This is a genomic window from Leuconostoc mesenteroides subsp. mesenteroides (assembly GCA_009676745.1).
Taxonomy (GTDB): Bacteria; Bacillota; Bacilli; order Lactobacillales; family Lactobacillaceae; genus Leuconostoc; species Leuconostoc koreense.
Map to the genome: position 1 here is coordinate 1,415,807 of CP046062.1, position 57,671 is coordinate 1,473,477.

The 57,671-nt window shown below is 32.9% G+C and carries 53 protein-coding genes and 7 pseudogenes (2 of these 60 running past the window's edge); 48 read left to right on the plus strand and 12 right to left on the minus strand.

Annotated features, from left to right (window positions below):
• The 4 genes and pseudogenes from GJV51_07005 to GJV51_07020 form a co-directional block, all read right to left on the minus strand.
• Window positions 1-313: the beginning of a type 1 glutamine amidotransferase gene (locus GJV51_07005; protein QGM25736.1), read on the minus strand. 359 nt of this gene lie to the left of the window's left edge; only the first 313 of its 672 coding nucleotides appear in the window; the start codon lies at window positions 311-313; its stop codon lies beyond the left edge, outside the window.
• Window positions 314-517: 204 nt separating this feature from the next.
• Window positions 518-1,555 carry a peptidase S41 gene (locus tag GJV51_07010; GenBank protein QGM25737.1) on the minus strand — a complete coding sequence of 346 codons (1,038 nt, stop codon included), beginning with the start codon at window positions 1,553-1,555 and terminating at the stop codon, window positions 518-520.
• A gap of 120 nt (window positions 1,556-1,675) precedes the next feature.
• A pseudogene (locus GJV51_07015) lies at window positions 1,676-1,816 on the minus strand (antibiotic acetyltransferase).
• 175 nt (window positions 1,817-1,991) lie between these two features.
• Complete coding sequence (locus GJV51_07020; protein QGM25738.1) at window positions 1,992-2,504, minus strand: GNAT family N-acetyltransferase; 513 nt, start codon at window positions 2,502-2,504, stop codon at window positions 1,992-1,994.
• A gap of 459 nt (window positions 2,505-2,963) precedes the next feature.
• Here GJV51_07020 and crtI point away from each other — a divergent pair, with 459 nt between their 5' ends.
• The 5 genes from crtI to GJV51_07045 all read left to right on the plus strand — a co-directional run bounded on the left by crtI (window position 2,964) and on the right by GJV51_07045 (window position 9,615).
• The gene (gene crtI / locus GJV51_07025) at window positions 2,964-4,448 is read left to right on the plus strand and encodes a phytoene desaturase (protein QGM25739.1); all 1,485 of its coding nucleotides are present in this window, start codon (window positions 2,964-2,966) and stop codon (window positions 4,446-4,448) included.
• A complete protein-coding gene (locus GJV51_07030; protein QGM25740.1) occupies window positions 4,449-5,321 on the plus strand; it encodes a phytoene/squalene synthase family protein in 873 nt (290 codons plus the stop codon).
• Between the two features lie 257 nt (window positions 5,322-5,578).
• Window positions 5,579-6,334: an enoyl-ACP reductase FabI gene (gene fabI / locus GJV51_07035; GenBank protein QGM25741.1), complete on the plus strand. Its 756-nt coding sequence runs from the start codon at window positions 5,579-5,581 to the stop codon at window positions 6,332-6,334.
• A gap of 211 nt (window positions 6,335-6,545) precedes the next feature.
• Window positions 6,546-7,328, plus strand: coding sequence for a hypothetical protein (locus tag GJV51_07040; GenBank protein QGM25742.1), 783 nt, complete (start codon window positions 6,546-6,548; stop codon window positions 7,326-7,328).
• 34 nt (window positions 7,329-7,362) lie between these two features.
• Window positions 7,363-9,615, plus strand: coding sequence for an ATP-binding cassette domain-containing protein (locus tag GJV51_07045; protein QGM25743.1), 2,253 nt, complete (start codon window positions 7,363-7,365; stop codon window positions 9,613-9,615).
• Window positions 9,616-9,684: 69 nt separating this feature from the next.
• On the opposite strand, the gene GJV51_07050 is transcribed toward GJV51_07045, so the two are convergent.
• The gene (locus tag GJV51_07050) at window positions 9,685-10,173 is read right to left on the minus strand and encodes a MepB protein (protein QGM25744.1); all 489 of its coding nucleotides are present in this window, start codon (window positions 10,171-10,173) and stop codon (window positions 9,685-9,687) included.
• A 365-nt stretch (window positions 10,174-10,538) separates the two neighbouring features.
• Here GJV51_07050 and GJV51_07055 point away from each other — a divergent pair, with 365 nt between their 5' ends.
• The 7 genes from GJV51_07055 (at window position 10,539) to GJV51_07085 (ending at window position 14,281) form a co-directional block, all read left to right on the plus strand.
• The gene (locus GJV51_07055; protein ID QGM25745.1) at window positions 10,539-10,763 is read left to right on the plus strand and encodes a helix-turn-helix domain-containing protein; all 225 of its coding nucleotides are present in this window, start codon (window positions 10,539-10,541) and stop codon (window positions 10,761-10,763) included.
• Window positions 10,747-11,154 (plus strand): hypothetical protein, encoded by a 408-nt coding sequence (locus GJV51_07060; protein QGM25746.1) that lies wholly within the window; start codon window positions 10,747-10,749, stop codon window positions 11,152-11,154. The genes GJV51_07055 and GJV51_07060 overlap by 17 nt, the downstream gene beginning before the upstream one ends.
• Before the next feature lie 103 nt (window positions 11,155-11,257).
• Entirely contained in the window at window positions 11,258-11,470 is a 213-nt protein-coding gene (locus GJV51_07065; GenBank protein QGM25747.1) for a hypothetical protein, read from the plus strand.
• A gap of 180 nt (window positions 11,471-11,650) precedes the next feature.
• Window positions 11,651-12,973 (plus strand): excinuclease ABC subunit A, encoded by a 1,323-nt coding sequence (locus tag GJV51_07070; protein QGM25748.1) that lies wholly within the window; start codon window positions 11,651-11,653, stop codon window positions 12,971-12,973.
• Window positions 12,974-12,991: 18 nt separating this feature from the next.
• Window positions 12,992-13,624 (plus strand): hypothetical protein, encoded by a 633-nt coding sequence (locus GJV51_07075; GenBank protein ID QGM25749.1) that lies wholly within the window; start codon window positions 12,992-12,994, stop codon window positions 13,622-13,624.
• Between the two features lie 34 nt (window positions 13,625-13,658).
• Window positions 13,659-14,030: a hypothetical protein gene (locus tag GJV51_07080; GenBank protein ID QGM25750.1), complete on the plus strand. Its 372-nt coding sequence runs from the start codon at window positions 13,659-13,661 to the stop codon at window positions 14,028-14,030.
• Entirely contained in the window at window positions 14,027-14,281 is a 255-nt protein-coding gene (locus tag GJV51_07085) for a hypothetical protein (GenBank protein ID QGM25751.1), read from the plus strand. Before GJV51_07080 ends, GJV51_07085 begins: the two co-directional genes overlap by 4 nt.
• A gap of 470 nt (window positions 14,282-14,751) precedes the next feature.
• On the opposite strand, the gene GJV51_07090 is transcribed toward GJV51_07085, so the two are convergent.
• Complete coding sequence (locus GJV51_07090; GenBank protein QGM25752.1) at window positions 14,752-15,051, minus strand: transcriptional regulator; 300 nt, start codon at window positions 15,049-15,051, stop codon at window positions 14,752-14,754.
• A gap of 80 nt (window positions 15,052-15,131) precedes the next feature.
• On the opposite strand from GJV51_07090, the gene GJV51_07095 reads away from it, so the two are divergent.
• The 6 genes and pseudogenes from GJV51_07095 to GJV51_07120 all read left to right on the plus strand — a co-directional run bounded on the left by GJV51_07095 (window position 15,132) and on the right by GJV51_07120 (window position 21,952).
• Window positions 15,132-15,884 (plus strand): ATP-binding cassette domain-containing protein, encoded by a 753-nt coding sequence (locus GJV51_07095; GenBank protein QGM25753.1) that lies wholly within the window; start codon window positions 15,132-15,134, stop codon window positions 15,882-15,884.
• A 1-nt stretch (window position 15,885) separates the two neighbouring features.
• On the plus strand, window positions 15,886-18,102 hold the full coding sequence (locus GJV51_07100) for an FtsX-like permease family protein (protein QGM25754.1): 2,217 nt from the start codon (window positions 15,886-15,888) through the stop codon (window positions 18,100-18,102).
• A pseudogene (locus GJV51_07105) lies at window positions 18,099-19,298 on the plus strand (substrate-binding protein). The gene GJV51_07100 and the pseudogene GJV51_07105 overlap by 4 nt, the downstream one beginning before the upstream one ends.
• A 338-nt stretch (window positions 19,299-19,636) precedes the next feature.
• A complete protein-coding gene (locus GJV51_07110; protein ID QGM25755.1) occupies window positions 19,637-20,701 on the plus strand; it encodes a YdcF family protein in 1,065 nt (354 codons plus the stop codon).
• Window positions 20,702-20,721: 20 nt separating this feature from the next.
• Window positions 20,722-21,120 carry a DUF1093 domain-containing protein gene (locus tag GJV51_07115; protein ID QGM25756.1) on the plus strand — a complete coding sequence of 133 codons (399 nt, stop codon included), beginning with the start codon at window positions 20,722-20,724 and terminating at the stop codon, window positions 21,118-21,120.
• A gap of 190 nt (window positions 21,121-21,310) precedes the next feature.
• Window positions 21,311-21,952 (plus strand): PhzF family phenazine biosynthesis isomerase, encoded by a 642-nt coding sequence (locus tag GJV51_07120; protein QGM25757.1) that lies wholly within the window; start codon window positions 21,311-21,313, stop codon window positions 21,950-21,952.
• A 101-nt stretch (window positions 21,953-22,053) separates the two neighbouring features.
• Here the strand turns inward: GJV51_07120 and GJV51_07125 are convergent, their stop codons facing one another.
• The gene (locus tag GJV51_07125) at window positions 22,054-23,241 is read right to left on the minus strand and encodes an MFS transporter (GenBank protein QGM25758.1); all 1,188 of its coding nucleotides are present in this window, start codon (window positions 23,239-23,241) and stop codon (window positions 22,054-22,056) included.
• Between the two features lie 606 nt (window positions 23,242-23,847).
• On the opposite strand from GJV51_07125, the gene GJV51_07130 reads away from it, so the two are divergent.
• The 4 genes from GJV51_07130 (at window position 23,848) to GJV51_07145 (ending at window position 27,482) form a co-directional block, all read left to right on the plus strand.
• Window positions 23,848-24,240 (plus strand): DUF3796 domain-containing protein, encoded by a 393-nt coding sequence (locus tag GJV51_07130; GenBank protein QGM25759.1) that lies wholly within the window; start codon window positions 23,848-23,850, stop codon window positions 24,238-24,240.
• 2 nt (window positions 24,241-24,242) lie between these two features.
• Window positions 24,243-24,443, plus strand: a complete 201-nt coding sequence (locus GJV51_07135; GenBank protein ID QGM25760.1) for a helix-turn-helix domain-containing protein — start codon at window positions 24,243-24,245, stop codon at window positions 24,441-24,443.
• 371 nt (window positions 24,444-24,814) lie between these two features.
• Window positions 24,815-25,249, plus strand: a complete 435-nt coding sequence (locus tag GJV51_07140) for a winged helix DNA-binding protein (protein QGM25761.1) — start codon at window positions 24,815-24,817, stop codon at window positions 25,247-25,249.
• Window positions 25,236-27,482, plus strand: coding sequence for an ATP-binding cassette domain-containing protein (locus GJV51_07145; protein ID QGM25762.1), 2,247 nt, complete (start codon window positions 25,236-25,238; stop codon window positions 27,480-27,482). Before GJV51_07140 ends, GJV51_07145 begins: the two co-directional genes overlap by 14 nt.
• A 117-nt stretch (window positions 27,483-27,599) precedes the next feature.
• Here the strand turns inward: GJV51_07145 and GJV51_07150 are convergent, their stop codons facing one another.
• Window positions 27,600-28,163, minus strand: coding sequence for a TetR family transcriptional regulator (locus GJV51_07150; protein QGM25763.1), 564 nt, complete (start codon window positions 28,161-28,163; stop codon window positions 27,600-27,602).
• Window positions 28,164-28,278: 115 nt separating this feature from the next.
• On the opposite strand from GJV51_07150, the gene GJV51_07155 reads away from it, so the two are divergent.
• The 3 genes and pseudogenes from GJV51_07155 to GJV51_07165 all read left to right on the plus strand — a co-directional run bounded on the left by GJV51_07155 (window position 28,279) and on the right by GJV51_07165 (window position 31,744).
• Window positions 28,279-29,400, plus strand: coding sequence for an alpha/beta hydrolase (locus GJV51_07155; GenBank protein ID QGM25764.1), 1,122 nt, complete (start codon window positions 28,279-28,281; stop codon window positions 29,398-29,400).
• Window positions 29,401-29,980: 580 nt separating this feature from the next.
• Window positions 29,981-30,118, plus strand: a complete 138-nt coding sequence (locus GJV51_07160) for a hypothetical protein (GenBank protein QGM25765.1) — start codon at window positions 29,981-29,983, stop codon at window positions 30,116-30,118.
• A gap of 746 nt (window positions 30,119-30,864) precedes the next feature.
• Window positions 30,865-31,744: pseudogene (locus tag GJV51_07165) on the plus strand (aldo/keto reductase).
• Window positions 31,745-31,754: 10 nt separating this feature from the next.
• On the opposite strand, the gene GJV51_07170 reads toward GJV51_07165, so the two are convergent.
• Window positions 31,755-32,225, minus strand: coding sequence for a MarR family transcriptional regulator (locus GJV51_07170; GenBank protein ID QGM25766.1), 471 nt, complete (start codon window positions 32,223-32,225; stop codon window positions 31,755-31,757).
• Between the two features lie 90 nt (window positions 32,226-32,315).
• On the opposite strand from GJV51_07170, the gene GJV51_07175 reads away from it, so the two are divergent.
• Window positions 32,316-33,290 (plus strand): aldo/keto reductase, encoded by a 975-nt coding sequence (locus GJV51_07175; protein ID QGM25767.1) that lies wholly within the window; start codon window positions 32,316-32,318, stop codon window positions 33,288-33,290.
• A 256-nt stretch (window positions 33,291-33,546) separates the two neighbouring features.
• Window positions 33,547-33,921: pseudogene (locus tag GJV51_07180) on the plus strand (MFS transporter permease).
• 87 nt (window positions 33,922-34,008) lie between these two features.
• Here GJV51_07180 and GJV51_07185 read toward each other — a convergent pair.
• Window positions 34,009-34,578 (minus strand): serine hydrolase family protein, encoded by a 570-nt coding sequence (locus GJV51_07185; protein QGM25768.1) that lies wholly within the window; start codon window positions 34,576-34,578, stop codon window positions 34,009-34,011.
• Window positions 34,579-34,868: 290 nt separating this feature from the next.
• Between GJV51_07185 and GJV51_07190 the strand changes: the two genes are divergently transcribed.
• Both GJV51_07190 and GJV51_07195 read left to right on the plus strand, forming a co-directional pair.
• A complete protein-coding gene (locus GJV51_07190) occupies window positions 34,869-35,330 on the plus strand; it encodes a GNAT family N-acetyltransferase (GenBank protein ID QGM25769.1) in 462 nt (153 codons plus the stop codon).
• A 22-nt stretch (window positions 35,331-35,352) separates the two neighbouring features.
• Window positions 35,353-36,068, plus strand: a pseudogene (locus GJV51_07195) (hypothetical protein).
• 86 nt (window positions 36,069-36,154) lie between these two features.
• Here GJV51_07195 and GJV51_07200 read toward each other — a convergent pair.
• The gene (locus GJV51_07200; GenBank protein ID QGM25770.1) at window positions 36,155-36,604 is read right to left on the minus strand and encodes an ASCH domain-containing protein; all 450 of its coding nucleotides are present in this window, start codon (window positions 36,602-36,604) and stop codon (window positions 36,155-36,157) included.
• A 229-nt stretch (window positions 36,605-36,833) separates the two neighbouring features.
• Here GJV51_07200 and GJV51_07205 point away from each other — a divergent pair.
• The 11 genes and pseudogenes from GJV51_07205 to GJV51_07255 all read left to right on the plus strand — a co-directional run bounded on the left by GJV51_07205 (window position 36,834) and on the right by GJV51_07255 (window position 47,924).
• Window positions 36,834-37,464 (plus strand): annotated as a pseudogene (locus GJV51_07205) (hypothetical protein).
• A 173-nt stretch (window positions 37,465-37,637) separates the two neighbouring features.
• Window positions 37,638-38,015, plus strand: a complete 378-nt coding sequence (locus GJV51_07210) for a hypothetical protein (protein ID QGM25771.1) — start codon at window positions 37,638-37,640, stop codon at window positions 38,013-38,015.
• A 15-nt stretch (window positions 38,016-38,030) separates the two neighbouring features.
• Window positions 38,031-38,816 (plus strand): DNA-entry nuclease, encoded by a 786-nt coding sequence (locus GJV51_07215; protein QGM25772.1) that lies wholly within the window; start codon window positions 38,031-38,033, stop codon window positions 38,814-38,816.
• Window positions 38,817-39,514 (plus strand): annotated as a pseudogene (locus GJV51_07220) (hypothetical protein). It begins immediately after the preceding gene.
• A complete protein-coding gene (locus tag GJV51_07225) occupies window positions 39,504-39,818 on the plus strand; it encodes a hypothetical protein (protein ID QGM25773.1) in 315 nt (104 codons plus the stop codon). The pseudogene GJV51_07220 and the gene GJV51_07225 overlap by 11 nt, the downstream one beginning before the upstream one ends.
• A gap of 406 nt (window positions 39,819-40,224) precedes the next feature.
• Window positions 40,225-40,479 (plus strand): hypothetical protein, encoded by a 255-nt coding sequence (locus tag GJV51_07230; GenBank protein QGM26117.1) that lies wholly within the window; start codon window positions 40,225-40,227, stop codon window positions 40,477-40,479.
• Window positions 40,472-41,278: a hypothetical protein gene (locus GJV51_07235; protein ID QGM25774.1), complete on the plus strand. Its 807-nt coding sequence runs from the start codon at window positions 40,472-40,474 to the stop codon at window positions 41,276-41,278. Before GJV51_07230 ends, GJV51_07235 begins: the two co-directional genes overlap by 8 nt.
• 136 nt (window positions 41,279-41,414) lie before the next feature.
• A complete protein-coding gene (locus tag GJV51_07240) occupies window positions 41,415-42,500 on the plus strand; it encodes a hypothetical protein (GenBank protein QGM25775.1) in 1,086 nt (361 codons plus the stop codon).
• On the plus strand, window positions 42,476-44,167 hold the full coding sequence (locus GJV51_07245; GenBank protein ID QGM25776.1) for a DUF87 domain-containing protein: 1,692 nt from the start codon (window positions 42,476-42,478) through the stop codon (window positions 44,165-44,167). The genes GJV51_07240 and GJV51_07245 overlap by 25 nt, the downstream gene beginning before the upstream one ends.
• 715 nt (window positions 44,168-44,882) lie before the next feature.
• Window positions 44,883-45,788, plus strand: a complete 906-nt coding sequence (locus GJV51_07250) for a hypothetical protein (GenBank protein QGM25777.1) — start codon at window positions 44,883-44,885, stop codon at window positions 45,786-45,788.
• Window positions 45,789-46,058: 270 nt separating this feature from the next.
• Window positions 46,059-47,924: a DUF262 domain-containing protein gene (locus tag GJV51_07255; protein QGM25778.1), complete on the plus strand. Its 1,866-nt coding sequence runs from the start codon at window positions 46,059-46,061 to the stop codon at window positions 47,922-47,924.
• Window positions 47,925-48,978: 1,054 nt separating this feature from the next.
• Here the strand turns inward: GJV51_07255 and GJV51_07260 are convergent.
• Complete coding sequence (locus GJV51_07260; GenBank protein QGM25779.1) at window positions 48,979-49,356, minus strand: hypothetical protein; 378 nt, start codon at window positions 49,354-49,356, stop codon at window positions 48,979-48,981.
• Between the two features lie 298 nt (window positions 49,357-49,654).
• On the opposite strand from GJV51_07260, the gene GJV51_07265 reads away from it, so the two are divergent.
• The 8 genes from GJV51_07265 to GJV51_07300 all read left to right on the plus strand — a co-directional run.
• Window positions 49,655-50,536, plus strand: a complete 882-nt coding sequence (locus tag GJV51_07265; GenBank protein ID QGM25780.1) for a hypothetical protein — start codon at window positions 49,655-49,657, stop codon at window positions 50,534-50,536.
• A gap of 385 nt (window positions 50,537-50,921) precedes the next feature.
• Entirely contained in the window at window positions 50,922-51,527 is a 606-nt protein-coding gene (locus GJV51_07270) for a hypothetical protein (protein ID QGM25781.1), read from the plus strand.
• Window positions 51,528-52,269: 742 nt separating this feature from the next.
• Window positions 52,270-52,923, plus strand: a complete 654-nt coding sequence (locus GJV51_07275; GenBank protein QGM25782.1) for a hypothetical protein — start codon at window positions 52,270-52,272, stop codon at window positions 52,921-52,923.
• Window positions 52,924-53,053: 130 nt separating this feature from the next.
• A complete protein-coding gene (locus GJV51_07280) occupies window positions 53,054-53,848 on the plus strand; it encodes a hypothetical protein (protein ID QGM25783.1) in 795 nt (264 codons plus the stop codon).
• Window positions 53,849-53,913: 65 nt separating this feature from the next.
• A complete protein-coding gene (locus GJV51_07285) occupies window positions 53,914-54,120 on the plus strand; it encodes a hypothetical protein (protein ID QGM25784.1) in 207 nt (68 codons plus the stop codon).
• Window positions 54,121-54,232: 112 nt separating this feature from the next.
• Window positions 54,233-55,297, plus strand: coding sequence for a YdcF family protein (locus tag GJV51_07290; protein QGM25785.1), 1,065 nt, complete (start codon window positions 54,233-54,235; stop codon window positions 55,295-55,297).
• A gap of 22 nt (window positions 55,298-55,319) precedes the next feature.
• On the plus strand, window positions 55,320-55,718 hold the full coding sequence (locus GJV51_07295) for a DUF1093 domain-containing protein (protein QGM25786.1): 399 nt from the start codon (window positions 55,320-55,322) through the stop codon (window positions 55,716-55,718).
• 142 nt (window positions 55,719-55,860) lie between these two features.
• A protein-coding gene (locus GJV51_07300; protein ID QGM25787.1) for an aggregation substance precursor crosses the window boundary here: on the plus strand, window positions 55,861-57,671 show its 5' portion. 334 nt of this gene lie beyond the right edge of the window; the window shows 1,811 of its 2,145 coding nt (coding positions 1-1,811); it begins with the start codon at window positions 55,861-55,863; its stop codon lies off the right edge, out of view.

Sequence of the window (57,671 nt, forward strand, 5' to 3'; positions counted from 1 at the left end):
AAGGTGATTTAATGATTTCAGATCCGAGTACTTTGGCAATCTGCTGTGCACCATAGCAAGCACCAAAAATTGGTTTGTTTTCCCTTAAAAGTTCTTTGATTAGGTTTCTTTCCTTTATTATCCAAGGCAATTTATCATTAGGACTCATTGGTCCACCAAGAATAATCAGTAAATCTGTTTCAGATGCCTTTGGTAGAACACCATCAAAATAGTATGGATGATAAACGAACAATTCGTGACCACGAGAAAAAGCCCAAGAGGCGATGCTTCCCGGACCTTCGTTTGGAGTGTGTTGAAGAATATTAATGCGCATAAAAAAGCCTTTCCATCGACGGCAATGTTTATATAGGTATCGCCTGCACATCCCTATTCTTTTTTATTACTTTATATCACAATAGTCGGTTTGTCAAATTATAATTTTTAATCAATAGGTAAAAAATAATCAAAATTGATGTAGCGTTGTTTTATACAAGGTGTGATATGCTAACATAAGCTGGTGTAACTATTTCAAATATGGTTAATTAAAGCTACCTGTCCATTGTTTAGCTTGACCATAAGCATCATTTGTCTGTATGTCTGGGACAATTGGATCATTAATATATAATTTATTTTTGCTATCTTTTACTCCAGCAGTCGTTAAGTACATGGTTGTCCCTGTGTATAATGGGACAGAACGATTAACACTAGTAAAGCTGGCACTGTTTTGACCAAAATACTTAACGTTTGAGACTTTTTTAAGGGCTAGGGCAGTTAGTTCTCCTGAACTAGCAGTTTGTTTGTTGATAATTACCGCAACAGGTATTTTTGCTAATTTTATATTATGATTCAAATCAATTGATGCTCCTCCAGCATTGATCATACCGTTTTTCAAGGATATCTTCTCGGTTGTACCGTTTTGGGAAACAAAAGAAAGGATATGGCCATCTGGTATGATGGATGCAATACCTAGTATCATAGGAGCCATATCACCGCCGTTGTTATTACTCAAATCAATAATAACACTTTTAATTTCGTCCTTATATTTAAATAAAAAATCATTGATTTTGTTAGCATATTCATTGGCTTGTTGCGTATTTCCCTGAAATTGGGGTTCATGAATTGTAACTAAACCATCATTGTTAGTGATGGTTGGTTCTTCATATTGCGCCGCTTCTGTAGTAATTTGCTTTGTGGTCATAATTTGAGAATGTTTTCCTCCTGCAATTTTTATAATTTTTTGAAGGATTGCATCAGCTTGACCGTAATTATGTACGGTGTTCATATCTTCTAAAGCTTTTTTCTTAGCTTTCTGCCACTTGTCACTTTTAGTGAAGTAACCATAACGATCCATTTTCTGTATTGCGATTTTTCCATATTTTTTTGGTGAAGGAGGCAACAGATAAACATTGATATTAGGACCATAGATGTAAATTACCAATATAACTGACAGAATGAAACAAGCAAAAATACTTGCGATTATTGTGAACCATTTTTTCATGTATAAAATTCCCTCTTTTTGAAATGTAAGTGCTTTTAAAGCACTAAATTCTAATTTTAACACTAAAACCATTGACATAAAACACTTTACGCTACATCGTGATAAAAAATCGGCTGCTTTGCACAATCAACAAATCTTAAAATAACTAATTAGATTTCAATAAAAAATAATTTTTAAGACTAAAAAAGATGAATTAAATCAACTTAATTCATCTATAGTTTTTTTAGTTATTTCGCATGTCATCAAATAATCTATGTTTCTAGTAATCCATTCAATATCTTTATTCCACCAAGCTATTTCTTGTAATTGTGAAATGATATCATCTGAAAATCTTTTCCGACTCAATTTTAGAATCACCATGTCCGTTCAGTATATTAACATAACTGAATAAATAATTATAGTGAGGATAACGCTTTTTAATAACCAAGAGAGCAATTATGTTGTTTCATATCAATATTGGTTGTTTAAATAGTCTGCTTATGACAATCAAGGTACTGTAGCATTAGTTTCTATATCAGATTTTTTTAGACATCAATAAATCAGTCTGAGCATCAGTACCTAAATTAAACGTATGTTCACCAACAACTTCAAAACCTAGATGCGTATAAAATGATTTAGCATTTTCATTGAATTCCCAAACACCTAGCCATATTTGTGTTTTGTTTAATTCAAATGCCTTGTTGAGAGCCAATTCAAACAGTTGACGACCTAATCCCTTTTTTTGATAGCATTTCTGAATATATATACGCTCAATTTCTAAAGCATTATCAAAATTATCCTCCGACTGGGCGTTATTAACATTTAATTTTAAGTAAGCCATTTTTTCATTATTATCACTATAAAAAATATAAAAGAAAGAATTGGTATTTTCAATTTCCTTCCCCAATTTTTCAATTGTATAACTTTCTTCTAAGTACTGTTTTAAATCATTTATATTACTTTGACTACTATATGTATTTGTAAAAGTTTCTATACTAATGTCTTGTAATTCTTGTACATCAGATGTTGCTAATTGTTTAATTATCATAGTTTCTATTCCTTTGATTTTAACTAAGTTCTTACACAATAATATTTAAGTCCGCTATAAATACGTATGTATAAAAATACATTTTATCACAAAAATATAGATATTCAAAATTTTTTAATAAAGAGAACAGTCTATGAAATACTATGTACTTAAAAAGTGATGACAGATGAAGAACAGGTCAAGCCAAGAGTGTTTATCTGTGTTCTAGGTATAACATAATATTGTTTACATTTATCATGACTAGTGTGAAATTATTTATACCCATATAGAGGTATTTGTTTGTCAAAGAATTTGCACACAAGAATTTTTACAAGTGTAAAAATGGAAATACACGCAATGGGGTACTAATTTGGGATAACACTTTCTAACTGATAAAACTGAATAATAATCCAAATATCAGTAGAATAACGACGACAAAATTGAATTAATCATCTACAATGGAAAGAAGGAGAATAAAAAATGAAAAAAATCTCGATAGTTGGAGCAGGGGTTGGGGGTCTAACTTCTGGAATTTATTTACAGAATCAAGGATATCAAGTGACTATTTATGAAAAAAATAGTCGACCTGGTGGAAAAATGGACATTATAGAAGCGGCTGGGTTCAAATTTGACACTGGCCCAACAATAGTTATGATGCCTGATATTTATAAAAAACCGTTTTCAGACAGTGGTGTTGATTACAAAAATTATTTTGAAATGGAACGTATTAATCCATTTATGGATATTGTGACCCATAATAAAAAAATTGCTTTATCTTCTGATCTTGTAGATTTGGCAAAGGAATTTGAAGCCTATGATGAGTCAGAAATGCTTGGCTTTTTGAAATATTTAACAGACATATATAGTAAGTATATAAATGCCAAAAATAATTTTATTTATAAGAGTTTCCGAGGACCGAGTGACTTTTATAATATCAAAACACTCTGGAACGCTTATAAATTGAAAACATTTTCGTCCTCTTTTGAAGCTATTCAAAAAAATATCAAAAATACAGATTTGCAGTATTTAATGTCATTTCAGACATTATATATTGGTATTTCACCTTTTAGTGGCCCTTCGATATATAATATTATTCCCATGATTGAGCTAATCTATGGCGTTTGGTTTATAAAAGGTGGTATGTTTCAATATGCAAAAGCATTGGAAAAACGCTTTTTAGAGTTAGGCGGAAAAATAGTTTACAATTCAACAGTAGAAAAGATTATCGTCGAAAAAAACAAGCACGTCAGTGGATTGCTTATCGATAATACGTTAAAAGAATGTGATGCCGTAGTTGCAAATGCGGATTTTCCTTACACAATGACACATTTATTAGACATGGACGATAATCAGAAAGGAAAATACCAAAAAAAGCATATTGAAAAAATGGATTATTCTATGTCATGCTTTTTATTGTACTTGGGCTTAGATAACAATTATGATCAACTAAATCTACATACCATAAAGATGGCTAATAATTTTGAAACTAACGTTCACGATATTGATAACGGCATTGTACCTGAGGATCCATCATTTTACGTTTATAATCCTAGTGCAGTTGATAATAGCTTTGCACCCAGCGGGCAATCTGCTTTATACGTTCTAGTACCGGTTGCTAATTTAAAAGAAAATAGTAATTGGTCCGAAAATGATATTGATAAATTCACACATAAAATAATTCATAAAGTCGAAACGGAACTCAATTTAGATCATTTAAATGAACATATTGTTTTGAAAAAAATTCATACGCCGAAAACTTTTGAGACATACTATAATAGTTTCTATGGCGCAACATTTGGCCTGAAACCAACATTAAAGCAAAGTAATTATTTCCGTCCGCACAATAAACATGCTAAGATAGACAATCTTTATTTTGCGGGTGCGAGTGTGCATCCTGGCGCTGGAGTTCCGATTGTTATCACTAGTGGTGAATTAACGGCGAAAGAAGTGATGAGGGACTTTTAAATGGGCACTATTTCAAAAATACCACCCAAAGTTCTGGAAAATTTTTCTAGCAGTAAGGCAGTAATCAAGCAAAATTCGTCATCATTTTATTTTGCTTTTTCAAAATTAGACAAAGATCAGGCTTATAGTATTTTTGTTATCTATGATTATTTGCGTCAAATTGATGATGCTGCTGACAATCATGACAGATTAACTTTTAACAAATTGATTTCGTATTGGAAAAAGGCTTGTGATAACAAAGATATTGTCATTAACAAAAAATCAAATATTGCCGATAAAGTAGCTTATGTTTTTAATCATTTTTCTATTGATTACGAGCTAATGACTGATATGATTCAAGGACAACTTCATGATCTTAATAATATTGAAATTAACACGCTAGCAGAACTAGAAAATTACTGTTATCAAGTAGCAGGAACTGTTGGATGTATGATTTTTTGTATATTATCTACAGAATCTATTGAAGATAATCGCGAAGCTGTCATAAATGTTGGCATAGCGCTACAGTTAACTAACATTTTAAGAGATATACATGAAGATGCCATGGCGAATAAATATTTTATTCCTAACCACCTGATATCACAATACAATGTCCCCAAAAAAAATTTTTTGGAAGATAAATCTACATTGCAAACACAGGATTTATTGATGTATTTGGCAAATTTAGCACTTTCTAAGTATGATCAAACTGATTACATTACTAATCAAATTTCAAATAAAAAAAATAAAATAGCATTAAAATTATCCATAGTTGTTTACAAACAAATTCTGATAAAATTAATTAAAAATGGTTTTGTCGACCTATCAAAACGAATTTATGTGACACGCCAAGAAAAATTACTGATATTATTAAAGACTGTTCTCACCACATAATAGGATATACTTTCAAACAACTTTGAGTGCATCAATACCATTACAGGTAAAAATTAGAAAAGTACAGGTGAGAGTGGGTGCAATGTGTTTTTAACAAAGAATTAGCTTATACGGCACAAGATTTGGCTTTATATTGCAATTTGAATTTAATAATTACTTGTATAATTTGGTACAAATAACTAAATCTTGACAAATGAATTCAAATAAGGCATAGTTTGTAGTTATACTTAATAAAATATTTAGAGGAAGACAATAAGATGGGAATTTTAGATAATAAGAAAATAATTGTTATGGGCGTGGCAAATAAAAGTAGTTTGGCGTTTGGATGTATGGAAGCAATTCTCAATCAGGGCGGTCAAGTTATTTTGACTTATCAAAATGATCGTATGAAGCGTAGTTTAGACCGATTTGTTGACGAGTCAGTATTAAAAGTAGAATGTGATGTTTCTACACCAGAAAATATTCAAACTGCCTTTAAAAAAATTGTAGACAAGGTGGGGAAAGTTGATGGTATTGTACATGCAATTGCCTACGCTGAAAAAAGTGATTTAGCTAATAAATTAACCGATTCAACACTAGAAAGTTTTGCAACTGCTCAAAATATTAGCGTGTATTCACTCATCGCTGCCGCTAAATATGGTTATGACATAATGAACAAAGGTGGTTCGATTGTGACGTTGTCCTACATGGGATCTGAAAGAGCTATTCCCAACTACAATGTTATGGGTGTTGCTAAAGCCGGCCTTGAATCAGCTGTTCGTTATTTAGCACGTGATTTGGCAGAAAATAATATTCGAGTAAATGCCATTTCTGCTGGAGCGGTTAAAACTTTAGCTGTTACTGGTGTTAAAAACCATAATGATTTGATTCAAATGTCTGATGAACGCACTGTGGATGGTGTGGGTGTCACTATTGAAGAAGTTGGAAATACAGCTGCCTTTTTGTTGAGCCCCATCGCAAGTGGCATAGTTGGAGATATAATTTACGTTGATAAGGGCACGCATCTTATATAGGATTTATTTTTTATAACCATTCAAATAATCAGACCAAAAACGCAAAGCACATATTAGTGCTTTGCGTTTTTTGTGACATAATTTCAGCATACTGAATTTAAGTTAATATGCTGAAATTAAAAGACAGGGTAAAGCTGTAATAAGCATATAAGATTTGATTTATGTTATAGTCATAATAACAAAGACTTTTGAATTAAAAAGGGGGAATTTAATGAATAATCATGTATCAATTCTGGGGTGTGGTGAAATTGGTGAAACAATTTTGCTTGGTGCTATTAATGGTGGATTAGACAAGAATCAAATATCTGTATCGGCACATAGTGAGAAAAGAGTAAACTACTTGATTGAGAAATATGGTGTAGATGGAAGTACAGATAGTAATATCGCTATGAAAAATACCGACATAGTTATTTTATCTGTGCCTTACACGGCAGTTGATGATGTATTAAATAAAATAGTGCCAGATATGCAACCCAATACAATCATTGTCTCTTTGATTGCTGAACTTAGTTTAAATGACATACAAGCAAAAATCCCTAATCATTCTGCTATAGTTAGGGCGATGCCAAGCATTGGCTCTAGGGTCGGCTTTGGTTTGACGCTATTGTCATTCGGAAATAATATCTTAGATACTCAAATTAACAATGTCGAAGCATTTTTTTCTTTGTTCGGAAAGAATATAGTTGTTTCAGATGAACAACAACATAATATGGCACCACTAAGTAGTAGTGGATTATCTTACGTTCTGTATATGACGGATGCATTAATTGAAGGTAATGCAGTACGAGGAATATCTAGAGATGTTTCTTTGCAAATGATGCAAAATATTTTATCCGCTGCAAGCGCGTTACTAGATCAAAAAAATGGCCAAAATATTGCAGATTTACTACATAGTATGTGTTCCCCAGGTGGAACAGGTATTAAAAGAATTGCTAACCTAGATCGAAAAGGGGTTAAATCAGCGTTTATGGATGCCATATCTGAGGATATTTAGACGAATAATTTATATTTGGTGAAAGGAAAAAATAATGGATAACAATTGGATAGAAATTGTCAACGCAACACAGAATAATTTAAAAAATGTGTCTACTAAGATACCTAAGCATCGATTAACCGTTGTTACAGGTGTTTCAGGTTCTGGCAAATCTTCGTTGGTGTTCGGCACTTTAGCCGCCGAATCAAGACGAGAATTGAACGATACTTTCTCTAGTTATATACAAAAAATGTTACCAAAGTACGGTCGCCCAAGTGTAGAAAAAATTAATCACCTGCCGATTGCTATACCAATCGAACAAAAAAAATTATCATCTAATTCTCGTTCTACTGTAGGAACTTATACAGAACTATATACTTTTCTAAGATTACTTTTTTCTCGAATTGGTGTCCCATTTGTGGGCTACTCAGACAGCTTCTCATTCAATCATCCTGATGGCAAATGTCCAAAATGTGATGGCCTAGGCATTGTAACAACTATTGATATTCATAAATTGATTGACTTTGACAAATCGCTAAATGAAAGTCCTATTGATTTCCCTACGTTTGGCTATGATGCCTGGCGTTGGAAACGTTATGCTTATAGTGGTTTGTTTGATTTAAATAAAAAAATTAAAGATTACACAGATGACGAACTATCAAATCTGCTTTATGCGCCACAACAAAAGCTTAAAAATCCAACTAACTTATGGCCCAAAACCGCTTTATACGAAGGTATTGTACCAAGAATAGAACGTAGTATTTTGCACGCCGATGTTGGAAAAAGACATGCTAAACAACTCAATATGTTTGTTACGACCCAAGAATGCCCTGATTGTCAAGGAACACGTGTCAATGAAAGAGTAAGGTCTTGCAAAATAGATGGTCAAAGCATAGCAGATATCGTAAAATTGCCTCTAGTTGATTTGTATCAATTTATTCAAAAAGTTAGTTCACCTCTGAGTCAAGACATCAAAATAGAGATACAAAAAAGGCTGCAAGCATTAATAGATATCGGTCTTGGCTATTTAACTTTAGAACGCGCAACCGAAACACTGTCTGGTGGTGAAGCACAACGTGTTAAAATTGCTAAATATATCAATAATGCACTCAATGATGTGATGTATATACTGGATGAACCAAGTGCTGGCCTTCACCCTAAAGATATTGAGCGTATTACAAATGCACTTTTAACTTTAAAGCGCAAGGGAAATACAATTATTCTAGTGGAACATAATCCGCAAATTATAGCTATCGCAGACTATATAATTGATATTGGGCCAAAATCAGGTGAACAAGGTGGTACAGTTCAATTTTCTGGTACTTATAAAGACTTTCTTGAGCAAAAAACACCAACCAGTGTAGCTCTCATGAATCGAACACAAATCATTCAGAATACTAGACAGACTCAGCAATGGTTAAATGTTGTTGATGCGCAAGAACATAACTTAAAAAAGGTGTCTACAAGGGTTCCCCTCGGTATTTTGACCGCATTGTGTGGTGTTGCCGGCTCCGGAAAATCATCTTTATCTCAAGCTATTCAAGAAGCAGCAAAAGATGCTAATTTGGAGGTCATATCAATCTCACAAAAAAATATTGGCATTAACTTGCGCTCAACGCCTTTAACTTACATGAATATTTTTTCGCAAATTCGACAACTGTTTGCTAAGAAAAACCAAGTCAGTGCGTCTCTATTTAGCTACAATTCGAAAGGCGCTTGTCCCCATTGCCACGGTAAGGGTGTCATTATTTCTGAGATGTCGTTTATGGATGACATTGTGACTACCTGCGAAGTTTGCCATGGTAACCGCTATAAACCTGAAGTATTAAAATACACATACCAAGGTAATACGATAGTTGATATTTTAGACATGACAGTTCAGGAAAGTAATCATCTTTTTTTGCATGAAGATTTCGCAAATGAATTATCAACATTAGTAGAGGTAGGTTTAGGTTATTTAAGACTCAATCAATCACTAACAACGTTATCTGGTGGAGAACTCCAACGATTAAAGCTTGCTAGCCACTTACATAAAAAAGGTGCTCTTTATGTACTGGATGAACCCACTGATGGCTTACACTTGCTTGACGTTAAAAATTTGTTAAAACTGATTAATAGTATTGTGGATGAGGGCAGTACAGTTATCGTAGTTGAACACAATATTGAGGTTCTTAAGCAAGTTGATTGGCTTATAGAAGTTGGTCCAGAAGGAGGAGAAAATGGCGGTGAGTTAGTCTTCCAAGGCACACCTGCACAACTTTCCTTATCAAATGATCATATTACTAAACCATATTTGGAAAAATATTAGTTGAAAATGTAATATATACTGTTTTATATATAAAAAATGTTATTAAGACAATACATGTAATAATAATGTTCATCGTTGATTCAAAAGTAAATTAAATTGTTGACTATTCTTTTTTAGAGATAAATCGATAAAATAAGGTGTCTGCCAGGATTGTGTTTTGACGGCTGTATTATTTAAATCGGTTTCCCAACTTGGATATACTCTAAATGCCATTTTACCTTTAATTACGCCACTATTGAGAATTTTTTGCTTTATTAGAATCGACTTTGGAAAGATGAATAGACCAGTATTTGCTTGATCTATAATGCTAATCATCAATAGAGCAGGACTATCTTCATTATCAAATGGTTTGTTTTGATTAAATCCATCTTTTTCCCACGCCACCACAAAATATCCTTTTTTGGTCGGCGTTTTTTTTGCTAAACGACTGCGTACACTGTGTTCACCAAATGACAAAACTAGTCCCTCATAATCACTGTTTTGTTTCTCTTCATGCACTTTAGATATGACGATATTGTTCTGGTTTGCTATTTTTTCTAGTATTTCTAAAGATTTCATTGGAACTTCCTCTATACATCAGATTTTATTCCATTTATTGTATCACATGCTCTGTCACCTATGTATTACGTCTGAATAAATTGCTAGGATCTTGTGGCATGGAAGTATTATCCCCTAATTTTCAAAAAGATGCATAATTAATATTCAGATAAGAAAAATTTTCTAAATATGATCACTATTAAAATCATTTGTCTATTATGACAGTATTTGAACAAAAAACATAGTTTATACCTTGTTTAACACTGAAAGTAAAAAAATTAATTTGCAGTAGTATTCAATGAATTAGTATCTTATCTTGACTTTTCTATTAGGTAATATATAATTTACATAAGTAATATATACATTACTTGAAAAGGATGTTTACGATGCTTACAAATAATGTCAAAAAATTTAGAGTTGCAGCTGGAATATCTCAGAGAGATCTCTCCTATGCTGTCGGCGTTACTCGTCAAACAATGAGTTTAATTGAAAAAGGTGAGTACAATCCAACAATTAGTCTATGCTTGAGAATTTGTTATGGACTGAATAAGACGCTTGACGAAGTTTTTTGGTTAAATCAGGGGGATTTTAAAAATGAAAAAAGTCGTTGATGAACGTTTAAAGCTACAGTTAATAAAAAATTTTAAAATAGCCTTTCTCGTTGAGAATGCTGTTATTATATTAATGTTAATTTATCAAAGCTTTAAAAATATGGACAAAGCAATTAGTGCCATTAATCCGATTTGGACTGCGTTCATGGTCGGTACAATGACATTATCACTGCTATCAGTTAATGTCACTGCAAGTATAGAAGATAAGCCAAAAAGGTCACACTTAAAACTATTATTTTATTTCTTGATTATATTTACTATTGGCAGTTTATTCTTTATGGTTACAATGCCAAAGCATATTTTACTGGCATTACTTTGCGGGATGTTAATCGCAGTAGTTGTATCAGGTATTTTGATTTATGAAAACCACTACCGATACCGAGATAATTAAACATTGCCAATTGCTTTTCAAGTCTATACACTATAATAGTGTTATCTGTTCGATAATATGGTAATTTAACATGAATTGCGCGTCTTAATTTTGGGGGACATTTATGACTGATCAAACGCAAATAATCATTATGGTCATTCTTATCATGATTTATATTATAGGGGTGACAACCTATACAAAGTTACACTATAAACAAAGCATACGCAAAACTGGCGTTGATGTTTCAACTAAATCATCAAGAGAGTTACGTAATTTGTTTATCAAGCATTTACTAATTAACTTAATTTTTCCAATTATTTGGTGTTTACCAATCTAATCATTTAATTCAAACACTATAAAATACCTTTACAACTGTTGTTTAAGGTATTTTTATTTGCGCTCAATTTAATAAAAATAGTCAAAAAATTATAATAAACTTATTTCACTATTTTTACTCTTGCTAAACAGAACATTTGTTCGTATAATGAATTATACACACTTGTTTTGGAGAAAGTCTATGGTAGACCTGCAAAAAACTGAATATGACTATACACATGAAGAACGACGTGTGATATTTATGATCGACTCTAAAAGTTTCTATGCCAGTGTTGAGTGTGTGGAACGTAACTACAATCCATTAAAAGCATTGCTTGTCGTGATGTCAGAACAAGAAAATACAAATGGTGGTTTAGTGTTAGCGTCTTCACCAATGGCTAAGAAAATACTGGGTATTACTAATGTAACCCGACAACGTGATATTCCTGTTTGTCCGGACCTAGTAATTGCTCATCCGAGAATGAATCTTTATATTCAAGAAAATTTACGTATTAATAATATCTATCGACGATACACTGATGACGCGCACTTATTGCCATATTCCATTGATGAATCTATCCTTGATATGACACATTCTTGGCAGTTATTTGGTAAAACACCAGCAGAAGTTGCTTTCAAAATACAACAACAAGTTCGGGCAGAAACCGGCATCTATTTAACTGTTGGTATTGGTGATTCACCAGTCTTAGCTAAATTAGCACTAGATATTGAAGCCAAACATGCGAAGAATTTAACGGGCATTTGGCATTATGAAGACGTACCAAATAAATTGTGGCCAATCACACAACTCACTGATATTTGGAGCATTGGTTCACGGACTGCTCGTAAGCTCAATTTGATGGGCATTCATTCGATGCATGATTTAGCGCATCAAGATCCATATGTCTTTCGTTCGAAACTGGGATTAATGGGTGAACAATTACTAGCTTTGTCTTGGGGTATTGACCGTTCTGATTTGGCTGAAAACATTAAACCAAAAAGTAAGTCTTATAGCAATTCGCAAGTATTACCACGTGATTATAGCCAACAAGATGAAATTGAACTTGTCATTCGTGAAATGGCTGATCAAGTCGCTACAAGAATTCGTGCCCACCAAAAACAAACAGGCTTAGTTAGTTTGTTTATCGGTTATTCTTTTACCGAAAGTGAGCAACAAGGGTCTCATGGTTTTCGGAAACAGTGCCGGATTAGTCCGACCAATGATACCAATACCTTAATGGCTGTTATGGTTGACCTTTTTAGAAAGCATTGGCATGGCGAAGTAATTAGACACATTGGGATTGATTATGGTGGTTTAGTTGATGACACTGGTATACAGCTTAATCTTTTTGAACAACCTGAACATCTTCTTAAAACAAATAAAATTGACCAGGTTGTTGATGAAATTCGGCAACGTTTTGGCACGACTGCTTTGATGCGAGCTATGTCCAAAGAGGATGGGGGAACAGCTATTAATCGAGCTACCCTTGTGGGGGGACATAATGGAGGTAATAGTTATGATTAAAAGAAAGGGTATTTGCTCATGGCACGACCTGATTTTAACAAAAACATGCGTATTAAAGACTTTCAGAGCTACTATTGGTACAAAACGGAACTGCAACAAATTTGCAAAAAGTATAGTCTACCAACCACTGGAACAAAGGCTGAGTTAACAGCTTATATTATTAAATTACTTTCTGGTGTACCAGTATCAAACATTAAAGTAACCAGAAAAATACGTCGTAAAGGCACTCTAAAAGCCGGTTCAATTACACCCAATACAAATATATTAGCGTCCGGTTTTAGTTTGAATAATGAAGCGCGAGCATTTTTTAAATTATATTATGGACTAAGCCAATTTAGTTTTAAAAAATCGATGGCTGTTAAGATGCGAGCAATTGAAACGACACAAGACAAAACAGCCACAGTCCAGGACTTGATAGATGTTTACGAGCACCCCGATAAAAATTTATCAAATAATACTGAGGAACAGACATATCAATGGAATAACTTTGTCAAAACATTTATGGCTGATGATGCTACCAAATTTTACCATGAACGAATGACAGTCGCTTCAATTTTATGGGCGAAGGTTAGAGACTCTAATCAACCAAAACAATACACCAAAGAGTTATTGAAACAGTATCAATCAGCTATTCGACAGTACTCATCTTGATAATATCGATTCATGGTGGAAATGGAAAGGTAATATGGCCGATAAAGAAAACTTCAGTACCATAATCAATCGCTATTTTCAAAATGATTATCGCGAACGTGGCAAAGTCAAGTGGAATGGTTACTTTTTATCTGACCACACTTCATCTTTGGTTAAAGAGGACGTTCAACGCAATCAGAAAACGCATAAATTACCAAAAATACCACTAAATGAGGTGCAAAAGATTTTACAACACTCTTGTGTGAATTACCACATAGTGACTGTACAACAAAATATTGAGACGACTGATGGCTATCTAATTCCTAATGTAACTGGTTTAGTCAATGGTTTTACAGCAATAGGCGTCTATATCAATCAACAGTTTATCGCTTATGAAGACATTAGGACGGTTATCAGAGAAAAATGAATCTAATTGAAGACATAATTACAACTATTCAAACACTGTTCACCAAACAACCTAATACGATTTACGAAGTACGTATCGTGTACCAACAATATGCCAAAAAAGTTAATATCTTCTTTGAATACCATAAAATTGGGCAAGCTAGACGCTCACAACAAATTGGCCGTCTTGATGATGACTATCGATTACAAATACCAGCGTTAGCGAAACAAATTTATCAAGCCACTGGCTTAACGGTTCGTATGAGTACCTAGTCATATTAAGTAAGACCATAAGCATGATAAAGCAATCAAAATATTAAAGTACCTGCATCTAAAACGGCGTTACATTTTACCAGAAAATGGGCTGCAATTTTAAAAAAAATGTGGATAAAGTTGATACCTAAGAATAATATTGTTTAGAAAAAATTAACTAATAGACTCAGTGGTAAGTTTCCGATATTGAACCGGTGCCAGACCATTGAGTTTTTGTTTGATACGATAGCTATTTTAATCTTAGTCATGCGACAATAACAACATTCAGTTTAAAATCGCGGTGCTGGGCAAGGCCTAAAATTAACGGTATCTCAGCATATGATTGTTTTGAGAAATAATAATTTTGAATATTTAGACATAAAGAACCCAATAACTTGCTAAACAGAATAAAAAACTGTTTAGTCAGTTATTGGGTTCACTTCATTTCGTCCGTTAGACTTTTATTTTTTCTAAAACAATTAATTTCATCGTTAATGCTCCCCATACCATTTTGTAATTTCGGGAACAAGTTTGAATAAACGTAATGCCTTATCCGTAAAATGATAGGCAATTTGTGGCGGATTAGTCGATAAGCGTTCTCTTGTAATAAGGCCGTTTGATTCGAGATCTTTTATTCTCGTTGCTAAAATTCTTGGATTAATATCAGGAATACGCTGTTTCATCATACCGTAGTGATTATGCCCGTCGTGAATAGCCTGTAAAATCTCAACGGTGAATTTTCCCTTAACGATATTAATCGTGGATTGTACAGGACAATTAGCTGTTGACATAGTATACTTTTTTTCCCTTCTTGTGGAGAGTTAATAATTGTTTATCATATTAAATATATCACAAGGGAGATAATAAGCAAATGCCAAACAACAGTATCATTACAGTACAGCAGTTGTCTAAACACTATGACAATCACAAAATTTTAGAAAATGTGAATATAGATATTTTCGAGTCAGATTTCACTGTTATTATGGGACCATCAGTTGCGGGAAAATCAACATTATTACAAAATATTTCGACCATGGATAAGCCAACTAACGGCAAAGTGCTTTTCAATCAACAAGATTTAACGCAATTTACGGATAAAAAACTATCACAATTTAGAAAAAAAGAGATTGGGTTTATTTTTCAATCATTTAACTTGATTGATCATCTAAGTGTTTTAGAAAATGTTTGTCTGCCAGGATTCCTGCTTCACTCAAAGTCTAAGCAACAAGTGGTCAAGTGTGCGCGGCAGTTACTTACTAGCTTAAGGCTTAGTGATCAAATAGATCAAGCCATTACGCACTTATCTGGTGGTCAAAAGCAGCGTGTTGCTATTGCTAGAAGTTTAATTAATCAACCTAAGCTGCTGTTTGCTGATGAACCAACAGGCGCCCTAGATTCAACCGCTGGTACCGAGGTACTTGATAGTCTGACGTTAAACAATCAGAATGGCCAAACAATCGTCATGGTTACCCATGATTTAAAAGCTGCCCTTCGTGCCGATCGTATTTTGTTTATTAAAGATGGGAAGATTTTCGGAGATAGAAAATTTTCCCCTTATGATAACGATCAAATTGAAACAAGACGAACAGAAATTACCTCTTGGTTAGAAGAAATGGGGTGGTAATATGCGGAAAATCATCAAATCACTCATTTTAGGGCAGAAAACCTTTATGATAACTATTGCTTTATTAATTTTTCTGTCGGCGCTGACAAGTATGACCATAATAACTGCTTATCGTGCTAATATTTCTCAATATCAATCAGTTTATCGTAGAGATAAATTACCTGATGTAATCGTCAAAGTAGACAATGATCATGATATAACAGCTAATCTAAAAAAACTTACAAACGTTAAAGGCGTTGTGTCTAATGCAGGCATCGTATCACAAGTCATGGACAAAAATAACGAAAATGTTGCGTTATTTATTTCGAATAAGAGCACAAATATTCATTTAAAAACGCCGGATAAGCATAAAATAATATTATCTTCCTATCTCAAATCAAATGGTGCTTTTAAAGTTGGTGACATTTTTTATATTGGACAACAACGGCTAATGGTACAAGGCTTTTATGATGATTATTTACTCGGCAGTCCATTGTTCAAATATAAGCAAGGGATTGTATCTCAAGAGACTTTACAAACTTTACAGCAACAAAAGGGACAACAGAAAAGTCAATTGACGTATGTCAATGTTCTGAAAACGACTAAAAACAGTAATGCGGTATTATCAGATTATCAGGACCGATTACAAACGGATATTATCTATAATAAAAATTATATTCAAAAAGCTTATACAATGTTACCAACAATTGTAGCCCTCGTCATTATTTTAGTAGCAATGTTTTTATTTGGGATTTGTTTATTTGTTATGCGCTTTGCCTTACTATCAGGCATTGAAAAAGATCGTCAGAAGATTGCAACATTCAAGACGCTCGGGGTAACTAATCAGCAAGTTAACTTGGCATATATTTTGTCTTATTTAGGCAGTAATCTTGTTGGGCTAGTTGTCGCTACGTTGGTTAGTTTTTGGACTAGCAATCTTGTATTCAGGTTTTTCTGGCAGTTAAATGGTCTGACGCATGCACAGCATGTGTCGATTAATATTGCCGTTGTATTAGTCATTGCAATGATTATGATGGGATTCTCAATAGCGATTATTTTATTATCACTCAAACCAATTAAATCAATTTCACCGACAGCAGCTTTTCAAGGTGGTCAGAGTAAAAATGCACCAAGTAGTAGGGGCCATTTAAGTTTGACTAAAAGTAGTATGCCACTACAAATAGTTTTAGCATTTAAAGACTATAGACAAAAAGTTGGTCATTATATGACTTTCACTTTAGTGATTAGCTTATTTGTGTTTTTGAGTTTAATGATTATGACGCTCAATCAAGGGTTTAAAGGAAAAACTAATGATTTATTGGGTTTGCCGACTGTTGATTTGATGATGCGCACGCCAAACAATAGCGTGCGAAATGAAGTATTAAAAAATATAAGTACGGTAACACCAATTAAATCCAGTGGTTATAACCAAGAAACTAAAATTCTTCTCAAAGATGAAGCCGTACCAGTACATCGATATAGTCAAATACCGCATGAAATAAAGTTATTAGCAGGACACCAGCCTAAACAACCAAATGATCTATTGATATCAAATAGTCTCATGAAAACATTACATCTCAGTATTGGTCAAACTGTTCGCGTCAAAACGGCAACCGTTAATAATAAACAGCTGACAATCGTTGGTACGTATCAAACAATTAACAACTTAGGACAAGAAGCCTACGGGTTGATCGATACAAGCTTACCAATAACATCAACCTATATTAATTTAAAAAATACAACTAACAAAGATAAATTACTAAATCGTTTTTCACATGGTAATGTACAGTTGATTGATACAAGCGCAAGCACACAAAATTTAACTACGAGTGTTCAACGTGCAGTAGAAGTGTTGGCTAATGTCATTTTATTGCTAACACTTATTGTTTCTGGTTTGTTTGTTTATCTTGTCAGTTATCTGACGATTGAAACAGAAAAACGTCAATTAGCGTTGAAAAAAATGTTAGGCTTCACCAACAAGGAATTAAGGAGTCAGTATTTACTCAGAGCAGGATTTGCATTGACTTTAGGTATTGTTCTGAGCCTTATGCTTAATAAACTTATTGGGTCTACCTTATTAAACAAATTAGTGAGCTTAGGTGGACTAACAAAACTCAACGTACAATTACCATTATCATATAATCTATTCATTATTGCATTGTTGATTTTTGAAAGTAGTTTGATTGTTTTAGTCGCAAGCCGACGAATAACAAAGATTGAAATTGGAGATTTTTTATGAAATTATTACACAGCATTTTTTTGAGAATTGCACTTAGTATGGGAGTTATCATGTATTTGGCTTATGCGATTCCAACGAGTCAGTACACTAATCGTTATTTAATCGGCACTAGCATATTTACAGCGCTATTTTTACCTATATTTACATTTGTTAGTACCTATTTGGAACAACAAACGTTCAAACTGACTGCCTCGATGTTTGCTAGTAAGTTTACTAAATTTGTGTGGCAAAGTCTTTATAATCTTTTTGCTCTTGGACTGCTTATCAAAGGGCATGTCATCGATGAGACTGATTTACGAATGGTTGGTGGTTTAGTAGGCGCAGTATGTTTAACTTCTTTAGCTTCACAAGGTTTACAATATCTTGCCATCATGATGAGCAACCATGCTAAAGGTAATCGATTTGCTAATATTTTTTTGCTTTAAGTTTTAATGTGATTATTAGTGCATTAGCTGCAATAGGCTATACAAAAATCCAGATAATTTTTATCATATTGGGACTATTACTTGGTACTATTGGCATATTTATAAGTTTAATAACAGACATTTGGGGCCTCATACCTTCTAAAGGTGGTGTCGGTTTATTTCTTGGTACATTTAATCCTGTGCACAAATCGTATATTGCCATATTAAAACAATTTATAAATGAACGTCAGTTGGATAAGGTATATATTCATCCGACCGTTATTCCAAAAATGCATCAATATCTTTTAGATAAAGGTATGATTGAAATTGTTAAAGAGGAAGCGGGTAAGCGCTATTATGAAAAGTCTGCATCAGCTGACCCATTAGTTAATTTTTTTCCTACTGGCAAAGTTTTTTACGAAGCTGAAAATCGCGTATATATGCTAAAAACGGCGATTGAAGAGGCTGGTATAGCGAAAAAAGTAGAAATCTTGTTTGAACCACAACTTTATCAAGATGATGGCTTTTACGCTATTATCAAAACTATTCGGCAAAAACATCCACATATGAGATTGCACGGTCTTCTCGGTACAGACAAGGGAGGAATGTTGCTTCATGACATTTACGATGAAACAGGTGTCAAACCCTACGTCGTTTTAAGGCGAGACAATATCTCGGATTCCGCCATAAGAAAAGGAGTGCAAGGTATGACGATGCCAAAAGTCACCGAAGTATTAAACTTTTTGACTAATTTCAAAGAAGGTCACAGTGGCATATTACTGGGTAAGAAAGTAAATATTATAAATAACCGTTTGGAGGTTGTTGATGATTGATCCAAATAGTATTAACTTGGGTCGAGGTCATAAGCTAATTGTAATAAAGGGTATGGTTCAATCACAACGTGTGGCTATGATAATTACTAATGTAAAGACCTTATTATTATTATTCAAAGAGCCCTTAAGAGTTTACATGTAATTAGTAAATTATAAAATAATCAGTAGTAAAAATACTGATTAAAGCTTTTATCATCAGAAAAACTATAAAATTATGAACACTAGGATATGATTCTTGGTAAAAACCTCTTTCATGCTACAATTGAAGATAAGCAAGAGAGGAGAGATTTATTTACTATGGGAAATATTTTTGATTATTATCTCAGCTACTCAATATTTTTTATTGTGATATCAATTGTGATGTCGACAATAACTTTTCTTTTAATCAAGAAAAACCGTTATAGGCTTTTATGTGGTATGGCAACCATTGCAACTATTGTTAGTTATTTTGTCTCACTATCCATGATTGTTATCCAGATCAATAACAAAGTGTTAACTTATGTCTATTTAGCCATTCTGGTATTGGTTTTTATACCCGTTTTTTTATTGACATTTTTAAGCGCATTCCTATTTATCTGGAATGGTATCATAGTTTGGCGACGTGAAAGTCACTCAATTGGCAATATGTTAACTTTAATTATTGGTATTTTACTGCTAATAATTCCAGTTGTCTTTAGAATTTTGAACCGATATATTCCAAACAATAAAATTATTGATTTTATTGAAAATGTTTCATATAGTTTTCAAAATTATTTACTTTTTTGGGTTTTGACGTTTCTCGCATCTTATATGATTACAAAAATAGTTCGTCCAAAGTTTAATAAGGAATATGCTATTATTTTGGGCTCTGGGTTAATCAATGGCGATACAGTTTCACCATTGCTAGGCTCAAGAATTATGGTAGCTGCCAACTTTAAAAAACGACAATTCCAGAAGAATAAAGTGCCTATGAAACTGATTATGTCTGGTGGTCAAGGTCGAGATGAATTATTGCCGGAAGCGGAAGCTATGAGAGCTTATGCAATTAATCAAGGGGTACCAGAATCTGATATTCTAGTAGAAAATCAGTCAAAAAATACCTATCAAAATATGCTTTTTTCTAAACAAATTGTTGAAGAAAATGGATTTGATTTACAAAAAGGAATTTTTGCAACAAATGATTACCATGTGTTTAGAGCAGCTGGGTTTGCACATTTAGTTGGCTTAAACATTGAGGGTATAGGTTCTAAAACAAGTAAATATTTTTTGCCTAACGCTTTAATTCGGGAATATATAGCTATTCTTTCTAATCATAAACGGTTTCATATAGCTTTTATGTTGATCATTGTGATTATTAATGCATTACCAGTTTTTATCGATTAACACACTTGAGGAAATATAACATGAAAAAGATTAGTTTAATCATTGCAGGCGTATTGACATTAAGTTTAGTGATTGGTCTAGCAATACAGGCAGGTAATTATTATAACAACACTTACCAGACATCAAAGGCGTATACAAAGGCTCCATTAAAGGTTCCTGATCGTGAAGAAACAAAAGATGACAGTGGCAAGGTAATTAAAGGGTCTTACAGTTATCAGTACCATTTTGAATTTGTGACCACTGAAGGTACTAAAAAAAGCATCGCTTTTGAACTCTCTGGAGAAAATGTGACACCATTTAAGCCAGGGGAATTTTTAGAAGCGGAGGTATCGAATACCAGAGTTGTATATGGTCCGAATGGAATTAAACAAAGTAAAATCCCAAAATCAGTGTTAAAAAAGATTTCAGTAATTGAATAGCATTTACAGACATTTAAGATAAACATTTGAAATAGTAATGCGAAATGATATACACTCGTATTGTTTGTGAGTGTTTTTATTTTGGAGAGAAAAGTAAAATGAAGAAACGATTGGTAATTTTTTAAAGAATTCTGTATACTAATCTGAACAAAGTGACGATTGAAATCATGATGAATGGAAACAAATAATAGTGGTCGATGTATATGTTGTAAGTGCTTTTAGTAAGAACAATGCTGGCGGCAATAAAGCTGGGCTTGTTTTCGATAGACCTGATTTAACTTCTGCTCAAAAAATGGCAATTGCCAAAGAATTAGGATATGCCGAAACGGCTTTTATAACTGAATCAAGGTCAGCAGACTTTCGTTTAGAGTATTTCACACCTACGGAAGAAGTACCACTTTGTGGACATGCTACCATTGCAACATTCGCTTTTCTGAACTTGACAAATAAACTATCTAAAAGTGACTATACAATAGAAACAAAGTCGGGTATTTTATCTATGAAAGTTGACACTGACGGCAGGGTATTTATGGAACAAAATGTACCTACTTATTCCAAGGAGCTTACATCAGATTCATTTAATAAATGTTTAGATATAGACTCAATTGACTCAAAACCTGATTTCAAAGTTATGGCTGCCTTAAGTAAAGAGCAAAATGTAGTTGGTGTTCATGCATTCTCACTTGAAGCAAGTGAGAGCAAAATTACTACGATTTGTAGAAATTTTGCACCTCTTTATGATATCGATGAAGAATCAGCAACAGGTACATCTAATTGTGCTTTGGCTTGTTATCTATTTAAATATGTAGAAAAGAAATCAGTATCAGTTTAAATTATTAATTAAGAGAAATAGAAACAAAAAGCACATACTTACGTGATGTGCTTTTAAACATTGATATTGTGTTATTTTGTATAGCAAAGATTATGTTAATACTAATCAGTATAGTCATGAATAATTTTAAACCTAATTGTAAAAGTAAGAAATGTAGCTAGAGCTAAGATTATAGCAACAAATATATAAGGCAAATTACTATTAAGATCTAACAGAATGCCCCCGAGAATGGGTCCAAAAATATTTCCTACACTAGTTAAAGACATATTTAGTCCATTAATAAATCCTTGTTGAGAATTGCTAATATGAGATAAAAGCGTTGTTATCGCAGGACGTAAAATATCAAATCCAACGAAAACTATCAATGTTGCAACGAATACTTCCCACTTTTGTTGTGCAACTAAAATCCAAATAATTGAAATAAACCCTAAAAGAAAGCTGAGCCTTATAATCATTAATTCGCCCATCAATTGTACCAGCTTATCGAAGAAAACAACTTGGAAAATAAGCGATAAAAACCCATTAACAATTAGAAAAAATGCTATCTCGTTAAGATTAAATCCGCGCACGTCATGAAAATATAGACTAAACATATTTTCAAAAGCTGCTAGTCCAAAGGAAGAAACTAAAATCATAGTGAGCAACATAACTAAAGCTAAACTCCAAAAATTATTTTTTGGAGTTTTTGTATGGTTAGAGACAGTATCTATTTGTTTATTGCGTAATTGATTTTCTTTCGGCATGAAGATAATAAAAATTAGAAAAGAAATAGCTCCTAAAATAGCAGATCCAAAAAAAGGTAATTTATGGTCAATATTCGCTAAAACCCCTCCCACGCCAGGGCCTAAAATAATTCCACCACTAAAGGCGGCTGATAACCAACCAATAACCTTGGCACGATTTGAACTGGTAGTCATGTCGGATGCTAATGCAGTAATAGAAGGGATAGACAATGCAGCAGCTAGGCCACCCAAAGCTCGTGCCACATTTAAATGCCAAAGAGCATGCCCTATTCCTAAAGCAAATAGTCCCTCAGAAATAGAGAAAAGTAACAATCCAATAGCGATTAAGGGAACACGAGCAAATTTGTCTGACAGGCGGCCAATGATAGGCGAGGCTATGAATTGCACAGCAGCAAATAATGCTGCCATGACTCCCATATCTGTGGCAGTGAGTCCCATATCTTCTTTAATATATGGCTCCACAGGAATGATTAATCCGATTCCTAACATGATTAAAAGTTGTGAACCAACAAGTAATGTCAAACCTCGTTTTTGAAGCGACGTCATAAGAATACATACCTCTCTAATTTTTTGAAAAAAGTGCATAAAAAAGAGGGCATCGCATTGACAATGTCCAATCTATGCCACTTATGTAGGGCTATCACAGATGTTTTTTAAATCATCGATATTTTAACTTACCTAAGAATTTAACATCAATAGGAAAGTTTGTCAAATGAACAAAATCATTGAACAAGTCGACAATAAGTATTCAAATTATATTAGTTGGTTTTTAAGTAGGGAAGATAAAAAGAAATCAAATACCACACTAGAGGTTGAACGTTTAGTATCTGTGTTTAACTTTGCTGTTAGTCCAATGCTTACCACCTTATTTCGCTGAACTACTCAAGAATTTATGTTTTGTGTTGCAGGCACACGATATTAATCGTACGAAAGACATTGAGGATCTTTTGAAACAATTGTCACATATCAAGTAATCAACACCAGTAGAGGAGGTTTAAAAAGGTAAAAATGTTGCAAGCGTCAACCCAATATAGGAAACAAATACCGGTATGAAGCCGTTTAAAACAAAAAATTTCGGTTTGAAACCATTAAAACCACAATATTATTGACATGCTATTCTAAATGAGATATATTTATATCACAAAGAGATAAATATATCTCATTAACGGAGGAATAAATTATGTCAAAAAAATAACACGATTCAGTTGGATATTGGGTTTTATAGGATTTTCTGGTTTTGTAGGTTTATATAGTTATCCGCAATATTTCCTTTTGTTCGCTTTGTTTAGCGGTTTTCAAAATTTTTGGTGGTATAAGCTTGGATCGCAAGATGATGAGCGACTTATTAAAAATCGTTTAAAAGCGGGTCTTGATGCTTTTAAAATAGCCATGATGTTGCTTTTCATTGCTACAATCATTTTGAGTTTGTTTGATTTAAGTTACTTCTTGTTATATAAATTAGAACTGTTTATAATTGGTATAACATTTGCATTAGGTACAAATTTGTGGGCATACTTGACATATAAATATGATAGAGATAATTAACTATGGCCCTAGTAAAGACAAATATAAAAACATATAGAACCATTAAAGACTTAACACAAGAAGATTTAGCAAATCTAGTAGGTGTTCGTCGGGAAACAATTATGCGATTAGAAAATGCGAAGTACAATCCGTCGCTAGAATTAGCTGTCAATATTGCTAAAGAACTCGATACCACAATTGAAAAATTGTTTTATTTTGAATAATATTTTAATTGAGATCTGTTGTGAGTAAATAACAATAGATTTTTTAATTTGCTAGGAAAAGAGGAAATAAGGTACCTATAAAAATATAGTTAAAACCAGAACAATTAGAGTGGTGTATAAATTGAGTAGAATGATTAACTTTCTAAAGCCTGTTTTGTTTGTGAAATCTTTTAATTCACAAACGTCTACATTTTAGACTAATTACCACTAAAAATTGATGTCGACTCATTATCCAAGTGTTCGATTTAACTTCACAGTCTGGTATATCAGCTTTTATACTGCAAAAAATAAGTGAATTGACAACTTGATTTATAATTTCAAAAAGCATATAGTTTCTATATAGAAACTATATGCTTTTTGAAAGGATTATTATGGATAACAAATTAAAAAAAATACTCTCAGAGTTACAGTGTGAATTAGTGGCTGAAAGGAACCTAGTGAACCCTGAAGCAGTAAGTTGGTTACAATATGATGTTCTAAGCCTTTTGCGAACAAAAGCTTACTTGCCAAAAGAACTTAGCAAGCATTTGGGTATATCCAAATCGAAACTTTCTAAAAATTTGGCTGGATTGCATACTTTAGGCTACATTAGTCAAAAGCCCGATCAAACCGATAGACGTGAAATGATTACGGAATTAACGGAAAAGGGTCAAAATTTTCTGACAGAAACCGATAATAGACACAATGAATTACTTGTTGACGCTCAAGCCAGTTTGACAAGTGAAGAACAACAATTATTCGCACAGTTGTCTCAAAAATTTGTATCCGAACTCAGAGAAAGAAGGTTAAGTAATGACACAAAATAACATTATTGTTAAAGGTGCTCAAACGAATAATTTAAAAAATATAGATGTTGAGATTCCAATTAATCAGGTAACGGTGATAACTGGTGTCTCTGGATCAGGGAAGTCATCATTAGTATTTGATACACTAGCATCAGAAAGCCAAAGAGAAATAAACAAAAATTATAGTGCTTATATTCAACAACTACTCCCAAAATATGATAAACCAAACGTTGACACGATTAAAAATTTGCCTTTCTCCGTTGTTGTTGATCAAAAAAATATTAGTGGCAATGCACGGTCTACTGTTGGTACCTTCACAGAAATTTATACAGCACTGCGCTTATTATTTTCTAGAAAGGCACAACCATTTATCGGATATTCAATGGCTTATTCATTTAATAATTCATCCGGCATGTGTCGTGATTGCCAAGGATTGGGTTATATTCAAGAAATTGATAAGGATAAACTTTTGAATACCAATTTATCTTTAAATGAAGGAACTATTCAGTTTCCAACGTTTCAACCTGGTGGCTGGCGTTTGACACGCTATACTGAATCTGGTTTTTTTGATAATGACCTACCGTTGAAAGATTGGTCAAGAGATACGTTGCAATTATTTTTATATGGAGAAGAACAAAAGCCCGACCACCCTACTAAATTATGGCACAAAACAGCCAAATATCTAGGCCTCATACCACGTATAAAAAAAGCATTTTTTCACCAAGAAGATGGTAAATATAGTAAAGAAATTGATACCATTACTCAAACAATTAGTTGTCCGACATGTGGTGGCACGAGACTTAATGAAGCGGCTCGTACAGCTATTCTTAATGGTAAAACAATTGCCGAATGTAGTGCGCTGTCTCTTGTTGATCTTAAAAAATGGTTGGGAAAAATCATTGATAGGGATATCCAGTCTGTGCTAAAAGATTTGAATTTAAAAATTGATAATTTAATAGCGGTTGGACTTTCCTATTTAAGCCTAGATCGCCGTACGAGTACACTGTCTGGTGGCGAAGGACAAAGAATCAAACTGGCTAATCATCTCAATAGCGCTTTGTCAGGCGTATTATACATATTTGATGAACCAAGTGTCGGATTACATCCACATGATCTAATTGGTATTAACGAGATTTTTAAATTACTTGCTCAGAAGGGTAATACAGTTGTCATTGTTGATCACGACCCAGATGTTATCAAAAAGGCAGACAATATTATTAATTTAGGTGAAGAGGCTGGTGAAAATGGTGGATATCTGACATTCACGGGTACCTATCAAGAACTACTTACTAGTGACACAATAACCGGAAAAAGTCTTAGTAATCCAGGGTTGGTAAATAATCAAAGTTTACTGAAAAAAAATTTTGTTAGCTTACGTCATTTAAATATTCATAACTTGGTTGATGTGAGTGTAGACATACCTCAAAAAGCACTTACAGTGGTATCTGGACCAGCTGGTTCAGGTAAAAGTTCATTGTTACATGCTTTTATTAAATCACAGGATGCTGTCACAGTATTAGATCAAAAACCAATTCATACAAGCAGTAGGTCAAATATTTTAACTTATTTAGACAAATTTGATCAATTAAGAAAATTATTTTCAAAAATCACTGGTTCTTCTCAATCACTGTTTTCGTATAATGGCAAAGGAGCTTGCCCAGTATGCAAAGGTCTAGGATTTGTGAAATTAGATTTGGCTTATTTGGGTGACGAAATTTCGGTTTGCGAGGCTTGCCATGGCACCCGTTATTCAGAGGAGACTTTATCTTTGAGAGTGAAGGGATATAATATGCACGAAGTGTTGAATTTTTCTGTAGATAAATTTTCCAGCGTTTTCCCTGAATTTTGTAATGTAACCGCAATACTTCAAGAATGTGGGCTTTCCTATATACACATAGGTCAAACACTAAATACGCTTTCAGGCGGGGAATTACAACGACTCAAATTAGCAAAAAATTTACTGGAAAACACAAGTAATACCATTGTACTTGACGAACCAACAAGCGGTTTACATGAATCAAATATTCAACAGATCATTAATTTACTCAAAAAACTTATTGTGAAACGCCAAGTTACTATTATTGTGGTGGAGCACAACTTGCGTTTTATTGGACAAGCCGACTGGGTAATTGATATGGGTCCAGGAGCTGGTTATGATGGTGGGAAAGTGCTTTTTGAAGGTTCACCGTATGCACTCATGAATCATCATCAAACAGACACATCGATTGCTATGAGAGCGTATTTTTCTCATTAATGGAATGCTACGTTGATGACGATACCGCATTAGACTCACATGTAGTATCTTAGTTTAGAGTTTGGGTCAAAAATCAATCAAACACAGTACGAATAATTCACAATGAAACTTTACATTTTATTTTGCTTTTAGAAATTCTAAGATTAAAGTTTGTAAGGTATTTAAAGATACAATTAGTTTTTGGTTCGTTTTACCTTGAAGACTATATTTAATAAAAATAGTAGCATTAGCTGCATATAATTCTGATAAATAAGTTACTGGTATATCTCTGATGGACGTATTAGAATACTGGCTAGCTATATAATTAGAAAATTCAGTTTGAAGCAGGTTTTTCAGTTTATCTTCCAAACAACTTTGATTCTCCATTTGATTAATCTTGAAAAGTTGTTCAAAGTTTCCAGCATCATTTTCAAGAAACTCAGTCATTTGAAGTAGTATCCTTGAAATATCTTTTTCGTGCAAACGTTGCTCAATGTATTTTCGTAATACATTGATTTGGTCATTATTAATGCTTTCTAGTAATTCAAACTTATCGGAATAATGACGATAAAATGTGATACGACTTATATTTGCTGCATCACAAATCTGATTAACCGTTACTTTATAAAATTTGTTAGTTTGCAATAAAGATAGAAATCCTTTTTTAATTGTTTGATTAGTGAGCTCGAATTTTTCTGTCACAGTAGATAAACCTCCTTTTGATAGCTGTTCAGAATGTGACATTCCAGTATTGATTGTAACTCGTTTTTCTTTTGTTGACCAACTATAGTGTTAATTAGAAAAGGAGATTATAGTTATGTATAAAAATTATCATAAAAATGAACAGTTTAACTTTCAAATTAACAGGTTTATTGAACCCTTTTACCACGACGAAACTGTTCAAAAAGAAGTTTATCTTGCTTCGAAGCAAATTAACAATGTCAAGAGTTGGATTTCAGTTTGGACTGATTTAGGTGAAAAAGCCGCTCTTGAAAAGAAATATGCACTCTCATCCGCTTATTATCAGTTAGCAGATTTCTTTATGGGTGAGGATGATCCAATGAAGGAACAAATTTATCAGTTATTTAAATCAAATTTTTATAAATCAATCGATACTTCCAATATTGAATTTGACAAAATTCATTATTCAAATGGTGAAATGCCAGTTGCAATTATTCGCCAAAGGAGTGCCACAAAGACTTTGATTTTTCATGGCGGATTTGATTCTTATTTAGAAGAGCTCATTCGTTTAGTATTGACACATTGCATTACTGTTTTACCCGACTACAATTTTTTACTTTTTGAGGGTCCCGGGCAGGGAATGGCGTTAAAGTCTGGTTTGTCAATGACGTATCAATGGGAACTACCCGTAAGCGCTATACTGGATCATTATAACATCAAGACGGCTTATTTAATTGGTATGTCTTTGGGAGGCTACTTATCGATGCGAGCAGCTGCCTTTGAACCAAGAATTGAAAAGGTTATTGCATTCGATGTTTATTATAGTATGATGGATTCGTTAACTATGAAGTTGCCAAGCAAAGCCGTATCAGCAGTAAACAAAATTGATAATTCGATTATTGCAACATTAGTCAATCGCAAAATCATGACAGCAGTCAAAAATGATGTAGACTTAGAATTTAAGATTCGTAAGGGCAATGAAGTCATGCACACAGACAAACCGTCAAATTTAATTAAATCTATTTCCAAGTTTACTATGGCTGGTATTGAAGACAAGATTACCCAAGACGTGTTATTACTGGCTGGAGATCATGATATGTACGTACCAACCGAAACAATAAATTCAGTAAGAGACTCACTAGTGAATGCAAATTCTGTTGAAATCTATTTGTTTGATCAAGCTAGTGGTGGTGAAAGACATTGCCAAGTGGGCAACAAACAGATTGCTTTTGACAAGATTAGTGCATTTCTTAGTTAATATCAATCAAAAAATTCATACAAATTCTATTATTAAGTAACGTTTAAAACTAAACCGATTTGTTCATTAAATTGGTTTAGTTTTTTAGTCAATTAAACAGTCAAACTAAAATTTTACTAAAAAATGATAAAAATAAGTTAATTGATGTATTACATTTAATACTAAGAAATGCACAAAAAAGCAATCACCTAAACGAATTATACTTATTAATCAATAGCGTATTGCCAACCATCTTATTATTAGTGGCTGGTCTTTATTTTATCCTGAAAGTATCAATATATTTTCAAAATAATGATGTGAAAGAGTGATATATATATGTACAAGCCATGATGTTTAACAATGTTGATTGCTCATATTGTTAAAAGGTCTACCTTAAAGTCTTTTCGCACAATGTTTTGAATTTCAATCATGATGATAAACAAATGTCTGAACTGTTAAGTCATGAAAAAAATAGCGACTAAAACAGTAACATAGGACAAACTAAAATCGAATCTGGCTCTCTGGAGAAACAAATGTCTCCCCCACCCCCAAGACGTTGAGTAACATTGTACATCCGAGTTCAAAGAACGTCGGTGATCAGATGCCAGTGAACGACGGTTCATTTAATAAAAATAGTCGCTTGTTTCGGCAAGACATTCGTGCCGAAACAAGCGTAGAGCGTCAATTCTTAAGAAATCAAAAGAAGATTGAGCAAGAACGGGCTCAAGAAGAGTATTAGTCACAACTATCAAGAAAATGTAAAATGACAATCATATTATGACATCAACTGAGTAGTTAAGGATTTACACAAGTGGTAAAGAGGGTTATTATCATCATCTACAACCATAAGATATTGTGATTAAAACTTCTCGCATGCTTTTAAAAATTGGCGAATAAATTTAACATGACTGTGCTTATTAATTCATTGTTTATAAGTTTAATGTATGTAGATAGTTGTTTTTTCTAATACTAGCCAGGACAGCAATAGTGTAAAGTAAACTAACCGCTACATTTTTCAACTTTTTGGTGCATATAAATATGAATAATTACTTTACAATATTGGAACATTACGTCTACTTTTAAATAAAAGCAAAAAAGTACCCTTAATTTAAAAATTTCTCTCGATGTACAATTAAGGGTTTTATTGTATTATTTTCAATATAAATTAACTTTTTTGATGCGAGATATACGGAATTAATTATTTATAGCATATACATAAATGTAACAGCAGACAAGAAAATCTAAATACGCATTTTTCAATTTGTGAAGTAAGTCTATTTTAAATTAATTTCTAATATTACGTCCAATACATTGAAATTTCTTCGGATCATGAAATATCATCAAATTGTGCAACGAATATTTTTATTAACTCGAAAAAGGTGATTAGACATATATTGAATAAAAATTTTATATATCAATATATTTATCATTGAAAAATAAAAATAGATGATGTATCATGTATTTATCAATAAAAAGGAAATGAGGATATGTTAAAAAAGTTTAGGTACACAGAAATTAGAAATTTCATCAATTGTAATAGGTTTCATGAATATAAGTAGCATGTACAGTCGCGTTGATGATAAGGAATCAATTGCGTCAATTAAGCAGGCGCTCGGTCGCTAATGGCATTTCCATATTTGACACTGCAAATGTTTATGGTAAATGGTAACGGTCATAATGAAAAATCATTAGGAAAAACGCTTAAAGGCGCTGGACAAGCAAGTGACAATGGCAACAAAAGTAGGCATTGAAGAAATGTAATTGAACCAAAAATAGTCCACGGCCGCCCTAATTATATTAGATTTGTATTATCTGCATCGAGTGGATCCAGATAGTACAAATTGAAGAGGGTAAAGTTAAGCACATTGGAATATCAGAACTTTCTTTGTCAACGATTAAAAGAGCTCATCAAACACATTCTATAATTGCGGTTCAAAGTGAATATTCATTATGGAGTCGTGGTATTGAGAAAGAAATAATGCCTTATTTACAAGCAAATAAAAATGGGTTTGTAGCATACAGTCCATTGGGCAGAGAATTTTAGTTTGGATGCGTCAAAAGAAGACTTACGACGATATTTGCCTAGGTTTCAAGGTCAAAATCTCACTGCTAATCAGGAAGTATTTAAAGTAATTCGTAATGAATGACACCTTCACAACTAGCCTTGGCATGGTTATTGCAAGAGAACAGCAACTTAATAGCTATCCCAGGAAGTAAATCAATTCAGCACATTAACGAAAATATTGCATCAAGTCATATTGAGCTTGATGATAAAATAATTCATATTTTAGATAAAACATTTGATGAATCTAATGCACATGGCAGTCATTATCCTAATATGTTAATGGGTGAATTGGAAAATTAAAATAGATTCATCAAGTTAATGATGAATCTATTTTAATTCTTTTTTCAATTTTTTGTTCACTCTCTGTACCATTTATTTGATATCTCAAAACAGAAATAAAGGTTTTAATATCAATCGAGTCAGGTAAAGAGGAGAGGTTATATGCATTAAATAGGTTTTCTTTCTCCTTGATGCTAGGTATTAACTTACGGCCCTTAGAGGTCAAATGTAGGACTGATTTTCGATTATCATCAATGGCTTTACTTTTATAGATGAAACCATTTTCCACCAATCGTTGCACTAATCTACTAGGACTTTTACTTTCACAAATTAATAGATGACCTAACTCTTTTAATGATAAAGGTTCTTTTTTTGACAAAACTTGTAATACCTCACTTTGATTAGGTGTTATACCAAGAGGAGACAAGAACTCGGCATATTTTCTCTGACCTTCTTTTTGGACAGCGTTGATAAGATATCTTAATAAATCAGCATCATTCATTTTTTCATCCTAATTAAATGTATTTTTATCTAATAGTAGTATACTACACAACCATTGTACGATTAAAATAAAAAAGGAAATAAAATAACCATGAATAAAACTAGACAATTAGGGCAAACTAATCTGTTTTTATCACCACTGGGACTAGGTACCTGGCAATATAGCACAAAAAATAGCAGTGGATCCTCAATGTGGGGAAATACCGAGATGGAGACGGTTTATGAAATTATCAAGTATTCTTTTCAAAATGGAATGAATTGGATAGACACTGCTGAGATTTATGGCAATGGGACTTCTGAAACATTTATTGGGGAAGTGACACAGCGCTTGCAAAGAGAAAAAGCTTTAAGAGCCAATCCTTTAATCGCTAGTAAATGGTTTCCTTTAGCTCGTTCGGCGTCATCAATCGCCAAAACAATTGATGACCGATTAAAATATCTACAAGTACCTACCATTGATTTATATCAAATTCATCAACCGACATCTCGATCATCTTTAAGAAAGCAAATTGAGGCTATGGTATCGCTTGCAGAGCAACACAAAGTGAAACAGATTGGGGTAAGTAACTTTTCTGCTAAACAAATGGTCAAAGCCCATCATTTACTTCAAGAATATGGGATGACACTTGCTTCTAATCAAGTTAAATATAATTTACTACACCGTAATCCTGAGAAAAATGGCACACTAGAAGCCGCTAAAGAATTAGGGATAACAATAATTGCTTATTCACCCTTACAACAAGGATTATTAACAGGGCGCTTTCATGAACAACCCGAATCTTTATCAAAGGTGAGTCGTTTCAGAAAGCTACAGTCTAATCTGTCTACCAAAACATTGCAAAGAACTGAGCCACTTTATCAAGAACTAAAGAGATTATCACTAAACTATGGGGTGACAATTTCTCAGATTTCTTTAAACTGGTTGATTAATGCTCAAGGGGATACAGTTTTAGCTATTCCAGGTGCGTCTAAGATACAGCAAGCACAAGAAAACGTAGGAACTTTGAATTTTGATTTGTCTAACAAAGATATTGAACGACTAAATCATATTTCAGCAAATTTATAATGCTTTTTCATTTATTGAACAATAGACAAGATATGAAGGATATTAAAAGATATTATTCCTATACTAAAAATTGTCTATTATTTTACTTTAAGACCAAATTTTTACAAATTAGCAAAAACAAAACTCTATTCTAAAAAAACAAATTAACTATTGTTTAGCACTTGAATAAATTTTTCATTGTCTTCGTGATTTTTAATGGCTATTCTATGAAAGTTGCTATTTTGAATTATATTCAAGGTCTAGGGGGTTAAGGTGTATGTATAATTACAGACGAGTTTACACGAATTCGGCTAAGTGCAAAACGATTTATGGCGATTTCAAGTTACCAGTTTTTATTGATACTCGAATTGCTAGCGCTTTGGCAATTACAGCAGTGATCCATGCCGTAATTATTTTTTTGTTCAAACTTTATACTGTAAACAATGGGGCTTCAACATGGAGGTTTGCTGTATTAGTTGGCACCTTAGTTGGTGTTTATCAATTAGACAAGCTACTCAAATTTGATGATTTATCATTTGAGACAACGCTTAAATATGCTGTAACGCATTATTAGCGTTGTTGGTTTCAAAAGAAACAGTTGTATCAAGATAAGCATTTGAACACTAATAATAAACGCTATCAAATTTTATAGTCTTTAAAAAGCATGTTTTCACACATGCTTTAACCATCTTATCGCCAATTAAAATAGGGCAGTTCCAGCGGATAACTAAAACAAATTTTAATTGTGATTCAACATATTTTGTAATTCCTCATAAGCACTAGGCAGCTCAAATATATTATCTCGATCAATAAAATGCTTTCCACTGGGTAAGAGAACAAGTTTGCAATTTAGATGCCTAGCTAATATTTGGGAATAATGAGAAGGGACAATATCATCATCAATTGCTGAAATCACAACTGCATTCTTTATTTTTGGTAATGTAATATCCATATCAAGCGGAGAATCAGTAAATTCATGTAATTGCGGTAGTGTATTAGTAGTTTCATCAAATCCAGAAACTAAAATTAAATTAACATTTGACACATCGTGCTGTGAAACAAATCTAAGTGCTTCAATACAGCCTAGGCTATGACCAATAATCGTAATATTAGTTGATGTGTCAATAATTTCGTCTACTTTTTTGTCCCACTCTTTAACTTTAGGATTGTCGGAGTTAGGCATTTTTATAATGTTAATCGGAATGGAAAAATTTTGTTTCGATTTATTGTTGAGCCAAGGGAACCAATTGTCTTCTGGACTTGCTGTGTAACCATGAATTAAGTAGATTTTGTTTTCTGATTGTTCCATCTTCATTCTCCAGATATTTGTTTCAATTAATACTATAGTTGTTCATGATTATAACAGAGTTCATAGTTTTTATCCCATGCAAAATGGTCGTTACTAAAAAATATAGAAAAGTAGGGGTTGCAAAGATTGGAAAATGAATTTTAACACAAATATGTTTATAAATTACAACGTAAGTATGATATAGCAATTATCATGATGTTATTGTAGTTAACATTGTTCGAATGAAATGAGGCTCATCAATGTTACTATTACTATAAAATACAATTTGGAAAAATTAGTGGAGTATATCTATGGAAATTAAGAAAGTAAATACTACAGACCAGGATTTTAATAGACTGGTTCAGATTCTTGACAATACATTATCTAATTTTAACAATGGTATTCAAAATACAGAAAAAAATGAATATCATGTATTTAACTCGGTTAGTGATTTAACAGATGTTTTTATTGCTTATAATCTAGGACAGGCCCTTGGTTGTGTGGCAACCAAAATCTATTCCGAAGACGCATTAGAAATGAAAAGATTATTTGTGGATCCTATAGCTAGAGGCACTGGTATAGCAACTAAATTAATTAGCAAGTTAGAGTCCCAAGCTTATTCAAATGGTTATAAAAAAATCATTGTGGAAACCGGTAGAAATAATAATGAAGCAATTCGACTCTACACGAAAATGAATTATCAGTTAATCGATAATTATCCACCCTATGACGGACTAAGCAATTCGGTTTGTATGTCAAAATATTTATTATAATAATGATTTAGATAGGAGCATCATGTTTAAAACAATTAAATATAGTAATCAGTATTTAGCAAAGGCTTTATTTAAAAGTACTTTGCTTTTTGGTATTTGAATATGTTTCAATTGTTGATGCAAGGACAATATAGTTGGTGGTAATTGTCGCCTATTGTTTTAAGTATTCTGTTGATTGGTTTGGTTTTACAAGAACTATGCCCCAGAACATTCTGATTTTATTTCAAAGTACCTGAAAACAGTTAAGTTGCGCCAAATGATAAGATTGAAATTTAGTAAGAATAAAATGGTTAGTACTTTTGCTTTTGACCTAATTAAGTTTAGGCGACAATTAGAAGAGTTGAAACCCCCAAAAGGGTTATTGCAGATTTCAAAAGGTATTGATTCACAGCAATGTCTAATTTGAATGATATAGTGATATTAGGACGTTAACTTGGTTTTTATATTTTGATTAGTATGCAAGCTGATCCAGATTCTTTGCCAATGACAGTCTGTAACCAATTAAATATGCGTATTAACATGGGTGTGCCAACACCAGAAATTGAAAAAATGGTGTTTCCTGATAATGAAAAACAGTTGCGCCCTTTGTCTTCACATTTGAAAGGGTGGGGCTTTATTAAGATTGGGGATAGTCAAGTTAAGTCGTTTTTTGCACCAGAAGTACCAAAAGATTTTAATTTACATGAATATATGCGTGAAAATATCGCAAAGTACCAGGTAAAGCAAAATAAAAAATAATTGACTATCAAAAAAAGCAGTTTATAGTAAACTGCTTCATGCTGATCAATTTGTATATATTAGTCTACTTACTTAAATAATAATTATCATTGTACAGGGTACACAACGTGAAAATTTTCAAGAACCATTTTAGCATCTTGCTCTTTGAACACAAGCCCTTCTAGTTGGTATTCGTTGATAAAAAATTCATTATGAACATGACGCCAGTATTCTAGGCTTCGGTCTCCTTCGCCTTCAAGATAGGCATGTTTTTCACTAACGTCTAGGTAGTTTTTAATCTCAACATTATCACTTTGTATGACACAAATGGCTTGATTTTCACTGTCTAACACCACATCATAGGCACCTAGTTGCGGTAGAGATTCATCTTTTTCGTATAAGTCTAGTGAACTTGTGGTTGCTGTTTTTTGACCACTTATGACCAAATCTGCCAGTTCATCAGCGGAGACACCAAATTGAAAAGCTGATTGCAATTTTGCATCGTGGGGTACAATATTAGATTCTTGTGCTTTTTTAAAAAGTTCATTCGGTGTCATTTTTGATTTCTCATTTTTTAGAAATTATCTTAATACTTAATTAATTATATCACTTTGTAATTTTTGTTCAGGAAATAATTTTTAAAAACTATATTATAGATTGTTTTGAATATTGTGCAAGTAAAAAATGGGTCTGAATTTAATTGACTTGTGAAAGATTTTGAAAATGACCTGTTTTTTAGTACCTTTAAACGTTGATATAACTTAACTTTGTATAATTCGAAATTATGTAAACCCTGATTGATTTGGTACTTTGAACAAGACTGCTAGCCTGACAAAGAGTGTTTTCAATAAAAACAATGATGTATTGAAACTGCATTTTACTGCCATGACTGATTATGGTGGTAGTCAATTCACAGGTCGTGTCATTGCCTACTTCAAATAATACGCTCGTGGTCCAATTCAAAAACCTAAGTCACAACTTAAATACTGTAACACTAACTGCTCATGATAAGAGCATCAACACGGCAACATTTGAAGCACCAAGTAACGTAGTTGCTGATAGTTCACGTACGAAGAAAACATCGGCAAATAGCAATACAGCAAACGGTAAATCCATCATCAATCGTGACAAAGTTTCTAAGTTAGGTACGTTAACCTTTGCTAATCAAAAGGAACTCGAAGTTAACGAAAGTGAAGCAAAAATTGCGACACAACAAAAAATAGTTGCCCAGTCTGATGACTCTGATACACAAACTAGTATTGATAATGCGCGTGATGCTATTACTCAAATACGAACACAAATCAGTGATGCACAAAAAAATATTCAACGTGCCAAGACAAATATTAGTCAATATGAAAAGACAAAAAAGCAAGTTCAAAAAGGCAAATCGTTGTTGCCAAAACCAACCGATTTGTAATTCTAAATAGTCCAAGAAATTCCCTAATGGGCTATTTTTTATAGCAAAGCCCGGTTACAGATAGTGTTGTGACTGGTAATCTCTTGAAATGCCCGCATGGCGGGATTAAAACCACAAGGTTTTCCTTTCCCCTTAACCTGTTCCAAATTCACTAAATATTATATGGAGGTTGTATGAAGGGTATAACAAAAACAATTAAAAATATTGATGAACATGCTTTGAAAATCATTGAAACACAAGCATCAAAAGAAAATGTCTCGTCCAGTCAATTAATTCGCGAACAAATTGAAGATTATGCTAAGCGACTTGAGGAAGATAACGCAGCAAAAATATTGCATAGCTATCTTGACGATTTAATCATGGCTAACAACAATTTTGTGCATGGATTAAATGACAATACAATTGCGATAGGTGAAATGTTTAAAACAATTCTAGTGCGTCTTGAAATGTATTTTCCAGACTTAAATGATGAGGTTGAACGAATTCAAAAAAACGCTTGCCCTCAGGAAAAAAATTTGCCAAAGTCAATCGACTTTGATGAGTTTGAATAAACAGAAGAGGTTCAAATGAAAAATTATAAACGTGGTCTCTTTGCGAGAAAAATTTTATTGGTCTTTGTCATATTGATAGGTTTTGTGTATTTAAACCGTGTGTCAATTTTACAAAAAATTGTAGCCATTGGTTCCCAATCACAGATCGTTAATATTGATAAACAAAGTAGCTCACCAACAAAAAATGATGAGCTAGTTAACTTGAAATATACTGGTCAAACAGTTGTAGAGGTCAACCATAATCAACCAACATTTACACAAGATGATTTACAAATAAAACAGGGTGGATGGCAAAAAATTTCATCACTAGATTGGCTAGGTAGACCTCAGGTTGCTAATGCATTGCTTAACCAAAAATTGATGCCGCCCTCTCAAAAGTATAAAGCGCGTGAACGATTAACAATCAAAACGCCAGGTTACCATGCCATCAAAACGGGAACGAATAATACAGACTGGCTATACAACCGTAGTCATCTAATTGGGTATCAATTTACTGGCCTAAACAATGAAGCCAAAAATTTGATCACAGGGACACGACAATTAAATGCAGATAGTCGAGTGAATGCAAAAAGTATGGTGACTTATGAAACAGAAATTGCTGATTATCTACATCAGTCAAAAAATAATTATGTGCGATACCAGGTGAAGCCAATTTACAAAAATGTTGAGTTAGTTCCTCGTGGTGTTCATATGATGGCACAGTCAAATGACAATACTTTGAAATTTAATATCTATGTTTTTAACGTTCAAGATGGCTGGACAATCAACTACTTAAACGGTAATGCTGAAAGGAGTGAATAAATGAAAGATGCAATAGAATTCAAAACAAGTCAAATGAAGGCACTCATCAAAAGAAGAAATATGAGACAACGTTACCCGAAGATATTCCTTTAAAAGTGAAATCAGAACTGGATTTTATTGACAAACTTTTGCAAGAGTTCGAAATTGATGAGGAAATTTTTGCAAAGCAAGGTAAGACAATTAATATCAAAAATTCACGAGATAAAGAATGGTATTTTCAACAAATGAAGCATTGGACTGAAGGACATCCAAAGGCTACAAATGGACAGTTTGGTAAAAGCACACTGTATAGATTTGCTTTGCATTTCTTCGTAGAAAATATTGCGCTTAATGCCAACAATGCACGTCTCAATTACTCGGAACTAGCCCAGAAGGTAAATGATGCCAACTCCACAAAAAGTGATTCAAAATTGACTGCACAATTGGCAAATGTTGAGGATTTATTAGGCTTTCTTCTAACCATGCAGCAACGCCAACTTGAGTATATTCCAGAAGGTGTTAATTTAGAAAATGGTTTTGTTAAATATGCCATCAACCCAATTAATCCAACAGAGTTCCAACAATTTGGTACACCAACAGAACTCAATCCAAACAATGAATTGGCACAATCTTATGAAGAATATAAAAAAATTCGGAGTCGCGATAAGCAGCTGATCAAAAAATATCACCAAACAGGAGGACAACTTGATGACGACTAAAAAGCACAATCAAAGAAAAACACAACTAACAAAGTATTTAGAACAACTTGATGAGTTCAATTGGCATCATCCGACGCAAGTTAGTGAGATGGCTGACAGTCAACATGAACGCGATAATCGCACGTACTATTTGGCTCAGATAAGTTTAATTCTGTTTAATAACTATCAACAATCCTACATGCAAATTGCTCAAATGCTGAACATGTCCTCCAAAACAGCCCGTCGTTTGACAATTGAATATGAACAAGACTTTGGTAGTTTAGAAGAGATTATGGAGGAATTGCAAAATGGCGAAGACTGGTGAAATTGCTGCATTTGCCCTGGGTGAAAAAAAGACGGCAATGGTCAATTTACCAGCGCAGTTTGTCACGTCTAGTACAGCAGATATGAAGGGACAAAAATACTCAGATTTAGTTGACTATGCTAATAATTCGGAAAAGACAAACGATCTTAATAATGAGTCCATGAACGATTTAATTGACTTAAAGGAACAATTTAGCAAGCCTGGCTATGCTAACCGCAATTCTGCGGTAACAGAAACGCATCCAATATTTGGTAGCGAAAAACTAAATTATGAGAATCACGATATTTCTGTATTGAGAAGAAATTTGGATGAGGCACAAGAAAATGGAAATAATATCCATGAACTCGCTTTCTCAATCAGAGGTGATTGGTTAGTTAAAAACAATCTCTATGATCCCGAAACCCGTATGATAGACCAAAATAAGTTGAAGCATGCAGAACAAGAGGTTGCTAAGACGCTAATTAACAAAGGATTTAATTTACCTTTGGGAGAAAATGAAAGTGATGTTGTTTGGTTTGGTGTGATTCATCAGGATACTGACCACCTGAACATGCATCTGTGGTTTGCTAAAAAAAGCCGAGAAACACGACAAGAAATGTTAAAGCAAGAAGGTAAGTATAAAAGGACAGCCAATCGGGGTAATCCCCTTAGAAGTGATTGAACAAGCCAAACGGCAGTTTAGAAAACAGTTAATGTCATCGCAGGAACTAATGCGTCATCAGGAAATATTGAAAGGTGTTGGCGGATTTAAAAAAGAGATCGTTGAGATAGCAACCGCAAATCTATTAAATGATCGTCATGCCAAAGCCATTAAACAAATTTATGATGCTTTACCCCAAGACATGAAAGGTCGGTGGCAGGTTGGTAACGCTCATTTAACATCAGAAAAAGGCAAGATGACAAGAGCAAATCATTTAACAAAGCAACTGTTAGATGATTTGTTCGCAAGAGAGCTAAAACCGGAATACGAAGGATTTAAGTCGTTAGCACAAGAATATGATGCCATTAATATTGAAGACCAGGGTGTGATGCATAAGGGGCAACCCAAGTGGTCTGAGAATAAGGAAGATGAACTAAGAAAACGCTTAGCGAATCAACTCTATAAACATTTAGCACAAATTGAAGACACCTCAATAAATGATATTGTCCAACAAATGTCTGGACTGCTAAGCCATGTTCAAAAACGTGATAAAGGCGATAACGCAGACAAAACTAAAATCGACTCTAGCCCTCAGGAAAATAAGTTCCCTTCCAAGTCGTTGAGCAACACTCCAAATCCGAATCACAAGCACATAAATGCTCAAATGTCAGTGCGAGGTGGCTCGTTTAATAAAATTAGTCGTTTGTGGCGTCAGGACATTCGTGCTGAAACAATCGCAGAACGTCAGTTTTTAAGAAATCAAAAACAAAATGAACGAGAGAAGACTCAAGAAGAATGCCATTCCAAAATAGCAAGATAAGATTCTCAAGGTTTTTTAAAAGGAATCATAATTTGGTTCTATTATTTCATCAATTACGGTGATTAATATTCTAATTGTCAATTGAAGTTGACAATTGTATAATCAGTCTAGATAAACTTGAAAGAAAAAATCTTATATGAATGATAAAAAAATACCAGAAGAGTTACTAATACATATCCAGAGTTTCATTTCTACTGATTCACTTTTATTTATTGGGTCAGGCATTTCGGCAGCAGAAGGTATTTCTGGAATGCCAGGGTTAGCTCAGGAGCTTAGGAAGTCTGTGCCTCAAGTAATAGATCAGTCTTGCGACAAATACAATCTGGCACAAAAATGGAAGCCTATTGAGCAAAAGCTTTCTTCTGGAGAGGGTTTGGAAAGTGTTTTATTAGAAGAAATGAATGATAATGGCCCATTAAACGAAGAAATTCTCAGCATAATCAAAAATATTTCGTGGTCGTTAATTTTTAAAGATGATCAAAATGTTTTAAATAGTGTTTTAGAAGGCTCTAAAACATTACGTTTATCAACTTTTATGGACAAATTCAACCACAAAAATGGTCAATTATGCATTATAACAACAAATTATGATCGACTAGTAGAATACGCATTAGATGATTTAAATATTACTGTCAATACTTTATTTACTGATGGTGCGCTGCCGCGTTTTGATAAAAATTCTGCACTGGAACGCGGACAAACATACAGCGTAGTTGACCGTAAATATAGACAACAGAAGCGTAATGATTATGCATTGCTTTTAAAGCCACACGGGTCGATAAGTTGGATGAAAAACAAGAAAAATGGTTCCATAGTTTCTTCTTTGAGTTTATCTAATAAAAGTCCTTGCATTATTACACCTGGAGGTACGAAATATATACAAGGATATAATTCTCCATTTAATGAAATTATTCCACTAATGAACACAGAAATAAATGAAAGAAATAAGTATATATTTATAGGTTATGGTTTTAATGATGCTCACCTCGAAAATCAGCTCAGAAATCCACAAAACAGAAGAAAACCATGTTTGATTATTACTAAATATTTATCAGATACTCATGAAATTTTGAATCTATTAGAAAACTACGTTTTAATTAAAGAATCTACAAGCGATGAAAAGTCAACTACTATTATTTATAAAAAAGACAAAAATGTAAAAAAATTCAAAAGTGAGGATACATTGTGGGATATACAATGTCTAGCAGAAAAGATATTATGACAAATAAATTTGATAAAGAGGGTAACACCTCAATAGGAAAAGTTGTTTACGTGGATTCAGAAAATGTTCTTGCTCAACTTACAACTGAAAATTTTGACTCTGTGCATGTTGGAGCAATGGTCGGCATATATACAAGTTTTGGGGGTGTTTATATAATTGGAACAGTTTCAAAAATAACAAGTCAGTTTGATGAAAGCGAAGATAATGACAAAATATCATCAAACCAGTTTAAATTAAATATAGTCGGGACTTTTTATGAAAAAATTGGAGAAAAAAATAATATTTTGAGAAAAGGTGTCTCTATATACCCTCGTCTTAATGATGTTGTATTTGCTTTTTCACAACTAAATCTAACTTTATTAATGACAAGCTCATCATCAAACGTGAGTGCCGAAAAGCAACTTGATATTGGTTCTTTTTCAATTAATGACACTTCTAGAGCAGTTTTAGATGGAAATAAATTTTTTCAAAAACATGCTGCAATAGTTGGAAGTACGGGGTCGGGTAAAAGTTGGACTGTAGCTACATTATTGGAAAAAGCTTCCAAATTAAATTATGACAACATTATCGTATTTGACATTCATGGTGAGTATTACCCTTTAGCCGAAGGAAAAGAAAAAATAGCCGATAAATTATCATTGGGACGTGATAGTGACTTTCAATTGCCATATTGGCTTCTAAATAGAAGCGAATTGTTATCCATGTTTGTAGATCATGGTGACAATGATGCTCCAAATCAAATTTCACGTTTTACGAAACATATTCTAGATTTAAAAAAACAATCTATAAAATGTGATGAATTTAATGATATAACTGTCGACTCTCCAATTCCATTTAATATTAAAAATGTTGTTGAATTACTAAAAAAAGATGATGAGGATATGATTCCCACAAGTGGGAGTAGAACCAAAAAAGGCATTTGGAATGGTAAGTTAACGAGGTTTATTTCTAGACTGGAAACAAAGATGAATGATGCTCGTTATGGTTTTATGTTTAATCCAAAAGAGGAAACTATGGAACCAAGCTGGCTCCTTGAATTTTACTCCTCATTGTTAAGTAACAATATTGAAAGAAAAGGTATCAAAATTATTGATTTATCCGAAGTTCCATCCGATATTTTACCCACTGTTACGGGTACTCTAGCCCGATTATTATTTGACTTTCAAAGCTGGACTTTGTCATCTGATAGAACACCAGTTGCGATTTTGGCCGACGAAGCACATCTTTATATTCCTCAAAATGGAAATTCCTCAGAAAAGCAGGCAACGCGAAATTTTGAAAGAATTTCTAAAGAGGGTAGAAAGTATGGAATGTCTCTGGTGATTGTAAGTCAACGACCTTCTGAAGTAAATGCAACTGTACTTAGTCAGGCTTCTAACTTTGTAGTATTAAGATTAAATAACGAAAGTGACAAAAATAGAATTAAAAATCTCCTACCAGATAATATGAATGATACTTTAAGTCAATTACCGCTTTTAGAATTGGGCGAGGCTATAATCATTGGAGATTCAATAATTCTTCCTAATAAAATTAAAATAGATACACCCACATTAAAACCAGATAGTAATACGATTGCTTTTTGGGATGATTGGGAAACAAAGGCAGTCACAAATAATCATCTTTCTAGGACCATAAAAAATATTTTAAGTCAATCCTTTTTGCCTTGATTTTTCATATCAAAGAGAACAGATTAGAAGTCTCACAAATTAATTAGTCAGTTTTCTAATCTGAAAGCAAAAAATATCATAGTCAGCATACTAAAAATTCGATTGATGAACCCATCATGCTTGCATATTTTTAATTCAAAATTTTATTTGTTATATAAAACATGAACAAAATTGTATGGTGTAAATATAGTTTATGGCATCTAGTAATTAAACTTAAAAAAGATACTGGACATTTACTATTTTTAAAAACTGCTAGTTTTTGTGACAATCTGACTGCTGAAAAGACACTATTTACAGAAACTGAGATAGGTAATGTTGAACATAAATATATATTTCGACGAAAAGGGTCCAACAAAGACAATAAGGGGTAACCTAAATCCTGGACAGCCAAAATTTAACTTCTATTCTAAATCCAGTGATAATGTTCCTGCTTATTGTGGCGTATTTGTTGTAGTTCCGAAGAAGAACCAGAAATCATTTGATACAGACTATCAACGCATAGAACAAAATTATCTGAAAAATCATAACAATAAACAAATGAAAGAGATAAAAGGTAAAAATATCTTCAAATCTAAAAATTTTCCTTTGAACGAAATACGTGATTCCAAAGCAATTTTTTTAATCAAATATTGAATTTACTTGAGATAAATGATTGTTTAGTACAATTAAGTATTTTTGATAAAAGTCAGGTTTTAATTGTCGATAGGTTGTCTGAGTGGCTTTTTTACTTGAAAATTCAAATTTTTTTAAAAATAAAAGTAGAGGAATATCAGTAAATCTGGTCCTTTACGTTTTAACAAAGTTTATTCATAATGAAGATAAGAATAAAATGGCTTTAGATTCTCTATTGAACGAAAATTTGACTACTTATCAAATACTTAGACGAATCAAAGGCGAAATGATAGATTTTATTCAAGAAAATAAAAATAATAAAAAAATGAAACGACAACTGTCAAGCTACAAGGAAATCATTAAATTTATTAATAATTCAGGGAATTTGAACAAAAAAACTAGCTGTTCTTTTCAATTCCCCGTTAATCAAATTGCCTATGGACTGGAATTGTGGCTTTCAGAAATTGATGATAGTTCGGACTTTAGCTATGTTAGTTTATTTTTAGATGAGGATGCTCCAAAAGTAGGATATGTTGATATTAATGCTAATAACATACATGAGAATTGTAGGTCTCAAGAATTTCAAGGAATTAGAGCAGCAGACCTACTAGCGAGTCTCTTTGGAAAATTACTGAGTTCTTTTGAGAAAAATAGCGAGTACGATAAAGGTGAACCCCAAAAAATAAAAAAATTACCAAAAAATTTTTTTAAGAAACTATCTGTTGAACAAGAAAAATTAGTTGCAAATTTAAATAGGCTGCTTATTGAAACTCCATACAATTTTAGTATTGTGCACAGTGAGTACGCTGATTATTTGTTTACAATGTTATCATGGTTTGAATTATCAACTGAATCCGACCACTTTGATTCAGAGAACCATCTTTATTTGACACTATCAAAGATGGATCAATACTTTATTCAGATGGGAACACAAGGGAATTTAGTCCGTGCGGCCGGATTTTCAAACACAAAAGAAGCTATAGAAAGCAAATTGTTAAAACCGTTCTGAAACCGGAATAATAAAAAATTATAATTTCAAATATTCAATAAACCACAAGCACTAATTGAACCGAATATAGTTACTTACAAAATTAGAAAACGAAACAAAGTAAAGTGATATAACAGGTTCATGCTACTATTGTGTAATGAGTAAAACTATAGGCTCTAATTTCATTAGGTATTTCGAAAAGCAAAAACGTTATTGTGTTTTTATAAAATAAAAAAATCTATTCAATTAATATTTCATAATAGCTAAAACTTAATTTACTCAAGGGGAAAAATGATCAATTCGTCTGATGAAAAACAAATAAATAAAATCCTGAAGTCTCCAGAACAGTACATCGTTGCGAATTTTCAACGTTCATATGTTTGGAATAATAATGAACAGGACGTTTTGATTAATGACTTTATAAATCATATGAAAACGTCCCAAAATGGAGAATACAAATGTACTAATTTTTTTCTAGGAACCATTTTGTCATATAAAGAAAAAAATAAATATTTTATAATCGATGGTCAGCAGAGGTTAATTACCATTGCTATTTTGTTGACAGTGATTCGGGATTTGGCCTTTCCAATGGCAAAGTTCAAAAGAAATGCAGAGCACTCTCAGAACTTACAAACAGAAATCAACGATTTATTAACCTTGGATTCTAATTCCTACAGAATTCTGCCAAATCAAAACTACGGACAAAACTTTTTTATCAGCGTTCTTTATAGCGAAGATAGTGAAAACAACATGATTGCCTATAGTCTCAATCCCAGACAATCTTTAAATCCAGCGAAAGATTATTTTTGGCGCATTTATCACCAAGCTTACTTAAATATCAATAAAACATTAAATAATGCTTTTGAACCCAAATGGACGAAAAGCAAGCAGCTTATTTTTTTGAGCGGTTTATTAAATCAAATAAAAAACTCAAGCTTCGTTGATTTAAATGCAACAAATAAAGACGATGCATACAAAATATTTGCTGATATTAATTTTAAGGGAAAGAAATTAGTTCCTGTAGACTTAGCAAAAAATTTGATTTTTTCATTTATTCGGGATGAGGATACCTCTTTCATTGACAACCTAAACGATCAGTGGGCCACTTTTTATAATTTTGCCGAACAACATACATCTTTCTCATTTTCCGAATTTTTTAAGTATATCTGGTTTGTTTTTTTTCCTAAAAACCTAAATGCTGAGCTTTTAACTGATGATAGTTATATCGGAGATAGCATCTCAGAATTTTTAGAAGATTTCGAAAACCATCGACCAAGAAGCACCAAAATTAAATATATTGAAACTGCCGTAAAGTCAATGCGCAATATAGTGGAAGTATATAATGAATTACAAACCCCCGAAAATATAAGTGTTTTCAAAAGACACAACTGGCCAAACTACAAAATTAAGTTGCAGTTAATTTCTAAAACGGCAATAAGTCACTCTTTAAAAAAATATTTGTTTTTGCTTTTAAGGATACACATGCTATTTTTAAAAAGTCCTGAGTCTATCAAGGTTGAATATAGACAATTAATTGATATTGTAGCAGATATCGTTATCCTGCATAATGCTATAAGTGAATCTGACGAATTAGCAAAAATAGACGTTCTTATGTTAATCGAGGAAGAACTTGACCAATTGTTTATTCAAATTCTTACAACTGATAAAAACACAAGGTTAGATTTTGTGATTTCGAATTTTCTAAAATCTTTTGATTCAAAAATCACATCTGATGTAGAACAATTAATGATTGAATCATTATCAAAGCTTACCTACAGCAAACATTCAGATGAATTAATAAACTTCACTACGAAACTTTTTTTGATGCGTTTCAACGAAAGCGAATATAAAACAGAAAATCCAACGATTGAGCACATTTTTGACGAAAGTAGTCCAAATAAAGTTGTGTTGCAAATTGGTAATTTGATTATTTTGGAAGAAAACTTGAATAAAGAATGTAATGATTTAAAGAATAAAAATACTGGTACTTTTTCACTAAAAGATAAAAGCGAAGTTTACGATAAAAGCCACTATCAAAATGTTATCAAGTTTCAAAACGATTTTGAAAAATTAAATTTGTTTGACATAAATCAAATCAATAGTAGAGGTCGACAAATGGGGGAATCGTTTATCAGGAAAATGTTTTATACAGACTGATATTACTTTATCTTTCAAATTTTTTGAAAAAAAAGTTTGCATGTTTGTATGATTTGAAGAAATAAATATCGCTTTTTCTGAATGAGAAACACTGATAAAAAAATAAAATGGATTTCCGAATAAAGGGTACTAATAATTGATTACAAACCTAACACATTATCAAAAAGTTTGACAGGTTGCGCTCTACGGCATACATGTGATTCTAGCTATTTCTTCAAAGAAAATAACAAATGGAAAATGATAGATCGTAAAAAAAAGAAAATGTTTTTAATTGTAATTGTCCAAAAAAAACAATAAAGGAACTGCAACTTATGATTGGTTTATCATCTCAAGAACACACTACGATTCAAACTTTGCCGAAATCAAATTATCCGGTTCGTAGCTATGTGCATTTCATTACGCGATCGCTGCGATTTCCGGACTTCTCAGTTGAAATTTAGCAAGTTATGACCTATAAAGTTAATACGCGACCAATGGGTTGGCATAAAAAATCTACATGGCCGCCAAGACTATCAAACATCAACTACCGCTGCTTTTCTCACTGATCACATCGATATTTTGAAGTAATCACCAGAAACTACTGATCGTGTTCTGGGATTACCCTTCAAAACAATTTAGAATTTTATTAATGTGGATTGGCTCAAACTTACAGCACTTTATTTACTAAATAAAGGAATTCGCCAAACAGGGTCAAACCGATGCTAGACGACAAATATTTGTTCATGGTCGTTCCATTGAAATGAGGTTCAATAGTGTTTAAAAAGGACAAATCTTTTGGTCATTTGAAGTTGACACTATGTAACTTGTTACGAAACATGACGATGTTGTGGAGCCAATTAATGAAAACTAGCACGTCGACATATTGTTAGACACGTAAGTGTAAACAATAGTCTGTCAGTGGCGCCAGGCGTCCCAGTCCGTTTTGATCCATATTCACTGGGGTAGGAGAGAAATGAAATATTAAATTAATATTCGCGTCTTTTCTACCAAAAGAGCGCAAAATTGAAAAGGTAAATAACAAAAATCAAATCAATTATTTGTGAATGCATGACCACTAAGAAATTAAATTGACAATCCCAAGATTTATTCCATCTCTAGATAAATCTAAATAGTGATATTTGTATTGAAAAATGCTATCAAGTATTTTTGATTCAAAGTTTATCGAATTAATTTTTTTGTCGGAATCCACTCTGTTTATAATAAAGCATGTCAAATAACATGTATTTCCCATTGAACTTTCAACTAATAAGGTTATAGGTCGAGGCATGTTGACACCAATAAAGCATTGACCAGTTAGGATATACTTTTTCTTGAAATTGTATTCTTTTGCAAATAGAGAAACTAATTCTTCCTCTGAAAATAAGCTCATTCGATAATCGTCTATTACAAATGGTATTTTCCCATTTTGATAATTAATAACACCCTTAAACATATTTATCACTCCTACTATTTTAGTATATAAATTCATCTTAACTTATTATCATAAGGGACTACAATACAAATCCCATAAAGATAAGGTATCTATTTTGTTCTCATACTAAAAAATAGTCCATTTTTTTAGTATGAGAACAACCAAGCTTAAAAAAAATTGATAATGAACAACACGAAATTTTTAAAGAAACAGACTTAACTACCAAGATTTTCAAATAATGTATCTAGTATCTTTTTCTCAAGTTTTGCCGTAAAATGTTAATAACACATTTGAAATATAATTATGCCTGAAGAGAAATATGCCACAAGCAAAAGATATTATAGAAATTTATGACAAATTCACAAAAAAAATGGGAATACCCATTGTAAACATAGTAAACATAATTTTTGTGATTGATTTATTGATTCTTTGGAAACCGCAATACAGATCACTATTATCGGTCAATAGCTGGCCTGCTAAGTCAATTCAATCTTTTATTATAAAATCGATTACAGTATTTAATAGTTACTACTTATTTTTTCTGATATCAATATTCTTATTTGCAACTATTATACTTCTATTACATTTTTGGACTCCTGTGTTTAATTTATTGCCCGAAGATGTTGAAATGAATGATGACACTGTGGTGGTGTGGAACCAGGTAACTGCATTTCGCAGATTGCTCAATTTATTATTTATTTTACTGACAAGCATTTGGATATATTGGTTGACTATCAATATCATACTAAATCCATTTGATTTTATAAAAGAATTTCATAATTACGTCTTTGTCGAGAATAAGTTATTAATTAATCACTACATATCTCTCAACATGTTGCATGCTAGTCACCTGTTAATTCTCCTCAACGCATTCATCACAATTATTTGGGTACTGAAGGCTTTATTCCAAATTCGAATTCCTATTTTTGACAAGACTATCAAATCAAGTGATTTAATTCTTTATACTGAACTTAACTCATTTAATTATAATGAAAACTCCTTACACAATCAAACGATGATACTTAAAAAAACTATTAAAAAAGAGGAGCATTATTATCTAGTTTCTGGTCATTCTAAACCCCAAAAAAGATTTTTTTATAATAATTATATTGATAAATACGAGATATTGAATAAGTCATTAAATTTTACAGAAATTCAATACCATTTTGACACACTAAAGTCAAAACACTTACACGATTAACGTGGTCTATAGACGTTTGCGTTTAAAATTAAAATCTATCATTTGTATTTCACAATTGAAGGGAATTTTTATTAAAAATACAAATAAAAAATTCTACATTATCGCTATAATCGGATATATTTGAAATTGCTAGAAAAAGCTTGAGTCATAAATTATTTTTAACGCTTTCATTTGAATAAGATAAATTGTAAAATCAGACTGATTCCTTGAAAAAAAGCAGCGACTTTAATTGTAATCGTCTCAAGTATTTCTCAAGCAAATGCTGAACATGACTAGTCTATTATGTGCTATATTTCTAGCTTTGCTGGAATTGAATGACGCAGGCGTCTCTGATGTGAAGAGCCATACAAAAATTTTTAATCAACACTGAGGCGGAAGAAAAACCATGGAAGACAAGACAACCCCAGAATTCAAAATGATCTATAAGGACATTGAGAAAGAAGTTATTGACCTATCTTATAAAATAACGTTTGATGAAACTCAAAAGAATGTATACTCAACCTTCATAGCTGAGTTGGAATTACGAATATTCGCACTAATTGAATCAGTTGCAAAATTTTATGGTTCAGAAAAACAAGGTGATCAATATGATTATTTTTTTGGTAAACTTTACGTATCTGAGAAGAATAGACCGCATGTCCTAGTGACTATGAGTGGATATAAATTAAATAAGAAGGATTATAGTGATGTATTCGAAAAAAAGGAAGACAAAGTAATTATGGTTGATAAAGAAAGGAAGGTACACTATGACCCAAAAGGCAATAATAATTGGAAATACAACAACGCTTACCAAAATCTACGTCATAATTTTGTGGATTCTTTACCAATCTACGGAACTCTTGAATATTTATTAGAGTCATTAGCAGTTCTTTTTGTAGTTTTAGATACGAAAGATTCTCAAATATTTTCAACATATGAATTTACTGACGACGGAAGAAAAAGTTATTGGCATTACCAGGGAAGCGGAATGGCGGTACGGAAAAGTGAATGAATTTGATCGGAGTATGTAAAATTATAAGCATAAGGTTTGATATGGAAGTTGAAATACCTCTGTAACATACCTTGTGCTTATTATTTTGTAGAAAAGGCTTATATTATTAAGAAAACCTAAAGAACACAAAATAAGCACAAAAAAAGACCAGCCAATGGCTAGTCAATTTGTACATTGAAAACTTAATATTGATTGACACATAGTTAATGCCCCACCACGGTTATTAAATAGTGCAGAATATAATGTTTCAATACATTTATTATACTGTATTTTTGAAAAGTGTTCAATCCGGAGACTGTAAACAGTAAGAGAGAAAAGTCTAGAAAAATTGAGTTAGTCACAATTTCCGCTCCGATATCAAAAATACAACATGTCGAGAAATGTAAAGTGCTAGATTGCATTTCGGAAATGGGCAGAGCCTAAGAGTGTTGCTTGAATGTCCTACTTATGAAGTAGGCGACTTTAAAACATTTGAGAATTTAGCATAGTTAATCATAAGGACGGATATAGTCAAAATAGAATTATATCCCGTGAATTAGAAAACGTTAGTAAATATTTATTGTATATTTTTACAAACAGTATTGATATTAGCAAAATCAGGCATTTCTGTTTTTGCTTTTTTGATTATAAAATTCTTTATTTTCGATTGTTCGTGAACATTATTCGGAGATAATAGAATTTTTATTATTTAGTTTATTTGTTAGGGCAGGTTTTATGATATATTGATAATGAGGTGGCTGACTTGGTTAATATTGCATTGCACTTTTGGGAATTTATACATCCTATAATATCTTATATTTTAAAACAAACTACGCTTGTTAGTTTAATTGCTATTTACGTTGGAAGTAAAAATGTGGCAAAGCAAATTAGAATATCACGACAGCCACTATTAGTATTCAAAATACAAGATGCAGAAATTAATAATGAAGCGAAGAATATTGACGGAGAATCTCAGTTGGTTGAAAATGTAGGCGTAAATACTGCGGTCAATGTAAATATTTTTAGATGTTTTTTAGATATAACCCAAGAGTCTTTTTGGTACAAACATATACACGAACATCTTCCTAACTTTATAAAGAAACGAAATAACAAAAATCAATATCCATTTGCAACAGTGACTTTGGAAAAAAGCCTAGGAACTATAAAAGCTGATGGGCAAAAAAATATTGGTTTATTGCCATATTCAAGTAGTTATGAAATTTTTATTGTACAGTATCAAGATATGCTAGGTAACTATTATCAAACATTAATGCGCCCACAAAATGGTAGGGGAGATTTTGAAAAAGTAGTTCCTCCAAAAAAAATCTGTTCAAGAAATAGAATTGAAAATACGTTTATTGGACACACTGAGAAATTTAGGCTGTCACGCTTTTTGAAAAATGGTTACAACATATAGTTAGGTTTAAGAACTATATAATTATTTTCAATGCTTAAATTCAAACACAATATGCATTCCACATTAAAAAACACAGAAATCAAATGATTTTTGTGTTTTATTTTATAAAAGAAAGTAGAGGATTTACATTATGGTTAATAAGTTTGGTAGTTTATCACTACAAGGAAAAAGTATCGGAAAGCTCACATTTGCTGGGCGTAATTTAGTTGGTGCTAATGCTGATGTGGCAGTGGCAATGTTGAATGTGAACAACACATTGAACACTGAAAATGTTACACCACAGGCTGGCTTTGATTTTAGTATGCCTTTTGGCACAGCGTTGAAACTGATTGATGCAAAAATTATTGCTGGTACTGCTCGCAGTAACCAAAGAAATGGCGCTCGTGTTGCCACTAAGACAGGAACTTTGTTACCTATGTCTGATGCTAAAACAGACACTTTGCCAGAAGAAGAATATGATGCTGTATTCGTATCAGGTAAAGACAAGACACCACATGGACGTGTGCGTAGTGCTGATGCGTTTGATAGTCATGATTTAGTTTTGTTTAGGGTTACACCTAATTATAAAACTGATAATCGTGGCGAAGTTGCCCGTGATGATTATGATGAACCAATTATTTCAAATTATCAGTTCAACTTTATCCAACAAAGCAAGTCAGGCGATGTTGGCAATGATGATAACATTGTCCGTATTTTGGTTGACCCAGCAGAAAGTGAACGCTTGCAAGCTGGTTTGAAGCCGGGGGACAAGTTAGTGCCACAAGGTTTGAAGTTTGCATTTGCTGGTAATGATGCCACTGATTGGACAGTGTATGCTGACACGTTAGTTGCACTTGATGAAAAGGCAACCGAAAAGGCAACCGAAAAGCCAGCATCAAATCAAAGTAAGACAACGACTAATCAAGCTGACAAAGCAAAAGGTTAATAGCATCATAATATAGTAGAAAGGTTAAAGGCCGATTAAACAATTGGTCTTTTTTAGTTGTTACAATGGCACAAAAAATGATTTATTTTGGCTTTATGTTTGGAGTTTGGCTCGTCTATATTGGGTCTATGCTCCCTATATTTTTACTCTTTATGAGTTTGGGTCAATCGCTACATGTTGCTATGGCTGTTGCTAGTGTGCTGACCTTTTTATTTATTATCGTTCAAAGAACCTTTACAGAGTTACATGTAATCAATCACACAATAACATAAACTCTTGTCATCAAAAAATTTTAAGAAATTTTGAGCAATAGTTTCTGCTTTTTTTGTAAAAACCTCTTTCATGCTACAATTGTAGTTAAGTAAGAGAGGGGATTCATTTATTATGGGCAATATTTTTGATAACTATTTTAGTTATTCTATATTTTTTATTGCCGCATCAGCTGTGATGTCGTCAATAAATTTTCTTCTAATCAAGAAAAACCGTTATAGACTTCTGTGTGGTATGGCAACCATTGCAACCATTTTTAGTTATTTTGTCTCACTATCTATTATTGTTCTCCAGATCAATAACAAAGTGTTGACTTATGTCTATTTGGCTGTGTTGGTATTGATTTTCATACCCATTTTTTTATTGACATTTTTAAGCGCATTCTTGTTTATATGGAATGGCATCATAGTTTGGCGGCGTGAAAGTCATTCAATTGGAAACATGCTAACTTTAATTATTGGCATTTTACTGCTACTAATTCCAGTTGTCTTCAGTATGTTGAATAGATATATTCCAAACAACAAAATTATTGATTTTGTGGAGAATGTTTCATACGGTTTTCAAAATTATTTACTTTTTTGGGTTTTGACATTTCTTGCATCTTATGTGATTACAAAAGTGGTTCGTCCAAAATTTAATAAAGAATATGCTATTATTTTGGGATCCGGTTTGATTAATGGTGATACGGTTTCACCATTGCTCGGCTCAAGAATCATGGTAGCTGCTAACTTCAAAAATCAACAATTCAAGAAAAATAAAATGCCTATGAAATTAATTATGTCTGGTGGCCAAGGGCGAGATGAGTTGTTGGCCGAAGCTGAAGCTATGAGAGAATATGCAATTAATCACGGGGTGCCAAAATCTGATATTCTAGTAGAAAATCAATCAAAAAATACTTATCAAAATATGCTTTTTTCTAAACAAGTTGTTGAAGAAAATGGATTTGATTTACAAAAAGGGATTTTTGCAACAAATGATTACCATGTTTTTAGAGCAGCGGGTTTTGCACATTTAGTTGGCTTGAATATCGATGGTATAGGCTCTAAAACAAGTAACTATTTTTTGCCTAATGCATTAATTCGTGAATATATAGCAATTCTTTCTAATCACAAAAAATTTCATATAGCTTTTATGCTAATCATTGTGATTATTAATATATTGTCCATATTTATCTCTTAGAATACAGGAGGAAAAATATAAAATGAAAAAAGTCAGTTTAATCATTGCAAGTCTATTGACAATAAGTTTAGTTATTGGCCTAGCAATTCAGGTCAGAAATTATTATGACAACACCTATGCAGCGTCCAAGGCGTATACTAGGGCGCCCGTAAAAGTTCCTAATCGTGAAGAAACAAAAGACGACACGGGCAAGGTAATTAAAGGATCATACAGTTATCAGTATCATTTTGAATTTGTGACCGCTGATGGTACTAAAAAAAGCATTTCTTTTGAGCTATCAGGAGAAAATGTCAAACCATTTAAACCAGGCGAATTTTTGGAAGCGGAAGTATCGAACACTAGAGTTTTATATGGTCCAACTGCCATTAAACAAAATAAAGTACCAAAATCAGTGTTAAAAAAGATTTCAGTAATTGAATAAAATTTACAGACATTACTCTGTGAAAATGAAAAGTTTCCATTCGGAGGCTTTTTTTTTTGAAACTACACGATTGTGTTAGAAATACTTTATAAGGAAGGGAAAGAAAGGCTACCTAATATGTAGTCTTTTTATTTAGAAAATTATGGAAAATGTAAAAAAATATAAGTTGTACAAGTCAGATAAGTTGTGGGTAATCGGAGCTGTTGCAGTAACTGCTGTTGCTGTGAGTGCTAATATCACACATGTCAGTGCTGATACTGTTTCAAATGCTGATGCACATGCTGTTAAAACCACTGATGCCACGCAAAATGACAAGCAAGTTCAATTAACTGCTTCATCAACTGGTACAGCTACGGACAAAGCGACAACTGATGATGCCACTAAATCTGCAACTGTTTCTTCAACTGCTGAAAAAAGCACAGTGCCAACAACTGCCGGTTCAAGTGTGACACAAGACCAAGCAAAAGATGCGGTCGATAAAGCACAAGATACTGTTAAGAGTGGTGCAGACACCGCTTCAAAAGCTGGTGTTGATGTGACGACTGGTAAGACAACTGATGTCACAATCAATGATGACAACGCTTCATCAAAAACAAATGAAGTCTTATCAGATTTGAATAAGCAAGACCAAGCGGTTAAAGATGCCACGGCAAAACAACAAGCAAACGATCAGGCTTATCAAACGGCAACTACTGAACAAACAGATGCCACTAAGCAAGGTCAAGCTGATTTGGACAATGCCACATCAGACCTTGATAAACAAGTTGATACTACTGAAAAAGCTGGTATCAAAGTCAACGTTGAAGTCGCTCAATCTTCACCCGAATATAAGGACTTGTCGGGACTAGAGGGACAAGATTTGTTAGATGCAATGGCTTATAACATTAACTTGTATAAACAAGCAATCGCAGACGGTGTGGCAAGTGAAAAAGCTGATACTGAAACATTGGCTAAATTGACGGCTGAATACCAACAAAAGCAAGCTGATTACGCCAAAGCTAATGCAGACCGTGATGAAGCGGTTGAAAAAGGACAATCAGATTTGAACAATGCGACATTAGACCTTGATAAGCAAGTTGAAGCAAGCAAAAATGCTGGACTTGATGTTAGTGTTGAAGTTTCAAAAGTTTCGCCAAAGTACAAAGATTTGACTGGCTTAGAGGATCAAGATTTATTAGATGCAATGGCTTATAACCTTGATTTGTACAACAAAGCAGTAGCTAGTGGTGTGGCAAGTGAAAAAGCCGATACTGAAACATTGGCTAAATTGACGGCTGAATATCAAAAGCAAGTGGCTGACTATGAAGCACAAAAGGCAGCGGTTGATAAGGCAAATGCTGATAAAAAAGCAGCCTATGAAAAAGCGCTTGAAGACTATATGAATGGGACTAACCATACGACAAGCATGACAGCCCAAACGCAAACTGATGCGTCATCTGGTCAATATCAAACCTTTATGAATGCCACTGTTGACCAAACAACAGGCGAATTCACATTGGAACACGATATGAACGACGGTGTACACATCATTGGTCATGGTGTTTTGAAAGGTAAAATCAATTGGAAGATTGTTTCAAATGGTGACGGCACAGAAACCGTGACGATTTCATCAATTGAATTGTATTCATATACGTATACCAATGCTTATCAAAACCAAGCGGTTAACCAAAATATCAATTTCCACGTCTATGACAATGACGGCAACGAACTATTTTCGGTTTACCATGACGGCAATACGACATTCTCAAAAACAATCAATAAGACTGCGCAAATTAACAAAACATTCAAAATCTCACCAAATGAGACTAGTCCCCTAACACAGGTTTTGGTTGTTGATGATAACTGGATATGGAATACACACGGTCAAGTATCAACGCAAATTAAGAATACTAATGTAGCGCCAAAGGCACCAACTTATGAGCAAGACCCTGTGAAGCCTACGGCACCGAAAGC

What these genes read in the sequence shown, in the direction of transcription:
- GJV51_07115 (QGM25756.1), top strand. Translation starts at nt 20,722, where the DNA reads ATGAAAAAGATTAGTTTAATCATTGCAGGCGTATTGACATTAAGTTTA.
- GJV51_07240 (QGM25775.1), top strand. Translation starts at nt 41,415, where the DNA reads ATGAATGATAAAAAAATACCAGAAGAGTTACTAATACATATCCAGAGT.
- GJV51_07060 (QGM25746.1), top strand. Translation starts at nt 10,747, where the DNA reads ATGAAAAAAGTCGTTGATGAACGTTTAAAGCTACAGTTAATAAAAAAT.
- crtI (QGM25739.1), top strand. Translation starts at nt 2,964, where the DNA reads ATGAAAAAAATCTCGATAGTTGGAGCAGGGGTTGGGGGTCTAACTTCT.
- GJV51_07110 (QGM25755.1), top strand. Translation starts at nt 19,637, where the DNA reads ATGGGAAATATTTTTGATTATTATCTCAGCTACTCAATATTTTTTATT.
- GJV51_07265 (QGM25780.1), top strand. Translation starts at nt 49,655, where the DNA reads ATGCCACAAGCAAAAGATATTATAGAAATTTATGACAAATTCACAAAA.
- GJV51_07100 (QGM25754.1), top strand. Translation starts at nt 15,886, where the DNA reads ATGCGGAAAATCATCAAATCACTCATTTTAGGGCAGAAAACCTTTATG.
- GJV51_07215 (QGM25772.1), top strand. Translation starts at nt 38,031, where the DNA reads ATGAAAAATTATAAACGTGGTCTCTTTGCGAGAAAAATTTTATTGGTC.
- GJV51_07140 (QGM25761.1), top strand. Translation starts at nt 24,815, where the DNA reads ATGGATAACAAATTAAAAAAAATACTCTCAGAGTTACAGTGTGAATTA.
- GJV51_07040 (QGM25742.1), top strand. Translation starts at nt 6,546, where the DNA reads ATGAATAATCATGTATCAATTCTGGGGTGTGGTGAAATTGGTGAAACA.
- GJV51_07230 (QGM26117.1), top strand. Translation starts at nt 40,225, where the DNA reads ATGATAGACCAAAATAAGTTGAAGCATGCAGAACAAGAGGTTGCTAAG.
- GJV51_07135 (QGM25760.1), top strand. Translation starts at nt 24,243, where the DNA reads ATGGCCCTAGTAAAGACAAATATAAAAACATATAGAACCATTAAAGAC.
- GJV51_07145 (QGM25762.1), top strand. Translation starts at nt 25,236, where the DNA reads ATGACACAAAATAACATTATTGTTAAAGGTGCTCAAACGAATAATTTA.
- GJV51_07260 (QGM25779.1), bottom strand. Translation starts at nt 49,356, where the DNA reads ATGTTTAAGGGTGTTATTAATTATCAAAATGGGAAAATACCATTTGTA.
- GJV51_07125 (QGM25758.1), bottom strand. Translation starts at nt 23,241, where the DNA reads ATGACGTCGCTTCAAAAACGAGGTTTGACATTACTTGTTGGTTCACAA.
- GJV51_07010 (QGM25737.1), bottom strand. Translation starts at nt 1,555, where the DNA reads ATGTCAATGGTTTTAGTGTTAAAATTAGAATTTAGTGCTTTAAAAGCA.
- GJV51_07045 (QGM25743.1), top strand. Translation starts at nt 7,363, where the DNA reads ATGGATAACAATTGGATAGAAATTGTCAACGCAACACAGAATAATTTA.
- GJV51_07020 (QGM25738.1), bottom strand. Translation starts at nt 2,504, where the DNA reads ATGATAATTAAACAATTAGCAACATCTGATGTACAAGAATTACAAGAC.
- GJV51_07295 (QGM25786.1), top strand. Translation starts at nt 55,320, where the DNA reads ATGAAAAAAGTCAGTTTAATCATTGCAAGTCTATTGACAATAAGTTTA.
- GJV51_07085 (QGM25751.1), top strand. Translation starts at nt 14,027, where the DNA reads ATGAATCTAATTGAAGACATAATTACAACTATTCAAACACTGTTCACC.
- GJV51_07050 (QGM25744.1), bottom strand. Translation starts at nt 10,173, where the DNA reads ATGAAATCTTTAGAAATACTAGAAAAAATAGCAAACCAGAACAATATC.
- GJV51_07290 (QGM25785.1), top strand. Translation starts at nt 54,233, where the DNA reads ATGGGCAATATTTTTGATAACTATTTTAGTTATTCTATATTTTTTATT.
- GJV51_07225 (QGM25773.1), top strand. Translation starts at nt 39,504, where the DNA reads ATGACGACTAAAAAGCACAATCAAAGAAAAACACAACTAACAAAGTAT.
- GJV51_07190 (QGM25769.1), top strand. Translation starts at nt 34,869, where the DNA reads ATGGAAATTAAGAAAGTAAATACTACAGACCAGGATTTTAATAGACTG.
- GJV51_07280 (QGM25783.1), top strand. Translation starts at nt 53,054, where the DNA reads ATGGTTAATAAGTTTGGTAGTTTATCACTACAAGGAAAAAGTATCGGA.
- GJV51_07210 (QGM25771.1), top strand. Translation starts at nt 37,638, where the DNA reads ATGAAGGGTATAACAAAAACAATTAAAAATATTGATGAACATGCTTTG.
- GJV51_07160 (QGM25765.1), top strand. Translation starts at nt 29,981, where the DNA reads ATGCCAGTGAACGACGGTTCATTTAATAAAAATAGTCGCTTGTTTCGG.
- GJV51_07080 (QGM25750.1), top strand. Translation starts at nt 13,659, where the DNA reads ATGGCCGATAAAGAAAACTTCAGTACCATAATCAATCGCTATTTTCAA.
- GJV51_07055 (QGM25745.1), top strand. Translation starts at nt 10,539, where the DNA reads ATGCTTACAAATAATGTCAAAAAATTTAGAGTTGCAGCTGGAATATCT.
- GJV51_07185 (QGM25768.1), bottom strand. Translation starts at nt 34,578, where the DNA reads ATGGAACAATCAGAAAACAAAATCTACTTAATTCATGGTTACACAGCA.
- GJV51_07070 (QGM25748.1), top strand. Translation starts at nt 11,651, where the DNA reads ATGGTAGACCTGCAAAAAACTGAATATGACTATACACATGAAGAACGA.
- GJV51_07270 (QGM25781.1), top strand. Translation starts at nt 50,922, where the DNA reads ATGGAAGACAAGACAACCCCAGAATTCAAAATGATCTATAAGGACATT.
- GJV51_07200 (QGM25770.1), bottom strand. Translation starts at nt 36,604, where the DNA reads ATGACACCGAATGAACTTTTTAAAAAAGCACAAGAATCTAATATTGTA.
- GJV51_07170 (QGM25766.1), bottom strand. Translation starts at nt 32,225, where the DNA reads ATGAATGATGCTGATTTATTAAGATATCTTATCAACGCTGTCCAAAAA.
- GJV51_07065 (QGM25747.1), top strand. Translation starts at nt 11,258, where the DNA reads ATGACTGATCAAACGCAAATAATCATTATGGTCATTCTTATCATGATT.
- GJV51_07285 (QGM25784.1), top strand. Translation starts at nt 53,914, where the DNA reads ATGGCACAAAAAATGATTTATTTTGGCTTTATGTTTGGAGTTTGGCTC.
- GJV51_07030 (QGM25740.1), top strand. Translation starts at nt 4,449, where the DNA reads ATGGGCACTATTTCAAAAATACCACCCAAAGTTCTGGAAAATTTTTCT.
- GJV51_07090 (QGM25752.1), bottom strand. Translation starts at nt 15,051, where the DNA reads ATGTCAACAGCTAATTGTCCTGTACAATCCACGATTAATATCGTTAAG.
- fabI (QGM25741.1), top strand. Translation starts at nt 5,579, where the DNA reads ATGGGAATTTTAGATAATAAGAAAATAATTGTTATGGGCGTGGCAAAT.
- GJV51_07175 (QGM25767.1), top strand. Translation starts at nt 32,316, where the DNA reads ATGAATAAAACTAGACAATTAGGGCAAACTAATCTGTTTTTATCACCA.
- GJV51_07245 (QGM25776.1), top strand. Translation starts at nt 42,476, where the DNA reads ATGTCTAGCAGAAAAGATATTATGACAAATAAATTTGATAAAGAGGGT.
- GJV51_07155 (QGM25764.1), top strand. Translation starts at nt 28,279, where the DNA reads ATGTATAAAAATTATCATAAAAATGAACAGTTTAACTTTCAAATTAAC.
- GJV51_07095 (QGM25753.1), top strand. Translation starts at nt 15,132, where the DNA reads ATGCCAAACAACAGTATCATTACAGTACAGCAGTTGTCTAAACACTAT.
- GJV51_07255 (QGM25778.1), top strand. Translation starts at nt 46,059, where the DNA reads ATGATCAATTCGTCTGATGAAAAACAAATAAATAAAATCCTGAAGTCT.
- GJV51_07075 (QGM25749.1), top strand. Translation starts at nt 12,992, where the DNA reads ATGGCACGACCTGATTTTAACAAAAACATGCGTATTAAAGACTTTCAG.